Raw genomic sequence first — 57671 nt, 5'->3', positions numbered from 1 at the left:
CGGGCTGTGGTCTCGACGCGGCAGGGATCGCGAAGTCGATTCGCGAGCGCTTCCTCGACCGCGCGGCGAACGCGTCCGGCAAGTCGGTGATGCGCGTCGCCTGAGTTGGATCGCGCTGAGCGGCGCCGCGGGTTTTCATCGGAAAACCGTCGCGCGCGCCGCCGCCGCCCACTCCACAATTGAACCGGCGGACGGGTCTTGCACCCGCGCTCCGCCAGCCAGCGCCGGCTCATGCCGGCGCTTGCCATTTGCGCGCCGCAGTTCGGCGCGGCCTGAGGATAAGAACATGAATCAGATGAATCCGGCTTTCGTGATGCCGGACGTCCAGAGTTCCGTCGATACCCGCCAGATCCCGATCCAGCGCGTCGGCGTGAAGGGCGTGCGCCATCCGCTGACCGTGAAGACGGCGGCAGGCGACGTGCAGCCGAGCGTCGGCACGTGGAATCTCGACGTTCATCTGCCCGCCGACCAGAAGGGCACGCACATGTCGCGTTTCGTGGCGCTGCTCGAAGAGAACAAGCAGCCGCTCGAACCGTCGACGTTCCGCGCGATGCTGACCGCGATGATCGCGAAGCTCGAATCGCAGGCGGGCCGCATCGAAGTGTCGTTCCCGTACTTCGTGAAGAAGGTCGCGCCGGTGTCGGGCGTCGAAAGTCTGCTGGACTACGAAGTGACGCTGACGGGCGACGTGCGCGACGGTGTGACCCGCCTGTTCCTGCAAGTGCTCGTGCCGGTCACGAGCCTGTGCCCGTGCTCGAAGAAGATCTCGCAGTACGGCGCGCACAACCAGCGCTCGCACGTGACGATGAACGTGGAGTTCGACGGCGAGCTGGCGGTCGAGGAGCTGATCGTCATCGCCGAGCAGGAAGCCTCGTGCGAACTGTGGGGCCTGCTCAAGCGTCCGGACGAGAAGTTCGTGACCGAGCGCGCCTATGAGAATCCGAAGTTCGTCGAAGACCTCGTGCGCGACGTGGCCGTGCGTCTGAACGCCGACGCGCGCGTGATCGCCTATACGCTCGAAGCCGAAAACTTCGAGTCGATCCACAATCACAGCGCCTACGCCGTGATCGAACACGACAAGCGCGTGTCGGCCTGATCGGGTCGAAAGCGTGTGTTGCTGACGTAAAAAAGCCGCCTGAAAAGGCGGCTTTTTTATTGCGCCGACGTCGCGCTCACTGCTGCGCGAGCGAGGTCAGATCCCAGCGCGGCTTCACCGTGAACGCGTAGTCGTGCGTGGCCTGGTCGGGCCAGCGCTGCAGGCGCAGCGCGCCCGCAAGCGCGATCATCGCGCCGTTGTCGGTGCACAGCGACAGGTCGGGGTAATGCACCTCGAAGCCGCGCTTTTGCGCCGCCGCCGAGAGCTTTTCGCGCAACTGTTTGTTCGCGCCCACGCCGCCCGCGACCACGAGGCGCTTCATCTTCGTCTGCTTGAGCGCGGCCAGCGACTTGGCGGCCAGCACGTCCACGGCGGCATCGACGAAACCGCGCGCGATATCGGCCTTGCCCTGTTCGCAGATATTCGGGCCGAGCTTCTTCACATGCGTGAGCACGGCGGTCTTCAGGCCGCTGAAGCTGAAGTCGAGATCGCCCGAATGCAGCATCGGACGCGGCAATTCGATCGCGCCCGGCGTGCCGAACTCCGCGAGCCGCGAGACTTCCGGGCCGCCCGGATAGCCAAGGCCGAGCAGCTTGGCGGTCTTGTCGAAGGCTTCGCCGGCGGCGTCGTCGAGCGTTTCGCCGAGGGTTTCGTAGACGCCCACGTCGGTCACGCGCATGAGCTGCGTGTGGCCGCCCGAGACCAGCAGCGCGACGAACGGGAACGGCGGCGGCGCGTCCACCAGCAGCGGCGAGAGCAGGTGCCCTTCGAGATGGTGGATGCCGACCGTCGGCCGGTTCCACGCCATCGCGAGCGCGTTGGCGATGCTCGCGCCCACCAGCAGCGCGCCCGCGAGACCAGGGCCTTGCGTGAAGGCGATGGCGTCGATGTCGGTGCGCGCCGCGCCGCTGTTCGCGAGCACTTCCTCGAGCAGCGGCAACGCGCGGCGGATGTGGTCGCGCGAAGCGAGTTCGGGCACGACGCCGCCGTACTCGCGATGCATGGCGATCTGCGAATGCAGCGCGTGCGCGAGCAGGCCGCGCTCGCTGTCGTAGAGCGCGAGGCCGGTTTCGTCGCAGGAGCTTTCGATGCCGAGTACGAGCATGGTGGGGCGCGCAACGGCCGCCAAAGAGGCGCGAACCGTCGCTAAAACAAAGTAAAAGGGAAGCCTGAAAGTATAGCAGCGCACGCGCAAGACGGCTGGCGGGCGATGGCGAGCGGCCGCACAGGTAAAATGCGCGCCATGGAATCATTCGACATCGCCGTGATCGGCGCAGGGGCGGCCGGCATGATGAGCGCGGCGGTGGCCGGCCAGCAGGGACGCCGCGTGGCGCTGATCGATCACGCGCCGCGCCTCGCGGAAAAAATCCGCATCTCGGGCGGCGGACGCTGCAATTTCACGAATCTGCACGCCAGTCCCGCCAACTATCTTTCGAACAACCCGCATTTCTGCCGTTCGGCGCTCGCGCGCTACACGCCGCGCGACTTTCTCGCGCTGCTGCGCCAGCATCGCGTGACGTGGCACGAGAAGCACAAGGGCCAATTGTTCTGCGACCAGTCGAGCGAGGCGATCATCGACGTGCTGCGCGCCGAATGCGACGCCGGGCGCGTCGCGTGGCGCCGTCCGCTGCCGGTCGAACAGGTCGGCCACGCCGACGAAACCGGTTTCGTGCTCGGCACGCCGCAGGGCCAGATCAGGGCGAAGGCGCTCGTGATCGCCACGGGCGGCCTGTCGATCCCCAAGATCGGTGCGACGGATTTCGCCTATCGCGTCGCCAAACAGTTCGGCCACAAGCTGATCGACACGCGTCCGGCGCTCGTGCCGCTGACCTTCGCGCACGACGAATGGGCGCCGTACGTGCCGCTCGCGGGCGTCTCGCTGGAGGTGAACGTGGCGACGGGCGAGCGCAAGACCGGCGGCGCCTTCGACGAAGACTTGCTGTTCACGCATCGCGGCCTGTCCGGCCCCGGCGTCCTGCAGATTTCGAGCTTCTGGCAGCCTGGGCAACCGATCCGCGTGAACCTGCTGCCCGATCGCGACGCCACCGAGGCGCTGATCGAGGCGAAGGGCGCGACGAAACGCCAGATCGGCAATCTGCTCGCCGAGTGGGTGCCGGCGCGGCTTGCGCACGCCTGGCTGGAGACGCATCAGGTGCCGCTGGAGGCGCGTATTGCCGATCTGCCCGACAAGACGCTGCGCCGCATCGGCGACGGCCTCGCGAAGTGGACGCTCACGCCCACCGGCACCGAGGGCTACAAGAAGGCCGAGGTCACGCGCGGCGGGGTGGATACGCGCGAACTGTCGTCGGCGACGATGATGAGCCAGCGCGTGCCGGGACTCTATTTCGTGGGCGAAGCGGTGGACGTGACGGGCTGGCTCGGCGGCTACAACTTCCAGTGGGCCTGGGCCTCCGGCGTGGCGGCGGGCGAAGCCGCCGCAGCCTTTACCGGCGCGGCTTGAGCGGGTTTTGAGGCGGGTAAAACGGGCTCGACGTTTACCTGTCTTTTGAAAAACCCTCTGCTATACTCGATCCTCTTTACCCCCGATCCGTTATTGGAAAATGACGACCATCCGCGTAAAAGAAAACGAACCCTTTGAAGTCGCCATGCGGCGCTTCAAGCGCACGATCGAGAAGAACGGGCTGCTGACCGAGCTTCGTGCGCGTGAGTTTTACGAGAAGCCTACGGCTGAACGGAAGCGCAAGAAGGCGGCGGCGGTAAAGCGGCACTTCAAGCGTCTGCGCAGCCAGATGCTGCCGAAGAAGATGTACTGATTTCCGCGCCGCCATGGCCGTTCCGTCCGCGGAAATCCATGACGGCGCAAGCAGCGCGGCGCGCCGGCCCGCAGGGTTCCTGCAGGATCCCGTCGCGCGCCGTGTTGTTCTCTGGTGTGGTCGCAACCCAGCCGAATCCGCACCGACCCGCCTGGAAACGCTTCCAGGCGGGTTTTTGCATTCGCTTTTGCGTTTCTCCGATGCTTCGTTACGATGTTTCGGCAGGACGACCTCACTGCCCCGGTTTTCCGGGTTTCTGCAACCAACGCAATTCAGGTGAGTGATGAGTCTCAAAGACCGGATCAACGACGACATGAAGGCCGCGATGCGCGCGCGCGAAAGCGAGCGTCTCGCCACGATTCGTCTGCTGCTCGCCGCCATCAAGCAACGTGAAGTCGACGAGCGCGTGACGCTCGACGACGCGGGCATTACGGCGGTCATCGACAAGATGATCAAGCAGCGCAAGGACTCGATCAGCCAGTTCGAAGCCGCCGCGCGCGCGGACCTCGTCGAAAAGGAACAGGCCGAGCTGGTCGTTCTGGCTGCCTACATGCCCGAGCAGCTTTCGGACGCCGAAATCGCCGCCGAAGTGCAGGCCGCGGTCGCCCAGGTGGGCGCGGCGGGCCCGCAGGACATGGGCAAGGTCATGGGCGTGCTCAAGCCGAAGCTGGCCGGCCGCGCCGACATGACGGCCGTCTCCGGTCTCGTCAAGGCCGCGCTCTCGAAGTAACGGCACGCTCTCGCGCGGCGCCGGCGTCTGCATGACAGCCTGCCGCCGCGGCGAGGCGACTGCCCGTCATGGGCGCCGCGCAAGCGCGCCCCCGTTTTACGCCAACCGAGCGACCAGGCCCCGATGATTCCGCATTCGTTCCTGCAGGATCTGCTAAACCGCGTCGATATCGTCGACGTGGTGGGACGCTTCGTGCAGCTCAAGAAGGGCGGCGCGAATTTCATGGGTCTCTGCCCGTTCCACAACGAAAAGAGCCCATCGTTTACCGTTAGTCCAACGAAGCAGTTCTATCACTGCTTCGGTTGCGGCGCCCACGGCACCGCCATCGGCTTCCTGATGGAGCACGCCGGGCTCACGTTCCCCGAAGCCGTCAATGAACTCGCGCAGTCGGTCGGCCTGACCGTGCCGCAGGAACCGTCGCCGATGCGCGGTGGCTTTGGCGGCGGCCGCCCCGGACAGGGCGGCCAGAGCGGTGAGGGCGGCTATGCGCCCGGTGTCTCGAAAGCGGTCACGAACGCGCTGTCGGACATCATGCAGACGGCTTGCGACTACTACCGCAAGCAGTTGCGCAGCGCGCCCAATGCGATCCAGTACCTCAAAAAACGCGGCCTGACCGGCGAAGTCGCGGCCCGCTTCGGGCTCGGCTATTCGCCCGATGGATGGCAGAACCTCGAAACCGCGTTTACCGATTATCGCGACGACTCGCTCGTCGAAGCCGGCCTCGTGATCGTCAGCGAAAAGCAGGACGCACAGGGCCAGGCGCGCCGCTACGACCGCTTCCGCGACCGCGTGATGTTCCCCATCCGCAACGTGAAGGGGCAGGTGATCGGCTTTGGTGGCCGCGTGCTGGACGGCGGCGAACCGAAGTATTTGAATTCGCCCGAAACGCCTCTATTTAACAAGGGCAGCGAGCTGTACGGGCTGTTCGAGGCGCGTCTCGCGATTCGCGAACAGCATTACGTGCTGGTGGTCGAAGGCTACATGGACGTGGTCGCGCTCGCCCAGCTCGGATTTCAGAACGCGGTGGCCACGCTGGGCACCGCCTGCACGCCGATCCACGTGCAGAAGCTGATGCGTCAGACCGATACGGTGATCTTCAGCTTCGACGGCGACTCGGCCGGCCGGCGCGCGGCGCGGCGCGCGCTCGACGCGTGCCTGCCGCATGCGGCCGACAACCGCACGATCCGCTTCCTGTTCCTGCCCACGGAACACGATCCGGACAGTTACGTGCGCGAATTCGGCACGGAGGCGTTCAAGGCGCAGGTCGACCGCGCCATGCCGCTGTCGCAGTTCATGCTGAACGAAGTGCTGGCGGGCAAGGAGCTGGATCAGCCGGAAGGCCGCGCCCGCGCGCTGTTCGACGCCAAGCCGCTGCTCCAGGCGCTGCCGGCGAACGCGTTGCGTGCGCAGATCATGCACATGTTCGCCGACCGGCTCGACGTGCCGTTCGAGGAAGTGGCGGCACTCTGCGAGGTCGACGCGCGCATCGCCCAGGCGGCGCGCCAGGCGCCCGCGCGCAAGGACCGGCACCTCGTGACCGGTATCGAGCGCAAGGCGCTGCGCAACCTCGTGATGTATCCGCGCATCGTGGCGCAGCTCGACGAGGAGGCCGAACAGGCGCTCATCACGCTCACGCGCCACGGCGAGCTGTTCGAGGAAGTGACCACCCATGCGCGTGCGCTGGGCGACGCGGCGGAGTTCCAGTTGCTTTCGGATCTCTTGCGCAATGGGGCCAACGCCCCCACGTTCGAGGAGATTTTTCGCGAAATTCTGGACTATGATGAAAACGTTCGGGATTTGCTGATGAAAAATCCAGAAGACGGTGCCGTGCAGGAGGAGCGCCGCGAGCAGGAACGGCTCGTGAGCGAGGAAATGACGGCTGCCATCCTCAAAATGCGCTTCGACGCCTGCAGCGAACGGCTGGACGTGCTTTCGCGGCAATCGAGGCACACGCCTGAAGAATTGGCCGAATACGTTAAATTGAATCAGACGCGGGCTGACATGAAACGTCAGCTCGGACTGTAAGGGAGGCGTGTGCGGGGGTGATTATTACCGTGCGTGCTATAATAAAAGGTTTTCAGCGGTTTGTTTTTGTTTTTTCCGGGCGGGCAGCTCAAGTATCACTCGGAGGTCGTTTCGCCGGGTGATGCCGAAAGGTGTCCAGTTTCCAGCAAGGGGCGGAATGGCAATGGCAAAGACTACAGGCGGAAAAAAGGCGACAGGCACAGGCTCGACGGAGCCGACCGGCAAGGTCACGAATGCCCAGGACGCCCCATCCGCCAGTTCCCGCCGCAAGGCGGCAACCGCCAGTCATGAAGTACCCGCAGTCCGGAAGAAAGCCATGGCTGCTTCGGCCGCGCGAGCGGCGCCAACCCGTGCGGCGAAAGCTGCAACTCATCCGGCAACGAAGCGGTCCGGTGGTCCGAGTAGTGCAAGGCAAGTGCCTGCCGTTGCGGACGATGCGGCAGAGCGCGAGGCTCCAGTATCCACGGTTCAAGAGGCTGATGTCCAACAGCCGCGAGTCGAGACTACAGCCGGTACGGCGAACTCCATGACGAAAAAGCTGAATGAAGTGCCCGTCGATGACGACGCAAACCAGAGCGAGGAAAGCACGCCCACCCCGGCGGCCAAGGGTGAGAAGACCACCCGTGCGCGCGACCGGCGAGCGAAGGAAAAGGCGCTGCTGAAAGACGCGTTCGCGTCGTCGCAGCCCGGTACCGTCGAGGAACTCGAGGAACGTCGCAACAAGCTTCGCGCGCTCATCAAGCTTGGCAAGGAGCGCGGCTACCTCACCTACGCCGAAATCAACGATCACCTTCCGGATAATTTCACGGAAACCGAGGCGATCGAAGGCATCATCAGCACGTTCAACGACATGGGCGTCGCCGTCTACGAACAGGCGCCGGATGCCGAAACGCTGCTCCTCAACGACAACGCACCGAACGCCTCTTCCGACGACGAAGTCGAGGAAGAAGCCGAGGTCGCGCTCTCGACCGTCGACTCCGAATTCGGCCGTACGACCGACCCCGTGCGCATGTACATGCGCGAAATGGGCACGGTCGAACTGCTGACGCGCGAAGGCGAAATCGAAATCGCCAAGCGTATCGAAGACGGCCTCATGCACATGGTCATGGCGATCTCCGCTTGCCCGACCACGATTGCCGACATCCTCGCCATGGCCGAGCGCGTCGCGAACGACGAGATTCGCGTCGATGAGCTCGTCGACGGCCTGGTCGATCCGAACGCCGAAGACACCGACGGCTTCAACGCCAAGGAAGCGGAAGAGATCGAGAACGAAAGCGAGGAAGACGAAGAGGAAGAGGAAGAAGAGGAAGAAGAAGAGGACGACGACGGCGCGGCGCAGGCGACGGCCAACGCGGCGCAGCTCGAAGCGCTCAAGCGCGCCTCGCTCGAAAAATTCGCGCTCATCAGCGAATGGTTCGACAAGATGCGCCGCGCGTTCGAAAAGGAAGGCTACAAGTCGAAGGCCTACCTGAAGGCGCAGGAAACCATCCAGACCGAACTGATGTCGATCCGCTTCACGGCGCGTACCGTCGAGCGTCTGTGCGACACGTTGCGCGCGCAAGTGGACGAAGTGCGCCAGGTCGAACGCCAGATCCTGCACACGGTCGTGGACAAGTGCGGCATGCCGCGCTCGGAGTTCATCGCGCGGTTCCCGGGCAATGAAACCGACCTCGACTGGTCCGAGAAGATCGTCGGCGAGAACCACGCGTATAGCGCGATTCTGTCGCGCAATATTCCGGCGATCCGCGAACAGCAGCAGCGCCTGCTCGATCTGCAGGCGCGCGTGGTGCTGCCGCTCAAGGACCTCAAGGAAACCAATCGCCAGATGGCGGCGGGCGAACTGAAGGCGCGTCAGGCCAAACGCGAAATGACCGAGGCCAATTTGCGTCTCGTGATCTCGATTGCGAAGAAGTACACGAACCGCGGTCTGCAATTCCTCGACCTCATTCAGGAAGGCAATATCGGCCTGATGAAGGCGGTAGACAAGTTCGAATACCGGCGCGGCTACAAGTTCTCGACCTACGCCACGTGGTGGATCCGTCAGGCCATCACGCGTTCGATTGCGGACCAGGCGCGCACGATCCGTATTCCGGTTCACATGATCGAGACGATCAACAAGATGAACCGCATTTCGCGGCAGATCCTGCAGGAAACCGGTCTCGAGCCGGATCCGGCCACGCTCGCCGAGAAGATGGAAATGCCGGAGGACAAGATCCGCAAGATCATGAAGATCGCGAAGGAACCGATCTCCATGGAAACGCCGATCGGCGACGACGACGATTCGCATCTGGGCGACTTTATCGAAGATACCAACACGGTGGCGCCGTCGGACGCCGCGTTGCACGCTTCGATGCGCGACGTGGTGAAGGACGTGCTCGACTCGCTCACGCCGCGCGAGGCGAAGGTGCTGCGCATGCGTTTCGGTATCGAGATGAGCACCGACCATACGCTGGAAGAGGTCGGCAAGCAGTTCGACGTGACGCGCGAGCGGATTCGCCAGATCGAGGCGAAGGCGCTGCGCAAACTGCGTCACCCGAGCCGCTCGGACAAGCTCAAGTCGTTCCTCGAAGGCAATTGATCGCTTTGCGCGCTTGCGATTCGGAGTTATCGCAAGCGAAAGCAGGGATCGGATGGTCAGGCTGGCCCGGTTTCGTGTAGTATGTCGGCCTGCCGTCGAAAAGCCCGGCCTTTGGCAGACCGGGCTTTTTTGTTAACGCTGTCTTTGTTGTAGCGTCGTTGGGCCGGACGCCGTGTTGGTTGCAGGCAGCGGACTCATAATCCGCCTCCGAAAGGACGTCGTGGGTTCGAACCCCACCCGGCCCACCAGGTTATACGCACTCGCATTACGCGTGAATCTGTGGGATTCACGCCCATAAAAGACCGGCCTTCATGGCCGGTTTTTTATTTCCTCGTCGATTCGGCCACCATTCGGCCACCATTCGGCCACCATTCGGCCACCATTCGGCGCCGCTCAGCGCCATTCACGCGTCACGCAACCCCGCCCGAATTCATTTCGCCATTTTCTTCGCGATTTCGATGCGTTCTGAATCAGCGCGCTTACCCGTGATTGGCATTTATCATCAAACCTTTTTAAAATCGGCCGATATTACGATTGAACACAAGTGAGACGCAGCGATTCAAGCGCGACTCACCCACGCGCGAACCGGGCATTCAAGGAACATGCAGTACCAGAAAATCATTTCGATGGCGGCCGCATTCGGCCGCGGTCTGCTGTGCGCGCTGATCGCCTGCGCGATGCCGGGCCTCGCCTTCGCGGATTGCATCGATGACGCCGCTGCGTTTCAGCACGTCAACGTGAGCCTGATGCGCGCCATTGCGCAAGTGGAGTCGGGCACGCAAACGCGCGTCATCAACACCAACAGCAACGGCACGGTCGATATCGGCCTCATGCAGATCAACAGTTCATGGCTGCCACGGCTCGCGCAGGAGGGTATTACCGAGCAGAGTCTGTTCGATCCCTGTACCAATGCTTATGTCGGCGCCTGGATACTCGCGGAAAATATTCGCCAATTCGGCCCGACATGGAATGCCATTGGCGCGTATAACTCCCCATCGGCGGATAAGCGTCTCGCGTATGCGCGTAAGGTTTATGCTGCTGCCCAATCGCTTTCCAGTTCGCCGGATTCGTCCATGCCTATTCTGCCGCCTTCATATATTCCGCCTCAGGACTACAACCCGTTTGCGAGTCTGGAGGTGAACCAGCCGCACGCGGGCGCCGCGCCGCGCGTGCCGACGGCGTTGATGGCGAAGCCCGGCTCGTCGGCGATCGCGTCGGCGCCGCCTGGCGCGTACAACTTCGGCTGGGCGGTGTCGGGCGCGGATGGTGCGAAACCCGTGCAGGTGTTCGACGACGGCGCGAAGATCTACGTCCAGTTCAGCGATATGAAGCGTGTGCCCGCGATCTTCGCCGATACGCCGCGCGGGCGTGTCGTGCTGCGTTGGGAAGCGCAGCCGCCGTATGCGGTGATCGTGTCATCGGAGCAGCGGCTCATTTTCCAGATCGGCGGCGCGGAGGCGACCGCGCAGCGAACCGGCACGCCGCCTCCATTGCCCACGCAATCGGCGGCCAATGGGGCAGCGGCCAATGGGGCGAGCAGCGCGGCGCCGTCGCCTGCGCCGCAAGCCGGCGCGCGCAACGCAGCCGATAAATCGGCCGACGCGCTCTGGTACGCGACCATGTCGCATCCGATTCCTGCGTCGTCAAAGGTTGCGGCGCAAGTCGAGCCGGTGGCGGTGACTGCGCCTTCGAATCCCGCACCGTCGAACTCCGCACTCGCACCCGCCTCGAAACCGGCCGCCTCGAACCCGGGCACCAGCGCGCTCTGGTACGTCACGAAGTAAGCCAAGCGGGCTAGTCCGTCGGATACGGCATTTGCCGTGTTGTAAGCGCCCCTAAAGCGAATGACTCGATGAATCTTATCGAGCCATTCGCTTTATTTATTTCGATATCCTGATGATTATCCGGTGTATATCGGATTACGCCGCAATCGGTCCGATCGCGCATCGAGTCCCGCCACCGATTTCGAAATCGCTCTGAAAGCATCGCCTGTTCCGCCACAGGTAAATTGATCGTTCACTCAACATAAACCCTTGTTCCGCGCGTATTGCCGGCAGGTCTTGTCGTTTCCGCGCAATTGCTCGTCGCAATTGCTACGTTGACCGGCTTTTTGCCGGACGACCATGTGTCATGGGCTGCACGGCGTCGCGGCGGCCCGTCCATGCGGAACCGACCGACGCTGTGCAATCTCGAGGAGAACAAGATGTGCCGATTCCAGACACTGCAAGCCTGCGCGCTCCTGTTTGCCGCAGCCGCCTGTTCGAGCGCCTTCGCCGCTGATCCGGCTGAGTGCAAGGCCGTGCGTTTCGCCGATGTCGGCTGGACCGATATCGCTGCGACCACGGGCGTCGCCTCGACGATACTCGCGGGCCTGGGCTACGCGCCGACGAAGACGATCGCTTCGGTGCCGATCACGTTCGCTGGACTCAAGAGCAAGCAGATCGACGTATTCCTCGGTTACTGGTCGCCGACGATGGACCCGATCATCGAGCCGTTCAAGAAGGCGGGCACCATCAAGGTGCTGCAAACGCCGAATCTCACCGGCGCCAAATACACGCTGGCGGTTCCCGATTACGTCTATCAAGGCGGCCTGCATTCGTTTCAGGACATCGCCAAATACGCGGACAAATTGCAGGGCCGCATTTACGGCATCGAACCGGGCAACGACGGCAATCAGTTGATTCAGAAAATGATCGACGGCAATCAATATGGCCTCGGCAAATTCAAGCTGGTCGAGTCGAGCGAAGCGGGCATGCTTGTGCAGGTGAATCGCGCCGTGCGCGAGAAGCAGTGGATTGTGTTTCTCGGCTGGGAGCCGCATCCGATGAATGTGCAGATGAAGATCGACTATCTCGCGGGCGGCGATGACGTGTTCGGTCCCAATTACGGCGCGGCGCGCGTGCTCACGGCCGAACCGCCCGATTACAGCGCGCGTTGCCCCAACGTGGCGAAATTCGTTTCGAATCTGCAATTCACCACCGCCATCGAAAATCATCTGATGGTGCCGATCGCCAACAAGGAAGATCCCAACAAGGCGGCGGCCGACTGGCTCAAGAGCAATCCGCAAGTGCTCGACAAATGGCTGGCGGGCGTCACGACGCTCGACGGCAAGCCCGGTTTGCCCGCTGTACGCGCCTACCTCGGCGTGAACTGATTCGCCCAGACATCGAGCCGGGCGCGCCTCTTGCGAGTACGCGCGGCGGCATAGGGAGTCGACGCGCGTGAAAGCACCTGCAAATACATGTTGAATAGCGTGCGCGTCTGCATCTTCGCGCATTCGCTTTCACGCCGTGTCATGACCGTACTTCCCGATTTCTCCCTATTGGCCCGGTGATTTTGGTTGTTTAGCGTTCAACGAGAGGAGGAGGCAGATGGAGCAAGCGGGATTTCGTCCGCGCTCGGCCGACGAGGCCGGCGCTCGCAGCGCCCAGGGCCACGCATTGCAGCGCGGCCTCACGTGGAAAGACGCATTCTGGGTGACGAGTGGCGTGCCTGCGGGCGTGCTGTTCACGATCGGCGGTGTGTGCGCGACCATCGGTCAGCCCGCGTGGGCGATCTGGATTGCGTCGATCACGATGGGCCTCGTGCAGAGCGCGACGTATGCGGAAATTTCCGGACTCTTTCCGCATAAATCGGGCGGCGCGTCGGTGTATGGCGCGATTGGCTGGGTGCGCTACAGCAAGATGATTGCGCCCGTTTCGGTGTGGTGCAACTGGCTCGCATGGTCGCCCATGCTCGCGCTCGGTTGCGGACTCGCCGCGAATTACGCGCTCGCCGCCCTGTTCTCGCCCGATGCGGCGATCCTGCAATGGCGCTTGACGCTCGCGCATCTGGACTTCGTCAAACCGGGCCTCACGCTGCGCATCAACGCAACGTTTCTGATCGCCGCCGCGTTTCTGCTCATCACGTTTCGCCTCCAACATAGCGGCGCTTCGAAGGCCGCGAAGACGCAAAAGATACTCGGCATTGCTTCGCTCACGCCGTTATTGATCGTCGGTCTCGTGCCGTTCATTACGGGCGATGTGCCCGCCACGCATCTCTTTCCCTTGCTGCCGCTCGGCCACGACGCGCACGGCAATCTAACGGCGTCGTCCTTCGGTGCATGGAACGGACAGGGCGTGGTGATGGCACTGGGCGCGATGTTCATGGCCGGCTGGGCCTCGTATGGCTTCGAAACGGCGGTGTGCTATACGCGCGAATTCCGCGATCCGCGTCGCGACACGGCGCGCGCGATCTTCTGGTCGGGCGCCCTGTGTCTCGTCGTGATGACGCTCGTTCCGCTCGCCTTCCAGGGCTCGCTGGGCATGCAGGCCATGCTCGATCCGCGCATTGGCGATGGCACCGGCGTAGGCACGGCGATGGCCACGATGGTGGGTGGCGGCGCATGGGTCGGCAATGCCGTGGTCGTCATGTTGATGCTGTCGATTCTGCTGATCGTCATGACGTCGATGATGGGATCGTCGCGCACGCTGTATCAGGCGTCGATCGATGGCTGGCTGCCGCGCTATCTTTCGCGCGTCAACGAGCACGGTGCGCCGACGGCCGCAATGTGGACTGATCTCGGTTTCAATCTCGTGCTGCTCGCCATGTCGGACTATATGACGGTGCTGTCGATTTCCAACGTCTGCTATATGTTGTTCGTGTTTCTCAATCTGCAATCGGGCTGGATACACCGCATGGATCGCGGCAAATGGGAGCGCCCGTTCCGCTGTCCGACATGGCTGCTCGCGCTGGGCGCGCTGTGCGGCTACGCGAATCTGGTATTCGTGGGCGCGGGCGCGAATCTGCAAGGCGAGGGCACGTTGCGCGATGGTCTGATTGCGATGCTGCTGATCGTGCCCGTGTTCGCGTTTCGTCATTATTTGCAGGACCGCGGGCGATTTCCGGCGGGAAGTGCACTCGATATGGAAGTGGTCGTGCCGAAGCGGAGCATCTGGCTCAATCTTGCACCGTATGGCGCGCTGATTGCGGCGGCGTTGACGATTGCGCTTTCGCATCATTGGGCCGCGAGCGTTTGAACTGTTTTGCGCCGTTAATGGCGTATTGAATCGCGCCGCGTCGAATCGGTTTTTGTCACCGATTCGACGCGGCGTTTTTTTATTTCCTCAGCATCATAAAAAATGCCGATGCTTCTCGCGAAGCTTCGGCATTTCTATTTAACGAACGATTGAGTCAGCGAATTGAGTTGGTGACTTCAAGACATCGCGTGTGCATGTCTCACGGGCCGGGTGGTCGTGCAATCCTTTGCGCCACCGCGCGCCGGTGAACCATTCGCGACGAAGTAGTCCGCTGTCGAACGCGCAAGCGGCTGCTTTCCGCGAATCTGGTCGGCAATCTTTTCGGCCATCATGATAGTCGGCGCATTGAGATTGCCCGTAGTAATGCGGGGCATGATCGACGCATCGACCACGCGCAAGCCTTCCAGCCCGTGTACGCGGCCTTCGTTGTCCACGACGGCCATGTTGTCGTAGCCCATCGCACACGAACACGACGGGTGATACGCGGTTTCCGCGCGGCTGCGCACGAACGCGTCGATCTCCGCATCGCTTTTCAATTGCGCGCCGGGACTTAGCTCTTGTCCGCGGAAGCGGTCGAGCGCTGGCTGCGCGATGATCTCGCGCGTGATGCGAATCGCGTCGCGGAACTCGCGCCAATCGAGTGCTTCCGCCATATAGTTGAAGAGAATCGACGGATGCTCACGCGGATCGCGCGAACGCAGTTTCACGCGGCCGCGGCTGGGCGATCGCATCGAACCGACATGCGCCTGAAAGCCGTGCATCTTGATCGCATTCGAGCCGTTGTAATTGATCGCGACCGGCAGGAAGTGATATTGAATATTCGGCCACGGATCGTCATCGCGCGTGCGGATAAAGCCGCCCGCTTCGAAATGATTACTCGCACCGACGCCGGTGCCGCGCAACATCCATTCGAGACCGATAGCCGGTTGATTGTGCAGCAGTAGCGCGGGATAGAGCGAAACGGGCTCCTTGCACGCGTACTGCATATACATTTCGAGGTGATCCTGAAGATTCTGCCCAACGCCAGGCAAGTCGAGCACGACCGGAATATCGAGTTCGCGCAGCCATGCACCGGGACCTACGCCCGAACGCTGCAAGATCTGCGGAGACGCAATCGCGCCCGCACACAGCAACACTTCGCGACGTGCGCGACGCGTGATGCGCGCATTGCCGTCCAGAAAAACCACACCGTTCGCGCGTTTCCCGCTAAAGAGAATGCGGTCGGTCACGGCGTGCGTGACGATATCGAGGTTCGAACGTTGCTTCGCCTGATCCAGATAGCCGCGCGCGGTGCTCGCACGCCGTCCTTTTGCCGTGACCGTGCGATCCATCGGGCCGAAGCCTTCCTGGCGATAGCCATTGAGGTCGTCGGTACGCGGATAACCCGCTTGCACGCCCGCCTCGATCATGGCTTCGAATAGCGGATTCACGCCGGGCTTGCTGGTGGTGACGTGAACGGGCCCGTCGCCGCCGTGATAATCGTTCGCGCCGATGTCACGCGTTTCGGCCTTGCGAAAATACGGCAGGCAATCCAGATAGCTCCAGTTTTCGAGGCCTTTTCGCTCGGCCCAACCGTCGTAATCGAGCGCGTTGCCGCGGATATAGCACATGCCGTTGATCAGCGACGAGCCCCCCAATCCCTTGCCGCGCCCGCATTCCATGCGCCGGTTGTTCATATGCGGTTCGGGGTCGGTTTCGTAGGCCCAATTGTAGCGCCGCCCTTGCAGCGGATACGCGAGTGCCGCCGGCATTTGCGTCCGGAAATCGAAACGATAATCGGGGCCGCCGGCTTCGAGCAGGAGCACGCGAACATCGCGGTCCTCGGTCAACCGCGTCGCGAGCACATTGCCAGCCGAGCCCGCGCCGATGATGATGTAGTCATAGTCTTGCGCTGCCATGCCGGGCTCCCTCAAAAGACGGGCTGATACGGTCCCAGTTCGACCTGGACGGATTTGAGGCGCGTGTAATGTTCGAGTGTCGTGATGCCGTTTTCGCGGCCCACGCCCGATTGCTTGTAGCCGCCCACGGGCATTTCGGCGGCCGACTCTCCCCATGTATTGATCCAGCAAATGCCCGCTTCCAGGCGATGAATCACGCGATGCGCACGCGAGAGATTCTCCGTGACGACACCCGCTGCGAGTCCATAAAGCGTATCGTTCGCCCGCGCGATGACTTCTTCTTCATTGCTGAAAGTCAGCAGACTCATCACGGGGCCGAAGATTTCTTCGCGCACGATTTTCATCTCGTCGCGGCAATCGGCAAAGACCGTGGGGGCCACGTATTGACCGCGTGCGAAGTCGCCTTCAGTCAGCCGCGAGCCGCCTGCAATCAGCCGTGCGCCTTCGCGTTTGCCGCTGTCGATGAAGGCGAGCACCTTGTCCAGTTGCGCCGCGCTCGCGAGCGGACCGAAATTGGTGGACGGATCCGTGGGTTTGCCCACGCGAATGCGCGCCACGCGTTGCAGGACGCGCGATTCGAAATCGTCGCGTATAGATGCCTGAACGAAAACGCGCGTGCCATTCGTGCACACCTGGCCAGCACTGAAGAAGTTGGCCGTCACGGCGATATCGGCGGCGCGGTCGAGATCGGCGTCTTCGAACACGATCAGCGGTGACTTGCCGCCGAGTTCCATCGTCACGTCCTTGAGCGACGAGGCAGCCGCCGCGGCCATGACTTTCTTGCCGGTTTCCACGCCGCCGGTAAACGAAATCTTCTCGATGCCCGGATGATTGCTGAGCAGCGCGCCCACGCGGCCATCGCCTTGCACCACGTTGAAGACGCCGGGCGGCACGCCCGCTTCCAGATAGATCTCCGCGAGTTTCGCAGTGGACAGCGGCGTGATTTCGCTGGGTTTGAAAATCATCGCATTGCCGGCCGCAAGAGCGGGCGCCGATTTCCAGCACGCGATCTGGATCGGGTAATTCCACGCACCGATGCCCGCCGTCACGCCTAGCGGTTCGCGCCGCGTATACACGAACGAACTTTCGCGCAGCGGAATCTGCTGACCTTCGAGTGCGGGCGCGAGGCCCGCATAGTATTCGATCACGTCGGCGCCCGTGACGATGTCGACGGCGCGCGTTTCGGCGATGGGCTTGCCGGTGTCGTGCGTTTCGAGTTCGGCGAGCGAATCGTTACGTTCGCGCAGCAACTCGACAGCGCGGCGCAGGATGCGCGAACGCTGCATGGCCGTCATTGCGGCCCACACGCGTTGACCGTCGCGCGCGGATTGGACGGCGCGCTCGATATCGGCGGCGCTCGCCTGCTGCACGGTCGCGAGCGCTTCACCGGTTGCGGGGTTGAACGTTTCGAAGGTTTCGCCGCTGGTGGCGTCGACGTACGCGCCGTGAATGAAGAGGCGCTCGAGCGGGTAATGGGGCATCGCCAGGACTCCGTAGTCAGGCCGACTTGCGCGTGCGCGCCTTCGCGCGCGCGTCGAGCAGCAAGTCGATGTAATCGTTGGCCAGCCGCAAGGCGGCTTTCGTGTCGAAGGGTTCGCCGGTGGTCGCACCGCGCAGCCAGAGGCCGTCGATCATGGCGGCGAGCCCGGTGGCGGCGCGCCGCGACGCGGCACGCGGCAGGGCTTTTTCGAATTCCGCGCACAGATTCGAATACAGCCGGCGCGTATTCACGCGTTGCAAACGGCGCAGCGTGGGCTGATGCATGCTCTCGGCCCAAAACGCGAGCCACGTTTTCATGACCGGCGTGTTGACCTGGGAGACATCGAAATTAGCGGCGACGATCGCACGCAGACGCGCGCGTGGTTCGGGCTTCGCCGCAAGCCGGCGGCGCATGGTGGCTTCCCACAAATCGCGGAGCACATGGCGCATGGTGGCTTCGAGCAGCCCGTCCTTGCCGCCGAAATAGTGGCTCACGATGCCGGTCGAGATATTCGCGCGCTGCGCGACGGTCGCAAGCGTCGTACCCGACAAACCAGACTGGTCGATGGTCTGCAGGGTGGCATCGATGAGTTGGGCGCGACGCAGGTCGCGCATTCCGATCTTGGGCATGGTGATTCAGGACGCACGGGGAGGACTCCACTCTAATTATTTTTTATTGAATGATCAATCAATAAAAACGTTGCGCGCGCGCTGCGGCGCATTTTCAAAAGCGCGCGTCGGATTGTCGATGGTTGGGATCGTGCGCATCGTCTCGCGAGCCTTGCTGCGTATGGATTCGAGCGCTGCTTACAGGGGTACTCACGCATCAGGCATGTCGCGATAGCGCCAGTGCGCGTCGTGTGTGCGCAAGTTGCGCGCGATTTGGACGCTTACGTTTGCTCCGTCCGCACTGCTGCCCGGCGCGCTGCCAGGCCCTGAATTGCGGCACTTTTCAACCGTATCGCGAGTCAAGAGAAACCGACACCATGAGAAAAGCAAACGCACTGGTACTGACCGCAATCGCACTGGCGCTGTCCGCACTATCGAATTCGAGTCATGCGCAGAGCAGCGTCACGATGTACGGCATCATCGATGCGGGGGTGACGTACGTCACCAATGCAGGCGGCTCGCATCAAGTCAAATTCGACGACGGCATTTCGTACGCGAACCGTTGGGGCATCAAAGGCACGGAAGATCTCGGCGGCGGCATGAAAGCCGTTTTCGATCTGGAAAGCGGATTTCACCTCGGCAATGGCACGCTCGCGAATGGCGGCTCGCTATTCGGCCGCGCGGCGTATGTGGGTCTGCAGAGCGATTGGGGCACGCTCACGTTCGGCAATCAAATCGACATGACGCAGGAGATGGTCTATCTCTTCAACGTTACCGCGTGGGCGAGCGGCTACGCCATCAATCAGGGCGACTTCGACCGCATGAATGGCGACCATCTGCCGAACTCGGTGAAGTTCATGTCGAACACGTATGGCGGTTTCCAGTTCGGCGGCATGTATTCATTCAGCAATACGCCCGGCGATTTTCACACGGGCAGCGCGTGGAGCGTGGGCGCGCAATATCAGCACGGTGCATTCGCGATGGGCGCGGCTTATACGCAGTTGAATAATCCATCCGGAATTTACGGTTTCGATCCTTACGCGATGATCGGCGTGCATACCTTCTTCGGCCGCCCGACCGTGAGCGTCGATCCCACCACGGGCGCGGTCACCGATCTATACGCGGACAGCGCGTTTCCCGTCGATAAACAAGGCACATTCGGCATCGGCGCGAGTTATGTGATTGGCGACGTCACGCTGATGAGCGATTTCACCTATACGCAAATCAAGGCGTTTGGCGAAAGCGAACACATGCTCGTGGCCGAAGGCGGCGCCGACTGGCAAATCACGCCCGCGCTCGCGCTGATTGGCGGTTACCAGTACACGCACTTCGACGGCCATCACTGGAATCAGCTTTCGGCGGGGCTGCATTACGCGCTCTCGAAACGCACCGAAGTTTATCTGTCCGGCGACTGGCTGAAGGCTTCGCAAGGCGTCGATGCCGTGATCGGCTACAGCTTCACGCCGTCTTCGACCACGACGCAGGCCGATGTGCGAATCGGTATGCGCCATTCGTTCTGAAACTTTAATCGTTCGCCGCAGTTTGCGCGGTGCAGCAAATCGAATTTTCCGCACCAGGCCGGCGTCATGCCGGCTTGCGCTTTTCGACCGCGAATCATCGTCAACCCGTCCGGCCAGACGCCCCGACGCCCCGTCTGGCGGGGCCGTCCACGCGCAATGGCGCTTTTGTTCTATCTGATCCGGGCGCCAATTTGGTCTACTGATTCCAGCGTCACTCATGCCACGCCAAGCCGGAGAAGTCAGATGAATGTCAGCGTCTTCGACCTGTTCAAGATTGGGATTGGCCCGTCGAGCTCGCATACCGTCGGTCCGATGGTTGCCGCTTGCCGCTTCGTGTCCCATATCGAGGACGCCAATTTGCTGGCCTTCGTGCGCCGCGTGAAGGTCGAGCTGTACGGCTCCCTGGGCGCCACCGGCAAGGGCCACGGAACCGACAAGGCCGTGCTGCTCGGTCTCGAAGGGCATCTGCCCGATGTGATCGATCCCGATCAGATCGAACCGCGCCTTGCCGCGATTCGTCGCGAGAAGACCCTGATGCTGCTCGGCAAGCAGTCGATTCGTTTCGACGAAAAAGAAGGCATCGGTTTCTTTCGTCGCACGATGGGCGGCGCGAATACCTTGCATTCCAACGGCATGCGCTTTCAGGCTTTCGATGAAAACGGCCAGTTGCTGGTGGAGAAGGAGTATTACTCGGTTGGCGGCGGCTTTGTCGTGAATCGCGAGGGCGATCGCGTCAATGGCGTGCGCACGGCGCATGAGATGCCGTATCCGTTTCGCACCGGCGACGATCTGCTGCGCGTCTGCAATGAGAGCGGGCTATCCATTGCGGAGATTACGTTCGCCAATGAATGCGCGACGCGATCGCCGGACGAGGTGCGGGAAGGCTTGATGGCGATCTGGCGCACGATGGCTGCGTGCGTGGAGCGCGGCTGCAAGATGCACGGCCAATTGCCCGGTCCGATGCAGGTCAAGCGCCGCGCCGCCGATCTTTCCGTGCAATTGCGCGCGCGCTCCGAGGAGTCGTTGCGTGACCCGCTTTCAATGCTCGACTGGGTCAATCTCTACGCGATGGCGGTGAATGAAGAAAACGCCGCGGGCGGCCGCGTCGTCACCGCGCCGACCAATGGCGCGGCCGGGGTGATTCCCGCCGTGCTCCATTACTACGTGAAATTCGTGCCGGGCGCGAACGAAAAAGGCATCGCCGATTTCCTGCTGACCGCCGCCGCGATTGGCGTCATCTACAAGGAAACAGCCTCGATTTCAGGGGCCGAAGTGGGTTGCCAGGGCGAAGTGGGCGTCGCCTGTTCGATGGCCGCCGCCGCGCTCGCGGCCGTAATGGGCGGCACGCCTTTGCAGGTCGAGAACGCCGCCGAGATCGGCATGGAGCACAACCTCGGCATGACGTGCGATCCCGTCGGCGGCCTCGTGCAGATTCCCTGCATCGAGCGCAACGCGATGGGCGCGATCAAGGCGCTGAACGCCGCGCGTATGGCGCTCAAGGGCAATGGCCAGCATTACGTCACGCTCGACAACGTCATCAAGACGATGCGCGAAACGGGCGCCGACATGAAGACGAAATACAAGGAGACGTCACGCGGTGGACTCGCCGTGAACGTCATCGAATGCTAATGGAAACGCGCAAACGGAAACACGCAAAGGGGTCTGCGAGATGAGCCGCTATTCGATATTCAGTCTGTTCCGCAACGGGTTGTCGTATCACGAGAACTGGGAGCGGCAGTGGAGAAGTCCCGAGCCGAAAAAGGAGTACGACGTGGTGATCGTCGGCGGCGGCGGACATGGTCTCGCGACCGCGTATTACCTCGCCAAAGAGCACGGCGTGAAGAATGTCGCCATTCTGGAGAAAGGCTGGATTGGCGGCGGTAATACCGCGCGCAATACGACCATCGTGCGCTCGAATTATCTGTGGGACGAGTCGGCCGCGCTTTACGAAAAAGCGATGCAGCTGTGGGAAGGTCTCGCACAGGATCTCAACTACAACGTGATGTTCAGTCAGCGCGGCGTGATGAATCTCGCCCATACGCTGCAGGACGTGCGCGATACAGAGCGCCGCGTGAATGCGAACCGGCTCAACGGCGTGGACGCTGAATTCCTCACGCCGGAACAGATCAAGGAAATCGAGCCGACGATCAATCTGAATAGCCGCTATCCGGTGCTGGGCGCGTCGATTCAGCGCCGCGCGGGCGTGGCGCGTCACGACGCTGTGGCGTGGGGCTTCGCGCGCGGCGCGGACCGTGCCGGCGTGGACATTATCCAGAACTGCCAGGTCACGGGCATTCGCCGCGACGGCGGCCGCGTGACGGGCGTCGATACGGTGAAAGGCTTTATCAAGGCGAAGAAAGTGGCCGTGGTCGCCGCGGGCAATACCACCACGCTCGCCGATATGGCCGGCGTGCGCCTGCCGCTGGAAAGCCATCCGTTGCAGGCGCTCGTTTCGGAGCCGATCAAACCGGTCGTCAATACGGTGATCATGTCGAACGCGGTGCATGCCTATATCAGCCAGTCCGACAAGGGCGATCTCGTGATTGGCGCGGGCGTCGATCAGTACACCGGATTCGGCCAGCGCGGCAGTTTCAATATTATCGAAGGCACGTTGCAGGCGATCGTCGAAATGTTCCCGGTCTTTTCGCGCGTGCGCATGAATCGCCAGTGGGGCGGCATTGTCGACGTCTCGCCGGACGCCTGCCCGATTATCAGCAAGACCGATGTGAAGGGCCTGTATTTCAATTGCGGTTGGGGCACGGGTGGTTTCAAGGCGACGCCGGGTTCGGGCTGGGTCTTTGCGCACACCATTGCGAACGACGAACCGCATCCGCTGAATGCGCCGTTCTCGCTCGACCGTTTCTACACCGGTCATCTGATCGACGAACACGGCGCTGCCGCCGTGGCGCATTAACCGCACACAGGATAGACACATCATGCTGCTGATCGAATGCCCCTGGTGCGGGCCGCGCGCCGAAATCGAATTCACCTGCGGCGGCGAAGCGGAAATCGCTCGCCCGCTCGATACCGACGTGCTGAGCGACAAGGAGTGGGGCGATTATCTGTTCATGCGCCACAATCCGCGCGGCGTGCATAAAGAGCAATGGCTGCATGCGCAAGGTTGCCGCCGCTGGTTCATGGCGACGCGCGATACGGTGACGTACGAGATTCAAAGCTACGAGAAGTTTGGCGCGGGCAATCACGCGAGCAACGAAAAAGATCTGGAAAAAGGGAGCGCACAGCGATGAGCCAGAAGAACCGCCTCGGCGCCGGTGGGCGCATCAACCGCGCGATTCCGCTGACGTTCACGTTCAACGGTCGCACGTATCAGGGTTATCAGGGCGACACGCTCGCTTCCGCGCTGCTCGCGAACGACGTGCATTTCGTGGCGCGCAGTTTCAAATACCACCGTCCGCGCGGCATCGTCACGGCGGACGTGGCCGAGCCGAATGCCGTTGTGCAACTCGAGCGCGGCGCGCATACCGTGCCGAATGCGCGCTCGACCGAGATCGAGTTGTATCAGGGGCTGGTGGCGAATAGCGTGAACGCCGAACCGAACCTCGAAAACGATCGCATGGCGATCAATCAAAAGTTCTCGCGCTTTTTGCCCGCGGGCTTTTACTACAAGACGTTCATGTGGCCGCGTAAATGGTGGCCGAAATACGAAGAAAAGATTCGCGAGGCGGCGGGTCTCGGTAAATCGCCTGAAGTGCGTGACGGCGATCGTTACGACAAGTGTTTCGCGCATTGCGACGTGCTCGTGATCGGCGGCGGCCCGACGGGTCTGGCGGCCGCGCACACGGCCGCGTTGAGCGGCGCGCGCGTGATGCTGATCGACGATCAGCGCGAACTCGGCGGCAGCCTGCTCGGCTGCAAGGCGGAGATCGACGGCAAGCCCGCGCTGCAATGGGTCGAAAAGATCGAAGCCGAATTGTCCGCCATGCCGGACGTGAAGATTCTCTCGCGCAGCACGGCATTCGGCTATCAGGATCACAATCTCGTGACCGTTGCTCAACGGTTGACCGAGCATCTGCCGGTGTCCACGCGTCACGGCACGCGCGAACTGCTGTGGAAGATTCGTGCGAAGCGCGTGATTCTCGCCACCGGCGCGCAGGAGCGTCCGGTTGTATTCGGCAATAACGATTTGCCGGGCGTCATGCTCGCGTCGGCGGTATCGACTTATCTGCATCGCTATGGCGTGATTCCGGGCCGTAATGCGGTGGTGTTCACGAATAACGACGCGGGCTATCGTTGCGCGCTCGATCTCAAGGCGTGCGGCGCAAACGTGACGCTCGTCGATTCGCGCGCACAAGGCAGTGGCGCATTGCAAAGCGCTGCGCGTCGCCAGGGCGTGAAGGTGATGAACAACGCCGCGATCATGACGGCGCACGGCAAACTGCGCGTGAATGCCGTGGACCTGGTCGCGTATGCGAACGGCAAAACCGGCGCGAAGCAGGCAACGATTCCGTGCGACCTCGTGGCGATGTCGGGCGGCTTGAGCCCCGTGCTGCATCTGTTCGCGCAATCGGGCGGCAAGGCGCTCTGGAACGACACGAAAGCGTGCTTCATGCCGGGCAAGCGCGTGCAGCCCGAAGTCAGCGTGGGCGCGGCGGTCGGCGAATTCAGTCTGGCGCGCGGCCTGACGCTCGCGGTCGATGCCGGGCTCGACGCGGCGCAAAGTCTCGGCTTCAAGCTCGCGCGTCCGAATGTGCCCAAGGTGGCGGAATTGAGCGAATCGCCGCTCGAGCCGCTGTGGCTCGTCGGCAGCCGCACGGAAGCGTCGCGCGGCCCGAAGCAGTTTGTCGATTTCCAGAATGACGTTTCGGCGGCCGATATTCTGCTGGCCGCGCGCGAAGGATTTGAATCGGTCGAACACGTCAAGCGTTATACGGCGATGGGTTTCGGCACCGATCAGGGCAAGCTCGGCAATATCAACGGCATGGCGATTCTCGCGGCGGCGCTCGGCAAAACGATTCCGGAAACCGGCACGACGACGTTCCGCCCGAATTACACGCCGGTGACGTTCGGCACCTTTGCGGGCCGCGAACTCGGGGACTTTTTCGATCCGGTGCGCAAGACCTGCGTTCACGAATGGCACGTCGAGCACGGCGCGTTGTTCGAGGACGTGGGCAACTGGAAACGCCCGTGGTATTTCCCGAAGGGCGGCGAAGATCTTCACGCGGCGGTGAAGCGCGAATGTCTCGCGGTGCGTAATGGCGTCGGCATACTCGACGCGTCGACGCTCGGCAAAATCGATATTCAAGGACCGGACGCGGCGAAACTGCTCAACTGGGTGTATACGAATCCGTGGAGCAAACTCGAAGTCGGCAAATGCCGCTATGGCCTCATGCTCGATGAAAACGGCATGGTGTTCGACGACGGCGTGACGGTGCGCCTCGGCCCGCAGCATTACATGATGACGACCACGACCGGCGGCGCGGCGCGCGTGCTCACGTGGCTCGAACGCTGGCTGCAAACGGAATGGCCCGATATGAAGGTGCGGCTCGCTTCCGTGACCGATCACTGGGCGACCTTCGCGGTGGTCGGCCCGAAGAGCCGGAAGGTGCTGCAAAAGGTTTGCGGAGATATCGACTTCGAGAATGCGGCGTTTCCGTTCATGTCGTATCGCAATGGTACGGTCGCGGGCGTGAAATCGCGCGTCATGCGCATCAGCTTCTCGGGCGAACTCGCTTATGAAGTGAATGTGCCGGCGAATGCGGGGCGCGCCGTGTGGGAAGCGTTGATGGCCGCGGGCGCCGAATTCGACATCACGCCTTATGGCACGGAAACGATGCACGTGCTGCGGGCGGAGAAGGGTTACATCATCGTCGGCCAGGACACCGATGGTTCGGTGACGCCGTTCGATCTCGGCATGGGCGGTCTGGTTTCTCAAACCAAGGACTTCCTGGGCCGCCGCTCGCTCAAGCGTTCCGATACGGCAAAAGAAGGGCGTAAGCAGTTCGTCGGTCTGCTCACCGACGATCCGCAATTCGTGCTGACCGAAGGCAGCCAGATCGTCGACGAAAACGCGCGCGCTCGAAACGACGGCACGACGCCCATGCTCGGTCATGTCACGTCGAGTTATCAGAGCCCGATACTCGATCGCTCGATTGCGCTCGCGGTAATTAAAGGCGGTTTGGACAGGATGGGCGAACGCGTGGTGATTCCGCTCGCCGATGGGCGGCGTGTGGGCGCGAAGATTGTCAGCCCGGTTTTCTACGACATCGAAGGGGTGCGTCAGCATGTGGAATGAAACGAGAGATCCGATGCCCCTCGCGGAGCGTGCCGTGAGCGTGAATCTGGAGTCGCCGTTTATCGGCGTGGAAGATCTGTTGAAGGTGCAAGATGCACGCGGATCGAAGGCCTTCGCGATGCGCGAGCAGCCGTTTCGCGATCTGGTGAATGTGCGCGGCGAATTGAGCGATGCAGCTTTTGTCGAGGCATTCGAGCGGACGGTCGGTTGCCGTCCGCCCGCCGCGCCGAATACCGTTGCGCGCAGCGCCAATTACGACGTGCTGTGGCTCGGCCCCGACGAATGGCTCGTGCGTTCGAGTGCGCCTGTGCCTGCGGGTGTGCTCGAAGCGAAACTCGCGCCGGAAATTGGCGAATGCTACGCGGCGGCCGTCGACGTCGGCAGTGGCTATACCGTGGTCGAAGTCGAAGGCACGCGTGTGCGCGACGTGCTGTCGCGCGGCTGTCCGCTCGATCTGCATCCGTCGCTGTTCAAACCGGGGCAATGCGCGCAGAGCCTGTATTTCAAGGCCTCGATCGTGTTGATTCCGATTGCGGCGGATCGCTACGAACTGGTCGTGCGACGCAGTTTCGCCGATTACTTCTGCCGCATCATGCTCGATGCCGCGGCATCGCTCGCGCCATGAAGATCGTCGATGGCACCTTCGACAATGCGCCTGCATGCGGGCGCGGCTGGAGCGTGTTCGTCGACGCGCTCAGTGTGCCGGCGCGTATCGGCATTCATCCGCATGAACACGGGCAGCCGCAGCCGCTCGTGATCGACGCGCAGCTCGGATATGGCCGCGCGCCGAAAGAGGAAGGCGACTGGATCGATTACGAAAGTTGGTGTGCGCGCATCGCGGACTTTCTCGCGCACAAATCCCATACGCGTTTGCTCGAAACGCTGGTAGCCGATGTGGCGGCGCTGTCGTTTCGCGAATGGCCCGCGCTCGAGACGCTCACGCTGGCCGTGCACAAGCCGAAGATCCGGCCCGGCACGCGCCGCGTGGGCGTATCGCTCGACTGGACGCGTGCGGATTATCTGCAATGGAACGCAACGGCAGCGCAGATGCACGCGCACGCATAGCCACTTCGTGGTGCAGTTGAGTGTCGGCGTGGTGCAAACGCGCGTCGGGTTTTGCATGGTTTGAAGAGGGCACACGGCGCTACGCTCGAATCATCGCCGTTGCAGCGCGTGCGCAAAGACGCAGCGGCGCTTTTCATCAACAACGAAACGGAGACAAGCGATGAGTGGCAATCGAGGCGTCGTGTACATGGGCCCGGGCAAGGTCGACGTGCAGAAGATCGACTATCCGAAGATGGTGGATCCGAGCGGCCGCAAGATCGGTCATGGCGTGATTCTCAAGGTCGTCAGCACGAATATCTGCGGATCGGATCAGCATATGGTGCGCGGGCGCACGACGGCGCCGGTCGGCCTCGTGCTCGGCCATGAAATCACGGGCGAAGTGGTCGAGATCGGCAACGATGTCGAAACGCTCAAACTCGGCGATCTCGTTTCCGTGCCGTTCAACGTCGCGTGCGGACGCTGCGCGATGTGCAAGGATCAAAATACCGGCGTGTGCCTGAACGTGAATCCGTCGCGCGCGGGCGGTGCCTATGGTTATGTCGATATGGGCGGCTGGATCGGTGGTCAGGCCGAATATGTGCTCGTGCCGTATGCCGATTTCAATCTGCTCAAATTCCCCGATCGCGATCAGGCGATGTCGAAGATTCGCGATCTCACCTGTCTCTCCGACATTCTGCCCACGGGCTATCACGGTGCCGTGACGGCGGGCGTGAAGCCGGGCTCGACGGTCTATGTCGCGGGCGCGGGACCGGTCGGCATGGCGGCGGCCGCATCGGCGCGCCTGCTGGGCGCGGCCTGCACGATCGTCGGCGACATGAACGCGGAACGTCTCGCGCACGCGAAAGCGATGGGATTCGAAGTCGTCGATCTGTCGAAAGACGCCACGCTCGGCGAGCAGGTCGAGCAGATTCTCGGCAAACCCGAGGTCGATTGCGCGGTCGATTGCGTGGGTTTCGAAGCGCATGGTCACGGCGCATCGGGGCATGCGGAAGAGGCGCCCGCAACCGTGCTCAATTCGCTGATGGAAATCACGCGGCCCGCAGGCATGATCGGCATTCCCGGTCTTTACGTCACCGACGATCCGGGCGCGCGCGATCTCGCCGCGCAGCACGGCAGCCTGAGCATCCGCTTCGGCCTCGGCTGGGCGAAATCGCATACGTTCCATACCGGTCAGACGCCGGTGCTCAAATACAACCGCAATCTCATGCAGGCGATTCTGTTCGACCGTTTGCCGATTGCGAAAATCGTTAACGTCTCGGTGATTTCGCTCGACGAAGCGCCGCAAGGCTATAAGCAATTCGATGGCGGCGCGCCGCGCAAGTTTGTGATCGATCCGCACGGCTTGCTGGCCGCGTGATCGGAAGCATTCGATTTATTTTCGCCCTCGCGCAATAAAAAACGGGCAACCGGTTTAAAGCCGGTCGCCCGCTTTGCGTTGCCTGAACGCATGGCATCGCTAGACGTGTGCGCTGAGCATCGGCAATAAGGGCTTCGGTGTATCCGCGCCCGAAAGCGGCGCGAGGCGCTTGCGACGCTCGCCGGTGGGCGCGCTGCCGAATGCGTCGCGATAGCTCTTGCTGAAATGACACGCCGACTGAAAGCCGCAGGCCATCGTGATCTGCATGATCGACATATCGGTTTGCAGCAGCAATTCACGCGCGCGGCGCAGGCGCAAGGTCAGATAGTAATGCGTGGGCGTCATGCCCAGATGCTCGTGAAAGAGTCGCTGCAATTGCCGTTGCGACATATTCGCGAGCCGCGCGAGGTCCTCGCGCGAAAGCGGCTCCTCGATGTTGTTCTCCATGAGCGAGATGACTTCGAAAAGCGATTTGTTCGCGGACCCGAGTCGCGCCACGAGCGGCATGCGCTGCTGCGCGCTGGTGTCGCGAACGTGCTCGACCACGAACTGTTCGGCGATCTGCGTGACGCGCGCCGTCCCCACGCGCGTGGTGATGAGATTGAGCATCATGTCGAGCGGCGCGACGCCGCCCGTGCAGGTCACGCGGTCGCGGTCGATCACGAATAGCTCTTTGAGAAAGCGCGTAGACGGAAATTCCTCCTTCAGCGCCGACATGTTTTCCCAATGAATCGCGCATGCATAGCCGGCCAGCAGTCCGGCCTTGGCGAGCGCATAGGTGCCGGTGCACAGGCTGCCCAGCACGACGCCCGAGCGTGCGAAGCGACGCAATACGGCAAGATGCGCCGCGGTGGTCGCGCGCTGCACGTCGACACCGCCGCAGACGAACACGATATCGGGCTGGCCCGCGCATTCGGCCGGGCCGCTGTCGATGGACAGGCCGTTGCTCGATGCGACCGGGCCGCCGTCCGGGCTGATGATCGACCAGCGGTAGAGGGGTTGCCCGCTCAGGTAGTTAGCCATGCGTAGCACTTCGATGGCGTTCGTGAACGCGATCATCGTGAAGTCGGGCAGCGGCATGAACGCGAAGTGCGCTAACGACGCTGTGCGGTCGGGCAACATGTGGGGGGCCATTCCTTGTAGTCGGCAGCCTGAGAAGGCCGGGGTCCCGGGCCAGGCTACCGCAATTCTGGAATCGGGCAAGGGCAGTGTGCCATGCGGCAAAACCCTAAGTCCACGACGTCAAAAATCCTTCAGGCGTAAAAAACACGAACGTGCGGCGAAGCTGGTGCAGCGTTGCCCGCTTAACTGGCAAAGCGTGAGCAAACATGGACAGCTTGCACCATCACCTGCACGTCGCCCACGCGCGGTGCATCGAAAACTTGTTTCGGATCGGGAAATATTCGATTTGACATATCCACTTTAAGTCCACTTGCATCGACCGCCTGCGCACGCCATGCGTTGAATGGCTTGCGCGCTGACTTGTGAAAAATGGACGCGGATGGCGGAAAAGGAAAAGAACGCGTCTGAATTCATACATCGGCGGGGAATTCGAACGACAAGAATAGAGCCGTCGGCCAGAACCTTGCGCAGCGGCTGCAAAGCCAGGCGGGGCGGGCCTTGCGCGTTACTGGAAATGCTGTTCCATTCGTCACGGACGCCTTATGTCGCACACTGAATCTTTCTTCTCGCAAACGCTCGCGCAGCACGACTCGGCCGTGCGCGGCAGCATTCTGAAAGAACTCGAACGTCAGCAGTCGCAGGTTGAAATGATCGCGTCGGAAAACATCGTGTCGCGCGCGGTGCTCGAAGCGCAAGGATCGGTGCTGACGAATAAATATGCCGAAGGCTATTCGGGCAAGCGCTATTACGGCGGCTGCGAATTTGCAGACGAAATCGAAGCGCTCGCCATCGATCGTCTGAAGAAACTCTTTAACGCCGGCTTTGCCAACGTTCAACCGCATTCGGGCGCGCAGGCCAATGGCGCCGTCATGCTTGCGCTTGCCAGGCCAGGCGACACCGTGCTGGGCATGTCGCTCGACGCAGGCGGCCACCTCACGCATGGCGCGAAGCCGGCGCTCTCGGGCAAGTGGTTCAACGCCGTGCAGTACGGCGTGAATCGCGACACCTTGCTGATCGATTACGACCAGGTCGAGGAGCTGGCACAACAACACAAGCCGAGCCTGATCATCGCGGGCTTTTCCGCCTATCCGCGCGCGCTGGACTTCGCGCGCTTTCGCGCGATTGCCGATCGCGTCGGCGCGAAGCTGATGGTCGATATGGCGCATATCGCGGGCATCGTCGCCGCCGGCCGTCATCAGAATCCGGTCGATCATGCGCATGTGGTGACGTCGACCACGCACAAGACGCTGCGCGGCCCGCGCGGCGGCGTGGTGCTCACGAACGACGAGGAGATCGCGAAGAAGATCAACTCGGCCGTGTTCCCGGGTCTGCAAGGCGGCCCGCTGATGCACGTGATCGCGGGCAAGGCGGTGGCGTTCGGCGAAGCGCTTCACGACAGTTTCAAAACCTATATCGACAGCGTGCTCGCCAATGCGCGCGCACTCGGCGAGGTGCTCAAGGCGGGCGGCGTCGATCTGGTGACGGGCGGCACGGACAACCATCTGCTGCTCGTCGATTTGCGGCCCAAGGCCCTCAATGGCGCGCAGGTCGAACAGGCGCTCGAGCGCGCGGGCATTACCTGCAACAAGAACGGCATTCCTTTCGATACCGAAAAGCCCACGGTCACCTCCGGCATTCGTCTGGGGACGCCGGCGGGAACGACGCGCGGATTCGGTGTGGCGGAATTCCGTGACATCGGCAGGCTGATTCTCGAGGTCGTCGATGCGCTGCGCACGCATCCCGAAGGCGATGCCGCCACGGAGCAGCGCGTGCGCCGCGAGATATTCGCGCTCTGCGAGCGCTTCCCGATTTACACGCACGCATAACCGGCGTCGTATGCATCATTCGCTTCACGCGCAATACCTACCCATTCAAACCCCACGCCCGTTTCGGAGTCAGCAATGAGCAATCTGCACGAAAACAGCATCATCATCGATGGTCTGAACATTTCCAAGTTCGACCGCTCGGTATTCGAAGACATGCGCAAAGGCGGCATTACCGCGGCGAACTGCACGGTGTCCGTGTGGGAGAGCTTTACGAAGACCGTCGATAATATTGCGCAGATGAAACAGCAGATTCGCGACAACGGCGAATTGCTCACGCTCGTGCGCACGACCGACGATATCCTGCGCGCGAAAAAGGAAAGCCGCACGGGCGTGATTCTCGGCTTCCAGAACGCGCATGCGTTCGAGGACAACATCGGCTATATCGAAGCATTCGCCGATATGGGCGTGCGCGTGGTGCAGCTTTGCTACAACACGCAGAATCTCGTGGGCACCGGTTGTTATGAACGCGACGGCGGCCTCTCCGATTTCGGCCGCGAAGTGATCACGGAAATGAATCGCGTGGGGATCATGGTCGATCTTTCGCACGTGGGCGGCAATACGTCTTCGGAAGCCATCGCATTTTCGAAGAAGCCGGTCTGCTATTCGCACTGTCTGCCTTCGGGCCTGAAGGAACATCCGCGCAACAAGAGCGACGCGCAGCTCAAGGAAATCGCCGACGCGGGCGGCTTTGTCGGCGTAACGATGTTTGCGCCGTTCCTCAAGCGCGGCATCGACGCGAGCGTCGAAGACTATATCGAAGCGATCGACTACGTGGTGAATCTGATCGGCGAGGATACGGTCGGCATCGGCACCGACTTCACGCAGGGTTATAGCGTGGACTTCTTCGACTGGCTCACGCACGACAAGGGCCGTTATCGCCGTCTGACGAATTTCGGCAAGGTCGTGAATCCGGAAGGCATTCGCACGATCGGCGAGTTTCCGAATCTCACGGCGGCCATGGAACGCGCCGGCTGGAAAGAATCGCGTATCCGCAAGATCATGGGTGAAAACTGGGTGCGAGTGTTTCGCGACGTCTGGGGCGCGTGATTTTCAGACGTCTCGTAACGCGAAAACAAAAATACGTTTAGCCATTCCGAACCCTAAAAGCTGCAAACCGATAAAACGATTATTCCGGAGCCCCACGAAATGCAACCGCAATTGCCGATCGACGTCGACGCGAATACCGGCGTCTGGACCACGGACGCACTGCCCATGCTGTATGTGCCACGCCACTTCTTCACCAACAATCACACGGCAGTCGAAGAGGCGCTGGGCCGCGAGACCTACGCGGAGATTCTCTATAAGGCGGGCTATAAATCGGCGTATCACTGGTGCGCGAAGGAAGCCGAAAAGCACGGAATGAGCGGCATGGCCGTCTTCGAGCATTATCTGAAGCGCCTCTCGCAACGCGGCTGGGGCCTCTTCACGATCGTCGAAGCCGATCCCGCTACGGCGCACGCACGCATCGAATTGCGTCATTCCTCGTTCGTGCTCGCGCAGCCGGGTAAGCACGGCAAGCTCTGCTACATGTTCGCGGGCTGGTTTGCAGGTGCGATGGACTGGGTCAACGACACGGCCGGTGCCGGCGCGCATGCGCCGCGTGCGCAATCCAGGGAGGTGCAATGCGCCGCCGAAGGTCATGCGCATTGCGTCTTCGAGGTTTCGCCAATCACGTCCTGACGCATTCTCGCGACCGGATCATCAGCCTTAAAAAAAGCCCGCATTACGAATTACCCGAATACCCGAGGCCGTCAGCGATGCGCTATCCCCACTTGTTCAAACCTTTGACGCTCAATCAGCTTACGCTGCGCAACCGCATCGTGAGCACTGCCCATGCCGAGGTCTATGCCGAGCCGGGCGGGCTGCCGGGCGACCGCTATATCCGCTACTACGAAGAGAAAGCCAAGGGCGGTGTGGGCCTCGCGGTGTGCGGCGGCTCGAGTCCGGTGTCGATCGACAGCCCGCAAGGATGGTGGAAGTCGGTGAATCTCTCGACCGACAAGATTATCGATCCGCTCGCGCGTCTGGCCGAGGCGATGCATCGTCACGGTGCGAAGATCATGATTCAGGCCACGCACATGGGACGCCGTTCGGCGTTTCATGGCGAGCACTGGCCGCATCTGATGACGCCGTCGGGCGTGCGCGAACCGGTGCATCGCGGCAATGCGAAGATCATCGAGGTGGAGGAAATTCGCCGCATCATCGCGGACTTTGCGGCGGCTGCAAAGCGCGTGAAGGACGCGGGGATGGACGGCATAGAAATCTCCGCCGCGCATCAGCATTTGATCGATCAATTCTGGAGCCAGCGCACCAATTTTCGCACCGACGAATGGGGCGGTTCGCTGAAGAACCGTTTGCGCTTTGGCGTGGAAGTGCTCGAAGCCGTGCGCGAAGCGGTCGGTAAGGATTTTTGCGTGGGCTTGCGCATGTGTGGCGACGAATTCCACGAAGACGGTCTCGATCACGAGCAATTAAAAGAGATCGCGCAGGCCATGGCGGAAACCGGTTTGATCGATTATCTCGGGGTGATCGGCTCGGGCGCGGATACGCACAACACGCTCGCGAATTGCATGCCGCCGATGGCCTTGCCGCCTGAGCCGTTCGTGCATCTCGCGGCGGGTATCAAGTCGGTGGTCAGTCTGCCCGTGATGCATGCACAGAGCATTCGCGATGCGGGCCAGGCCGAGCGCCTGCTCGCGAACGGCATGGTCGATCTCGTGGGCATGACGCGCGCGCAGATTGCCGACCCGCATATGGTCATCAAGATTCGCGACGGCCGCGAAGACGAAATCAAGCAATGCGTGGGCGCGAATTATTGCATCGACCGCCAGTACAACGGGCTCGACGTGCTCTGTGTGCAGAACGCGGCGACGTCGCGTGAAGCGACCATGCCGCATGTGATCGAAAAATCACGCCGAGCGAAGCGCAAGGTGGTCGTCGTGGGTGCGGGTCCGGCGGGACTGGAAGCGGCGCGCGTAGCGCGTTTGCGTGGTCACGACGTCGTGCTGTTCGAAAAGGGCGACGCCGTTGGCGGTCAGATTCTGCTTGCCGCGAAAGCGCCGCAGCGCGAGCAGATGGCCGGCATCGTACGCTGGTTCGATATGGAAACGAAGCGTCTTGGCGTCGATCGTCGCCTGGGCGTGGAAGCGGATGATAAAACCATTCTCGCTGAGAGGCCCGACATCATCGTGCTCGCGACCGGGGGCTCGGCCTTCACGCAACAGGTGCCTGCGTGGAGCGTCGACACGGGGCTTGCGGTGAGTTCGTGGGACATTCTTTCGGGCCGCGTGGCGCCGAAGCAGAATGTGCTCGTCTACGACGGCGTAAGCACGCATGCGGGCGCGGGCGTGGCCGACTTCATGTCGAGCCGGGGATCGAAGGTGGAGATCGTGACGCCGGACGTGAAAGTGGCCGACGACGTGGGCGGCACGACATTCCCGATTTTCTATCGCCGACTTTACGCGCAAGGCGTCATTCACACGCCGAATTACTGGCTCGACCGCGTGTACGAGGAGGACGGCAAGAAGATCGCCGTACTGCGCAACGAATATACGGAAGAGCAGGAAGAGCGCGCGGTCGATCAGGTGGTGATCGAAAACGGCAGCACGCCCAATGACGCTTTGTACTGGAAACTCAAACCCGAATCGCTCAATCGCGGCCAGGTGGATGTGCACAAACTGTTTGCTGCCGAACCGCAGCCCTCATTGTCCGAAGAACTGGGCAATGGCCGTTTCCTGCTGTTCCGCGTGGGCGACTGCATTTCGATGCACAACATCCACGGTGCAATTTACGACGCGCTGCGCCTCGCGAAGGACTTCTGAACCATGAACCCGACCTGGCTGATTACCGCGCTACTGTGGCTGTCGATGGCGGGGCTGGCGTTCGCAGTCGCGAGGCGCGCGTCATACTGGCGAGTGGGACGCGCAGCAGCGCCTTCGTCTACTGGCGTCGACAAGCTGTTCAGCATTCCAAAGCGTTATTTCGTGGATCTGCATCATGTGGTCGCGCGTGATCCCTATATCGCCAAGACGCACGTGGCGACGGCAGGCGGCGCGATTGCGGCGCTGGCGCTCGTGTTCATCAATTATGGGCTGGCTATTTATTCGCCGTGGATCGACAAGCTCATTTTTCTCGCGGCAATCGCCATGCTGATCGGCGTGGTGTTCGTGTGGCGCCGACGTCGTGCGAAGCAGCTGCCCGCACGACTTTCCCGCGGTCCGTGGAATGCACTGCCGTGGCTGCTGGGTTCGTTCGCGCTGGGCATCGCGCTCTTTACACTGGTGCCCGCGAGCGCGATGTCGGGCGGATTCGCGGTGCTGTGTGCGGCACTGATCGGTGTGGGTGCGTTCGCGATGACGTTTGGCGCCGCAAAAGGCGGCCCGATGAAACACGCCGTGGCGGGTTTGCTGCATCTCGCGTTTCATCCGCGCCAGGAACGCTTCGCCGCTACACGTGAAGCGTGGACTGGCAATGGCATCGCCACGCCGCCCACTGCACTGAAACTCGCCGATGTCGAGCAGCAACAGGACTATGGCGTAGCGAAGGCGGTGGAATTTCGCTGGAATCAATTGCTGAGTTTCGATGCCTGCGTGCAATGCGGCAAATGCGAGGCGGCGTGTCCCGCCTTCGCGGCCGGTCAACCGCTCAATCCGAAGAAGCTGATTCAGGATCTCGTCGTGGGCATGGCGGGCGGAACGGACGCCGCGTATGCAGGTAGCCCGACGCCGGGCATTCCCGTCGGCCAGCATCGCGGCACGCCGAATGGTCCGATCGTCTCCGGCTTGATCGAAGCGCAAACGCTGTGGTCGTGCACCACCTGCCGCGCGTGCGTGCAGGAGTGCCCGATGCTGATCGAGCATGTCGATGCCATCGTCGATATGCGTCGCAATCAGACGCTCGTACACGGCACCGTGCCGGGCAAAGGCCCGGAAGTGCTGGCGAATCTGCGCGAGACGGGGACGGCGGGCGGCTACGACAAGGCGGCTCGCTACGACTGGTCGGTCGATCTCAATGCACCCATCGCGCAAGCGGGCCAGCGCGTTGACGTGCTGCTCGTCGCGGGCGAAGGCGCGTTCGACATGCGTTATCAACGCACGCTGCGGGCGTTCGTGAAAGTGCTGAACAAGGCGGGCGTGAATTATGCGGTGCTCGGCGCGCAGGAAGCGGATACGGGTGACGTCGCGCGTCGTCTCGGCGACGAGGCCACGTTCCAGCACATGGCGCAGCAGATGATGCGCACGCTGGCGACGCTGAGTTTCGCGCGCATCGTCACCGCGGATCCGCATGTGATGCACAGCCTGCGCAATGAATATCGCGCGTTGGGTGCGCGCTACGACGTCCTGCATCACACGACCTTGCTCGCAGAACTGGCCGCGAGCGGTCGCATCGCACCGAAGGCAGCCGAAGCGCTGCGCGAGAAACGCACGACGTACCACGATCCCTGTTATCTGGGCCGCTACAACGGCGAGATCGAAGCGCCGCGCAAATTGCTCAAGACCATTGGCATTCAGGTCGTGGAAATGGAGCGCAACGGTCTGCGCGGACGATGCTGCGGTGGCGGCGGCGGCGCGCCGCTTACGGATATTCCGGGCAAGCAGCGTATTCCGGATATTCGTATGGCCGATGCGCGCGCAGTGGGGGCGGACGTCGTCGCCGTGGCGTGCCCGAATTGCACGGCAATGCTCGAAGGCGTCGTGGGCCCGCGCGCGGAAGTGCTTGACGTGGCCGAACTCGTAGCCGCTTCGCTGGAGTAAATCGATGAACGCAACGACGAACGCAATCAAGCGGATCGATCCGCGTCGGCCTTTTATTGTCACGGCGACGGGGCTCAAGCGGATCACGCTGGGCGAGACCGGAAGTGCCAATACAGGCGATGGTCAGTGGGACGCGCATCGTGCGCACGGTGATATCGCCAAACCCAAAAGAACGATCAGGCGTCCGAATCAAATCATTCTGGCCACGGCCCATACGGAGCGAGGTGCGCTCGACGATCACGCGTGCCAGGTCATTGCGGCCGCCGCGCTGCTCGCCGATGCGCAAACCGAAGTCGCGCTGCTGGTATTCGGTGAACTCAAGGACGACGCGGCCGCGCTGGGCGTGGACAAACTGATCGAATTGACGGACTACGACCGCCGCACGTTCGCGCCGGAAAGCGAATTGCGCGCGCTGCAGGCGTGTGCTGCGGCGCTTGCGCCGCGTCACGTGCTGCTGCCGGACAACGCGAGCGGCGACGGCGATCTCGGCCGCCGTTATGCCGCGTCGACCGGCGCGAGCGTGGCCGCGCATGTGGTGGAAATCGACGCGAAACATGTGGGGGTCTACGAGCAGGCGAAGCGTGCATTCGCGACGCGCGCCCTGCCGGATGTGATGCTGCTGGCGCCCAATGCGGTGGAAGCGAAGCTGCCGTTTATCGGTGCGGGCGAGCGCCTCGCTGGCGATTTCATTCGACCGGCAAGCGATCTTTCTCAACCGTATCGCGATCTCGGCATCGAAGAGATCGATGCTGCGCAGGTCGCGCTGGAAGAGGCGGACTTTATCGTCGCCGCGGGCAACGGTGTAAGCGATGTCGCTCAGTTCGAATGCCTTGCTGGCGTGTTTGGCGCAGCGATCGGCGCGAGCCGTGTGGCGGTCGACAACGGTCATTTCACGCGCGACAAGCAGGTGGGCGCGACTGGCAAGACGGTGGAGGCCAGTGTGTATATCGCGTTCGGCATTTCCGGCGCCGTGCAGCATTTGCAGGGTATCAAGGATTGCCGTCACGTGATCGCCGTGAATCTCGACGGCAGCGCGCCCATTGCCAAACGCGCGAATCTCACCGTGGTGGGCGATGCACAGGCGACAATCGCCGCGTTGATCGAACAGGTGCAGGCGGCGCGCGGCGCGAGTCGCGCGACGCCCGCTGAAACGCGCGTCGTCGCGCGCGAACGTCATCCCGCAGGAGTGGCCGCATGAACGCACCTGGACGGATCGAACGCATCGCGGTGCTCGTCTCGACAGGACGCCATCCGGTGAGCGGTACGCCGCGCTATAGCCGTAACGATGCGCTCGCGCTCGAACTCGGGCACCAACTCGCGCAACGCCATCGTGCATTGATCGACGTGATTCACGCGGGCGATCCGCACGATCCCGCTTTGAACGACTATCTCGCGCTCGGCGCGCGCGAAGTGCAAGTGCTCGCCTGTGCGGAACACGACGACGCGGCGCGCGTGCTCGCCGAACGCGTGCGCGGCTATGACCTTGTGCTGACCGGCACGCGCGCGGAAGGCGCGCACGATTCGGGCATGTTGCCGTATGGCGTGGCGGCGGCGCTGGCGTTGCCGATCGTCGGCGGTGCGGTCGACATCGACGTCGACGCGGCGAGTCGCAGCGCCATCGTGCGCCAGTTCTTGCCGAAAGGGTTGCGTCGCCGCGTGCAGATCGCACTGCCCGCCGTGATTGCGGTGCATCCACTGGCGAACGCGCAACCGCGCTATGCCTACGCGCGCATGCGTGCCGGCACGATCCAGCCTGCCGTGATCGGACGTTTCAAGTCTGACGAATCGGGCGCGTGGCGCGTGGGGCCGGCGGAGCGCAAACCGGTGAAATTCGCCGCCGCCGAAAAGCGTTCGGGCCATGCGCGCATGCTTTCCGCCACCACGACCGAAAGCCGCGGCGGCAACGTCGTAATTGAAGGGAGTTCGGTCGAAAAAGCACAAGTGATTCTCGCGTATTTGCGCGAGCATCAACTCATCGATTACTGAATTTGCCGGTCTGTCGGCAAGAACCAGGGATGCAAAATCCGGAGCACACGATGAACGTATCGGCAGACATTCGCGCACTGCTGGCGCGCCGCGAAGAAGGGTATAGCCTCGAAGCACCGTTTTACCGCAGCGAAGAAATTTTCGCGCTCGATATGGAGGCGATTTTCCGCCAACACTGGATTCAGGTCGCCGTGGAGCCGGAAGTGCCGGAGCCGGGCGATTATGTGACCGTGGAACTGGGTGGCGATTCGATTCTGATCGTGCGCGACGACGACATGCAGGTGCGCGCGTTTCATAACGTTTGCCGCCATCGCGGCGCGCGTTTGTGCAACGAGCAGAAAGGCACGGTGGGCAATATCGTTTGCCCGTATCACAGCTGGACGTACAGCCTCACCGGCGAACTGATGTTCGCCGAGCATATGGGCGAGCAATTCGACCGTTGCAAGCACAGCCTGAAGCCGGTGCACGTGCAAAACCTGGCCGGCTTGATCTTCGTGTGTCTCGCCGACGAACCGCCCGCCGACTTCGCGATGATGCGCGCCGCCATGGAGCCGTATCTGTTGCCGCACGATTTGCCGGCGTGCAAAGTCGCCGCGCAGGTCGACATCATCGAGAAAGGCAACTGGAAGCTCGTGATGGAAAACAATCGCGAGTGTTATCACTGCGTTGCCAACCATCCCGAACTCACGATTTCGCTCTATGAATACGGCTTCGGCTACCAGCGCACGACGGCAAACGCCGAAGGCATGGACGCGTTCGAGCGCACCTGCACGGAACGCGCGCAGCAATGGGAGCAAATGAATCTGCCGTCGGTGGAAATCGAAAAACTGCTGGAGGTCACGGGATTTCGCACGCAACGACTGCCGCTCGATCGCAGCGGTGAATCGCAGACGCTCGATGCGAAAGTGGCCTCGAAGAAACTGCTCGGCGAATTCCGCAATGCCGATCTGGGCGGTCTGTCGTTCTGGACGCAGCCGAATTCGTGGCATCACTTCATGAGCGATCACATCGTGTCGTTTTCGGTGATTCCGTTGTCGGCGGGCGAAACGCTCGTACGTACGCGCTGGCTCGTCCATCAGGAAGCGCGCGAAGGGATCGATTACGACGTGGCGAATCTCACGGCGGTATGGAACGCGACCAACGACCAGGACCGTACGCTGGTGGAATATTCGCAGCGCGGCGCGGCCAGCAGCGCGTATGAGCCGGGCCCGTATTCGCCGTACACGGAAGGGCTGGTGGAGAAGTTCACGGCCTGGTATGTCGGCCGTCTTGCCGAGAAGATCGGCGCATAACGTAGAACGCGTATGACGCGGAGAGTCTGACATGATGCGAGATGCGGCCCAATTCGATCCCACGGACAGCCGGGTGACGCGCCCGGCGTTCTGGGGCACGCTGCCCGAACGCTGGACGAGCGACGTCGAGGAAACCCTCGTGTGCTGTCACGTGCGGCAGGAAACGCACGACGTGAAGAGTTTTTTTCTGCGCTCGCCGCAAGGGCGCACGTTCTCGTTCGAACCCGGGCAATTCGTGACGCTCGAACTCGAAATAGACGGCGAGTCGGTGAATCGCTGCTATACGATTTCGTCTTCGCCCGCGCGGCCGCATACTATTTCCATTACGGTGAAGCGCGTGCCGGGCGGGAAGGTCTCCAACTGGCTGCACGATAATCTGCAACCGGGCGCGACCTTGCGCGTGCTCGGTCCCGCGGGCGAATTCACGTGTGCACGGCATCCGGCGAACAAATTTCTATTTCTCTCGGCGGGTTCGGGCGTCACACCGCTGATGTCGATGAGCCGTGCGCATCACGATCTTGCTGAGGACCGCGATATCGTATTCGCGCATAGCGCACGCACGCCGGACGACATTATCTTCGCGCGAGAACTCGAATTGATTGCATCGAGTCATGCGCATTTTCGCACCGCGTTCGTCTGCGAACGCGTGGGCGCGCGGACGGACTGGCATGGCGTGACGGGCTTTCTCTCGCTGCCCCTGCTCAAATTGATCGCGCCGGATTTCATGGAGCGCGAGATTTTCTGTTGTGGTCCCGCGCCTTATATGCAGGCCGTGCGCAATCTGCTGGACGAAGCGGGCTATGCGCGCGAACACTATCACGAAGAAAGTTTCTCGTTCGAAACACTGACGGCGGACGAACCCGACACGCAGACGCACGAACTCGCGCAGGCTGCCACGCAAACTTTCGCCGACGCGACCACGTACACGATCACCTTCGCAAAAAGCCGTCGCGAGATTGCCTGCAACTCGCAGCAAACCGTGCTTGAAGCGGCGCGCCAGGCCGGCGTGCGTCTCGCCTCGTCGTGCGCGCAAGGCATGTGCGGAACCTGCAAGGTCAAACTCGTTTCCGGGCAGGTGGAGATGAAGCACAGCGGCGGCATTCGTCAGCGCGAAATCGATCAGGGCATGGCGTTGCTGTGCTGTTCGAAGCCGCTTTCGGATCTCGTCGTCGATAAATAAAAGCAGGGAAAAAGCCCGCGTCGCTAGACGACAAGATTGCGTCGGAATTCGACGATATCGGCAAATTGTGGCGGGGGAATCTGGAGGTGCACGGGGCGCGTTGCCCGGTTACAGGAGATCGACCTTGAAGCTGCCAGGAAAATATGTGTGGGCCGGCGTGCTGTCGGCGATGGTGGGCCTGAGCGCCCCTGCGTGGGCCGACGGCAAGCCGACGCTGAAAATCGGCTACGTCGAAGGCTGGGACGATAGCGTGGCGACATCCAACGTCGCGGCGCGCATTATCGAAAAGCGTTTCGGCTATCAGGTGCAACTCGTGCCCGTGGCCGCGGGCATCATGTGGCAGGGCGTGGCGCGCGGCGACCTCGACGCGACGCTCTCCGCGTGGCTGCCGGTGACCCAGGGCGCGTACTGGGCGCAGTTCAAGGACAAGGTCGTCGATCTTGGCACGAACTTTCCAGGCGCGAAAATCGGGCTCGTCGTGCCCGATTATGTCGGCGCGAAAAGCATCGACGATCTCAATGCGCAAAAGAGCGCATTCGGTGGCCGTATCGTGGGCATTGACGCCGGTGCGGGCGTGATGACCAAGACCGATCAGGCCGTCAAGCAATACGATCTGAGCTACACCGTCATGCCGAGTTCGGGCAGCGCGATGACGGCGGAACTCGCGCGTTCGTTGAATGCGAAAAAGCCGGTGATCGTCACGGGCTGGACGCCGCACTGGATGTTTGCGAAATACAAACTGCGCTTCCTCGACGATCCGAAGAATGTGTATGGCGCGGCGGAGCATGTCGACAACGTGGCGAATCCGGAACTGGAAACGAAGGCGCCGCAAGTCGTGTCGTTCCTGAAGAAGTTTCAATGGAAGCCGGGCGAAATCGATAGCGTGATGCTCGCGATTCAAAACGGCGAAAAACCGGATGCCGCCGCCGATACGTGGATCGCCGCTCATGGCGACCGCGTGAATACCTGGGTTGCGGCGCAGTAAGCGTGAGCCAGCGCCCCGTGCGTGCGTCGCGAAGCGAACAGGCTTGATGTTTCGCGACGGCGCGCCGGGTGCAATGCAGCATGCGCGAGGCGCGCAACGCGCCTTGGTTCGTTTTTCAATCAGCTCGTTTTTCAGCGGTGTTTCGCCCACACAGTGCCCCGTTCAGGTGCGCGCGGTGGCGCGGCCGGCTTGCTGCGCCGATTGCAGCAGGCGTTGAATAGCCGTGTCGCTTTTGCGTAAGCGTCTGTCGCAAATCGCCATCCCCGCGGGGTTTTTTCTGGCAACCATGTAGATACAGTGTGCGGCGCGTGCGGCACGAGGAGACGGAATCGATGAAAGCCCCCAAGATCGTAGTCGAAGGACTCAGTAAGGTCTTCGGACCGAATCCGAAAACCGCGCGCGATTTGCTCATGAGCGGCGCGACGAAAGACGAGATGTTCGCAAAGACCGGCTACGTGCTCGGCGTGAACAAGGCGTCGTTCTCGGTGCAGGAAGGCGAGATCTTCGTGCTGATGGGCCTCTCGGGTTCCGGAAAGTCCACGCTGATTCGTCTGATTAACCGGCTCGTCGAACCCACGGCGGGCAAAGTCGTGATCGATGGCCGCGATATTGCGGCGGTGAAGCGTTCCGAGCTGGTTTCGCTGCGCCGCACCGACATGAGCATGGTGTTCCAGTCATTCGCGCTGATGCCGCAACGCACGGTGCTGTCGAATGCCGCGTTCGGCCTCGAAGTGGCCGGCGTAGGGCGCAAGGAGCGCGAGCAACGCGCGCTCGCGGTGCTGGAGCAGGTCGGGCTGGCCGCCTTCGCGCAGAAGCTGCCCGCCGAGCTTTCCGGCGGCATGCAGCAGCGTGTGGGCCTTGCGCGCGCGCTGGCCGTGAATCCGTCGCTGATGATCATGGATGAAGCGTTCTCCGCGCTCGATCCGCTCAAGCGCAAGGAAATGCAGAACGTGTTGCTGCAATTGCAGAAGGAACAGCAGCGCACCATCATGTTCGTTTCGCACGATCTGGAAGAGGCGCTGCGCATCGGCACGCGCATCGCGATCATGGAAGGCGGTCGTATCGTGCAGATCGGCACGCCGCAGGAAATCATCAGTCATCCTGCCGATGAATATGTGCGTGCGTTTTTCGATGGCGTGGATACCAGCCGCTATCTCACGGCAGGCGATCTCATGCAGCGCGAAGCTGTGCCGCTCGTCCACGCGCTCGATCCGAAGAGCGTGGCCGCTTCGTTGAACGGCAGCGCCGATTACGCGTTCGTGCTCGACGCGCAACGCCGCATCAGCGGCTTTGTCACGCGCGATGCGATCGGCGTGGCGCAACCGTCGGTGCGCAAGGTGGAATGCATTTCGCTCGCCGCGCCGCTCGAACAGGTCGTCTCGCGCGTATGCGCGAACGTCACCGCGTTGCCCGTGGTCGACGAAGAGGGCCGCTATTGCGGGTCCATCGATCAGGCTGCGGTCCTGAAGGTCATTACGCGTAACAGGAGTGCCCATGTCTGAGATCATTCCCCTTGGCCGCTGGGTCGATCAGTCGGTTCATTATCTGCTCGATCACGACGCGAATAGTTTCGACGCCGTCGGCAAGGCCATCGAGAGCTTTGCCGCGTTTATCGAGCACGGCTTGCAGGCCATTCCCATGTGGGCGCTGATGGCGTTCTTCATTGCTGTCGGCCTGTGGCGCGTGGGCTGGCGTTTCGCGATGTTCGCTACGGCGTCGCTATTGCTGATCTACGCGACCGGCTTCTGGGATCAGACCGTCGTCACGCTTGGGCTGACGTTGTCGTCGACATTGATCAGTCTCGTGGTCGGGATTCCGCTCGGTATCTGGACCGCGAAGAACAAACTCGTGCAAACCATCGTGCGGCCGATTCTCGACCTGATGCAAACGATGCCGGCTTTTGTTTATCTGATTCCCGCTGCGATGCTGTTTGGTCTTGGCCGCGTGCCGGGCATTCTCTCCACGGTGATCTTCGCGATGCCGCCGGCCGTGCGGCTCACGAGCCTCGGCATCAAGCACGTGAACCGCGAAATCGTGGAAGCCGGTCAGGCATTCGGCTGCACGCCGTGGCAACTGCTTTACAAGGTGCAGTTTCCCAATGCGCTGCCGTCGATCATGCAAGGTGTGAACCAGACGATCATGATGGCGCTGTCGATGGTGATCATCGCGTCGATGGTGGGCGCGGGCGGTCTCGGGAACGACGTGCTGGCGAGTATTCAACGCCTCGATATCGGGCTCGGTTTCGAGAGCGGTTTGTCGGTCGTGCTGCTCGCCATCATGCTAGACCGGATTACCGAGAGCTTTGGCCGCGCACCCGGCGCCGTGAGAGCGCCGCTGTTCTCCGGCATCAAGCAACTGTTTCGTCCGCGGCCGATGATTGCCGAGGCTTGAAGTATGGCGTTCCGCGCGCCGCGGTGTTGGCGCGCGGACTGCTTGCCCGGCTTGTGGCGATTGCGTGCGAAAGCCGGTTTATTTCTGTCCGTCGCGGGCACGTGAATATCGGCCCGGCGCGCCCAGCAGGAGCGCAATGTGACGTCCGCCCTCGCCTCGACCGCCGTGCAAGCGGCGATTGAATCGACGTTCGAGCATTTCGGTTTCCTGACTTTGCCGAACTTTTCAATGATCGCGTTTTCCAGCGCGGTCGAAGTCTTGCGCATGGCCAATTACGTGGGCCGTGGCGATCACTATCGATGGTCGGTCTATACGCTCGACGGCGAACCTGCGCGCGCGAGCAACGGCATTGCGGTACGTCCCGCGCAACGCCTCGATCTGAACAAGCTGCCCGACGTGCTGATCGTGTGCGGCGGCATTCGCATTCAGGAAGCCGTGGACGAGCGCGTGCGCGCCGTGCTGGCCGAGGTCGCCGCGCGCGGCATTCCGCTCGGCGGTATCTGCACGGGCGCTTATGCGCTGATTACGAGCGGTTTGCTCGACGGATATCGTTGCGCCGTGCATTGGGAAAATCTCTCGACGTTCTACGAGTCGTTTCCCGACGTGCAATTCGCCGACGAGCTCTTCGTGATCGATCGCGACCGGCTCACGTGCACCGGCGGCACCGCGCCGCTCGATCTCATGCTTGAACTGGTGGGCGCGCGTCTCGGACGGCAAGCTGCGGCAAAAGTCTCCGAGCAATTCATCCTCGAACGCATTCGCGGCTCGACCGATCTGCAGCCGATTCCCGTGGATGCGCGCGTTGGATTTTCGCGTGCGGAACTCGTGGAAGTCGTGCGCCTCATGGAAGCCAATATCAAGGAGCCGCTTTCGCTTGAAGAACTCGCGCGCCTCGTGCGGCTATCGCAACGCCATTTGCAGCGCATGTTCAAGGAATATTTGAACGTGTCGCCGACACATTATTATTTGAGTTTGCGATTGAAACGCGCGCGCGAATTACTGCGTACGACCGATACGTCGATTGCACGCGTAACGTCGATTTGCGGATTCAATTCGCCGTGTCATTTCAGCAAGGCGTATCGCGTGCAATTCGGACACGCGCCTAGTCACGAGCGGCGCGCGCCGGGCTAACGATCAGCGCCTAGTGCAGCGACGCGCCGGGTTCCACGTCGCTTGTCAGCGAGGAATCGGGGCGAAAGAATGCGTCGAGATCGGGGAATTGCGTCGGTTCCTGGCCGCTGCGTTGCTCGCGAAACATATTCGGCGGCACGCCGAATTGCTTGCGGAATTCTCGCCCGAGATGCGAGGCGTCCGAAAAGCCGCAACTCGATGCAATATCGGCCACCGTGCGGTCGGAACTCGTGAGCAGCCACGCAGCGGTGCGCAGGCGCAGCGCATTGGCGAAGGTGCGCGGGCTTTTGCCCGTTTCCGATTTGAACAGGCGTTCGAGCTGCCGCGCGGAAAGATTGAGCTTGCAGGCCAGCTCTTCGAGCGGCACGTTGCGTCCCACCTGTTGCTCCATCAGCAGGATCGCGCGTTTGACTTTCGGATGCGTGGCGGGTTCGAGTCCCGGCGGATGCGGCTGCGGCGCGTTGCCTTTCTGCATTTCACCCACCAGCAGAATACGCAGCGCTTTTTGCACGGTGGCGTGATCGAAATGGCGCAACAGAATCGCGGCGGCCACGTCGATCGACGCGCGTCCGCCCGAACAGGTAATGCGCCGCCGGTCGATCACGAAGAGACGGTCGGCCACGATCGCGTCCGCATTGACGGACGGAAAGCGCTCGATAAAGTCCCAATAGTGAAACCAGCTCACGCAGATGCGGTGCGCATCGAGCACGCCCGCGCGCATCAGCGTGAATACGCCGGTGCAGATGCCGACCACGGTGGTCGTGCCCGCGGCGGCGCGGCGGATGTATTGCAGCGTGGCCTCGCTGGCCTGCGGTCCGGAATGCAGCAGGCCGCCGACGATCACGAGGTAGTCGACCGGCTCCGCGTTGTCGAAGGTTTCCCATGGCGTGATCTGAATGCCGCAACTCGCGCGTACCGGCGCGAGCGTTTCGCCCAGCACGCGCCACGAGCAGCGCACCGGCTTGCTGAAATCGCCGTCGTCGGCGGAGAGGCGCAGCATGTCCACGAAACCGGAAAAGGCGGTCAGCGTGAAATTGGGCAACAGCACGATGCCGAAGCGGATGCGCGCCTTCTCGGCGGTCTCGGGCGAGGGAACGATCGGGAGCGGGTTAGACATGGCGGCGCGTGAAAGTGGGAGGCGCGAGGCGGTTTTCGCAAGCGTCGCCGATCGAAAGGGCGCGCGCTTGTGTTTTTCCGCCATCGACTTTCGCAAAAGCGCATATCGCGGGCGTGCTGGCGACGGCGTACCGTCGCGCTGGCGTTTTCATTCTATCGGTTTGCAGCGGCCTTTGGTCAACTGCGTGGTCAGTGTTCCCTGCACCGAAAGGAGCCCCGCGTGCCGCGTGCCCAAACTGTCGAGCTGAATGATCGCGCCTGCCATGGCGATGCCGCCGCGGCGCTCGCGCTGCTGGAGCACAGCATCGGTCGGGGCCACGGGCGCATCGGGCTGTTGCGCTATTGGCAGGCGCGCCGGCTGGGCGCCGCGCTGGAGCCGCGGCATCATGATTATGCGCGGCGCGTGGCTGAAAAAATGAGCGATCGAGCCCTCGCGGCACTCGCGGCGCAGGCGCAGCGGCGCCATCGCGACGAGTCTGCCGCGGTCGCTCAGGCAGGTGCGTCAGAGCACGACCGTGCGCCCGTCGTTGATGAACACGCGGCGCTCCAGAAACGCCTTCACGGCGCGCGCGAGCACCACGCATTCGACGTCGCGCCCCACAGCCAGTAGCCGTTCCGGATCGAAGCTGTGATCGACGCGCTGCACTTCCTGTTCGATGATCGGTCCTTCGTCGAGGTCGTCGGTGACGAAATGCGCCGTCGCGCCGATCAGTTTGACGCCGCGCACATGCGCCTGGTGATAAGGCCGCGCGCCCTTGAAACCGGGCAGAAAAGAATGATGAATATTGATCGCGCGACCCGCGAGGCGGCGGCTCGTTTCGTCGGAAAGAATCTGCATATAGCGCGCGAGCACGAGCAATTCGGAACCGGTCGAATCGAATAGATCGAGAATCGCCGCTTCCTGCTCGCGTTTCGTGTCGGGCGTGATCGGCAAATAATGAAACGGCAAATCGTGCTGATGTGCGAGCGTTTCGAAATCGCGGTGATTCGACGCGATGCCGGCAATATCCATCGGCAATTCGCCCATGCGCCAGCGAAACAGCAGATCGGCGAGGCAATGTTCGAGCCGCGAAACCATGATGAGCACTTTCGGACGCACCTGAAGATCGTGGATGGACCACGTCATCGTGTGCTCGCGCGCGGTGGGCGCGAATTCGTCGCGCAGGCTTGCGAGATTGCAGCGTGCCGTCGTGTCGCGCACGACTTCGTGAAAGACGCAGCGCAGAAAAAAGCGTTCGCTGATGTCGTCGTCGAAAACGGTGAGCTCGTCGATATAGCAGTGGTGCCGGTCCAGAAAGCTCGCGACGGCGGCCACCTGGCCAGCGGCGCTCGGACAGGACAGCGTGAGGACGTATTGATGCGGACGAACGTCGGCGGACATGCGGATTCTCCGGTTATCGTGGTGCGCCTTTCGCATCGCACGCGAAAGGCGATGTCGCGAGTAAGCCATTGTTTGGTGCATCACAGATAGAACGGTTGCGCTCTTTAGCACGTATGGAAACGCCAGGTCGTGTTTGAGTCGCACGGTGTCGCTTTTTATCGCGTTGCCGCTTTTTAGTCCGGTGACGATTAAAAGGCGAAGTGCGGTGCTTTGACCGGGAGTGAGTGATGGAAACGTTCGTTGGCTTGCGCGCGGGCGCGGCGGAGCACTGCCACGCGCTGTTTCGCGTGCGCACGTCGTTTGACGACGTCTATATGGCAGTGATTCGCTCGAATTACGGCAACGAGGAGCGCGCCGTGGTGGAAGTGGAGCGCGAACGCTTTTTCGCGTTATGGCGTCGCGATCCGCAAGGTTTGCATGCCGCGTATGCGGACGGCAGCATGCTTACCTGGCGCGTCGACGGGCGCTTCGATCTGGCGACCGACGGGTTCAGTTTCGGCGAGTACGATCCGGTGCCGCTGGCCGAAGTGCGCTGCGCCGGAGGCGAGACGCCGTGGGTGGCGTTAAGCGACGGTGTGATCCGCACGGTTTGGCTCGCAGCGCACGGCGCATCGTGCTTTCCGGTGGAGTGCCGCGTGGACGAAGCGCCGCGGCTCGCGCGCCACGCGGGGACCGGCGCGCACAAGTGGAGGCGGGTGGCGGAGCTGATTCCGGTTGCGCCCGCCTGAGTGTCCTTACGCCGCCTTCCCCTCGCGCTGCAACGCCTGCACGTTCTCCAGCTGCGCGAGATGGCGCAACAGCTTCGACACCATCATCACGACCGTCAGCGCGAGCACGACGAAGAACACCGCGAGCGGCGTGAGAATCTGCACGGAGACAAAACCTGCAAGTCCCATCATCGCCGAGGAAACCAGCAGCAGCGCGCAGCCGAGAATCGCACTCGTGAGCCCGGCGACTTCGGGGAACAGCGAGTTGCCCTTGGCCATCAGCGTGGGGTACATCGCGCCCGCGCAGAAGCCCATGAACAGCACCGGCGTGGCGAGCGTCCACACGCGCAGGCCAACGGTCAGCGCGAGCACGAGCATGACGATGGCCGACGCCGCCATCGCGAACGAACCGGCGCGCAAACGCACTTCGGGCGTCGGCATACGCGGGCCGTGCAGACGGTTCGAAAGTCCGCCGAGGAAATACATCAGACCGATGCCGAGCGCGAGATAGCCGAAAAACGTCGGCGGTTTGTGCAGCGTGCTCTGCACCATGAACGGCCCGACGATATTGAAAACCAGCAAGATGCTGTAGCACAGTCCTTGCGCAAGAAAACAGCTCTGAAACACCGGGCTCGCGAGCACCTTGCGCGCATTGGCGATGAGCGTGCGCGTTTCGAGCTTCACCGGCTGGCGCAGCGTATCGTGATAGCGCCACAGCACGCCCCACATCACCACGGCCCAAACAAGCAGAAACACGAGGCACGAACGCCAGCCGAACCACGTCTGCAAATGCGCGCCGATCACGGGCGCGATAATCGGCGCGAGTCCCCACGCAATCGACATATACGTGAACGCGTGCAGCAACGCGGTGCCGGAAAACGAATCGGTGATGATGGCTTTCGCCAGCAGATTCGTGGTCGCGATGCCGAAGCCTTGCAGGCAGCGCGCGAGCACGAAGGTTTCCAGATTCGGCGCGACGAGCGACAGCAGACAGCCAATCGTAAAGATCGCAATGCCGAACGCGAGTACGCGCTTGCGTCCGTGGGCGTCGGCAATGGGGCCGAAAATCAGCTGGCCGAGCGCGTACGCGGCCATATAACCGGAAACGCTCGACTGGATCGCTTGCGGCGAAGTCGTGAAGAAGTGCGCCATGGCGGGCAGCGCCGGTACATAAATATCGATTGCGAGTTGTCCGGCCGAGGAAAACAGGCAGATCATGAACAGCAAAAAGCCCGGCGTATTCGTCGCGCGCCGGGCAATGGCGGGCGGATTGGCGTTATCGTGGTTCATCACAGCGTCGAAGAGGCGGAATGCGGCGGCGCGGCGGGGGTGGGGCCGGATGCAGGCGCGCGGCGCGCGCGAGATCCGCGCACGCCGCGTGTTTTGACCGCGTGAATAGCCGATATTGTGCCTGTGCTTGCGCGAGTCTGCTCGACGTGGCTTCGCGCGGATCGACTTCGCCGCGTTGTGGCCATCGGCGACAACTTTCGGCCGCATGCGAAATGCGTGGGTTTTTACGCGTTCGCGCCCTGAAAATCAGGCAAAAAAACAGTATCTGCGCGATTTTTACGCAGACGAGCGTCGCCGCGAGCAAAAAGATAACCACGCATTACGCCCATCCCGATGCGTTTTGAAAGGCGGCAAATGCCGCTGCGGCGGCGGCATGCGTGCGAACGGACGTGCGAAAGCGGCATCCGGGAGACGCGATTCAAAGGTGCTGAAGAGAGATCGCTACGGCGCGCTCGATCGGCCTGCCGACGAGACGGCGGCTGCACATGGCGCGTCAACACGGTCTTACGCCGCGCATCGAATAAACTTCCGGTCGGTATGAAGCTGGGAGTTTGAAAGGGACGTGGTAGGCGGAGCACGCAATATTGCGAGAATCGTACGGCGAATTGCACAGCCAACCTGTGCATTGAGAATCAATTCGATTGAAGCGGACGCGATGCCCCATCGGCTGCTTTTTTTGCTTGCGGTTCTGCAGAAGACCCGAATACAATCCGCCGCGTCACAACGAAAGGAGTCCCTCGTGGACACAAGCTCTAGCAGTGGAAGTTCGATGCCGGTCCACGCCGGCGTCGCAGCCGCGAGTTAGCCGCGAATTCGTCGCACAGGACATGTCCTTCGCCGCTAGCTCGCTTTGTCGGGTTAGCGCGCTTCATCGTCGCGCCGATTGTCGGGCTTGTGCTCGCATTGGTGTCGCCATCAGCACGCTCCCTTTGTTGAATTGAATCGTGTCGCGCGCACACGCGTTTTGCGTTGCGCCGTCGCGTCATCATTCGCCGTTCCGGCTCGTCTGGCCGGACGGAGGTGGGCTTATGTTCGTCAAAAATTTTTCGGTTTCGCACCGTGGCGTGGTCGCGCGAGATGTATTTGCCGTATTTCACGCGGCTTTAAAAAAGAAATCGCTTAATGACCTCGCAATCGTCCAGGCGATTGCGCCGGACGCACTCGCCGCGACAATCATGAAAATGCCCCGCAAACGCGCAGTGATGCAGGCAGCGACGCCCGTTCGCCTTGGCGCGCTGATCGCACTTTGCCTCGCGCAGTCCGCATTCGCGCAAAGTGCGGATGCGCCCACTGGTTTGTGGAGCCGCTCGACGCTGTTCGGCGATCTGGGCGGGCTGCGCCCTTGGCTCGATGCGCGTGGCGTGACGTTCGGGCTGCAGGAAACCAGCGAGTATCTGAACAATCTCTCGGGCGGCACGCACCGGAGCGGCGCGTACGACGGATTCACGGAATTGAGCGTCGGCGTCGATACGCAAAAAGCGTTCGGCTGGCCTGGCGGCGTCTTCAATGTTTCCGCGCTGCAGATACACGGCACGAGCCTCACGCAACGCAATCTTCAGGCGCTGCAGGCGGTGTCCGGTGTCGAAGCCGATGCCGGCACGCGTCTGTGGGAACTCTGGTATCAGCAGTCGTTCGCGAGCGGCAAGGCCGACATCAAGATCGGCCAGCAAAGCGCCGATCAGGAATTCATGGCCAGCGAGTACGCGGGCGCGTTCATGAACGCCACGTTCGGCTGGCCGGTGCTGCCGTCCGTCGATATGCCCGCGGGCGGCCCCGCGTATCCGCTTTCGTCGCTCGGCGTACGGTTGCGCGTGACGCCGTCGAATGCGTGGACCGTGCTCGCGGGCGTATTCGACGGCAATCCTTCGGGCATCGGCAGCGGAAGCGCCAACAGCAACGGCGACGCGCACGGCACGAATTTCAATCTGCACGATGGCGCGCTGTTCATCGGCGAAGTGCAATATGCGTTGAATGCGTCCGATACATCTGCGCCCGATGCCAAATCATCAGGATTGCCAGGTACCTACAAACTGGGGTTCTGGTACAACACGCAACATTTCGCCGATCAGCAATTCGATACCGGCGGTGTTTCGCTCGCCAATCCCGCGAGCACGGGCATGGCGCAATCGCATCGCGGCGATTACGGCCTGTACGCCGTGGCCGATCAGATGGTCTGGCGTCCCTCGGCGGACAGTCCGCAATCGCTTGGCGTGTTCGCACGCGTGATGGGCGCGCCGGGCGATCGCAATCTCGTCGATCTCGCAGTCAATGCGGGCGTCACGCTCAAGGCGCCGTTCACCGGCCGCGACAACGACGTGGCGGGGCTCGCGGTGAGCTACGCGAAAATCGGCTCGCACGCGCGAGGTCTCGCGAACGATACGGCGGCTGTGACGCCAGGCTATCCGGCGCTCAGTTCGGAAACGGTGCTGGAAGCGACGTATCAGTTTCAGATTGCGCCGTGGTGGCAGGTGCAGGCCGACTTTCAGTACGTGTTCCGTCCGGGCGGCGGCGTGCCCGATCCGCAGAATACGTCCCGTCGTATCGGCGACGAGGCGGTGGTCGGCGTGAGGACCGTCGTTGCGTTCTGATCGATGCCAATAAAAAGGCGCGCCGTGCGTGGCGCGCCTTTTTATCGCTTTGTGTCCGGTTTTGTGTCCTGTTTCGTGTCCGGATTCGTGGCGATCAATAAGCCGCAACCCAGTGTCCAGGCATCCACGCCCAGTGATTGCCTTCCCAGCGGTAGTGGCCCTTCACCCAGTGATAACCGGGCGACGGCGCGGGCGGCACGACCTCGACGCGCGGGGCCGGCTCGGGCGGCCGCGCGGGCTCCACCACGCAGGCCGAAAGCAGCGCGGCGCTCGTGAACAAAGCGGTGAGCAGCATCGGCTTCGTTTTCATGATCGGGTTCCTCCTTGATGTGTGATTGGCTTGTTGGTCGTGCGGGGATGCGTCCGGCGCTGCGAATTGCGTCGCGCCAGGCGTCTTGTCATGTGCGGATCAAACCCGTCATCGGCCGCGTCGTGCCTGCTTCGGCGAACAGCGCGGCAGCCGTGCGTTGCGGATCGAGGCCGAGGCTTTCCGCGGCGGCCCCTGCGATGAGCGCATCGAGCGAAGCAGTCGGTTTGAGATCGCGTCCTTCGTAGAGGTCGGCGTTGCGCAGGCCGGGCCAGTCGGCGATCACGCGTCCGCCCGCGACCGCGCCGCCCATCAGCATCGCCACGGATCCCTGGCCGTGGTCGGTGCCGCCGGTGCCGTTCGCGGCGGCGGTGCGGCCGAACTCCGTCGCCACCAGCACGCTGGTCTTGTCCCATACCGGACCGAGCCCGCTGCGCAGCGCGGCGAGCATCGTGTCGAGCGCCTTCAGCTGATTGCCGAGCCGCGCGTTCTGCGCGCTGTGCGTGTCCCAGCCGCCGGTCTCGATCATCGCGATGCGCGGGCCGTCCGGGCGCGCCAGAAAATCGGCGGCGAGCTTGCCGAGACTGGCCGGGTCCTGCTTCGCGCTCGCGTCGCCCGCGAGGCCGCGTGCGTTCATCGCCGAGGTCCAGAGGCCGCGCAATTGCACGTCGCTCTCGTAAAGCGCGGAGACGCGCGTGAGCAGATCGTCCGACGCGGCGGGCAGCGCGGAGGGCGCATACGACGTTGCGTGCGCCGCGCCACGCAAAGCGAGCGGCACCGTGGGCGCGAGCGCGATGGCGCTGTCGCCGCGCGTCGGACCGATTTGCGCAACGAGGCGATTGAGCCAGCCGTCCTTCACCTGATACGGCGCGCGCCCGCCCGTTTCGAGCACGTTCTGGCCGTCGAAATGCGAGCGGTCGCGATACGGCGAAGCGATCGCGTGAACGAACAGCGCCTGCCCCGATCGATACAGTTGCGCGGTCTGCGCGAGCGACGGATGCAGCGCGAACGTGCCGTCGAGTTTCGCGGCCTTGTCCGTGTCGATGGCGAGCGCGCCGCGCAGCGACGCGTAAGCGGGATCGGCATAGGGCACGACGATGTTCAGGCCGTCGGCGGCGCCGCGCTGGATCACGAACACGAAGCGGCGATCGGTGGCCGCGCTCGCGAAAACGAGTTGCGGCGCGACGAGCATCGCGCCCGCGCCGGCGGCGGCGACGCGCAGAAAGTGGCGACGGGAGAGCATGCGTTATCTCCTCAAAAAGTCGGGCGAGACGAGCAGCAGCGCGACGGCGGTCTGCGCGCTTTCGGCGTGCGCGACGGCCGTGGCCGTGGGCGCGCCGAGCGTGCCGGGCAGCACGCTCTGACCGAGCGTGCGTGGGTCGAGCGTGTCGCCGACACGCGCGGCGAAGCGTTGCGCGACTTCGACGCGGCGCACGAGCGCGTCGGGTGCGGCCCAGCTTGCGGCGATGTCGTCGTAGCCCGCGGGCGAGCCGGGCCGCCACACGGGCTGGCCCAGTTGCGTGAGCAGCGGCGCGGCGTTCAGGCCGCCCGAGCCGCCGCGATCGCGCCAGCCGAGCGCGCGCATCGACGAGACGGTCCAGTCCCACGGCGTCTTGAACTTGGCGTCGTCGGCGGACCAGGCTTGCGGCGCTTCCACCAGCGCGCGATAGACGCTCGGCAGATCGCCGCCGCTTTGCTCGAACACTTGCGCGAGGCGGTCGGTGAGCGCGGGCGGCGGATTGTCGGCCACGAAATGACGCGCGAGCTGAAACGCGATATGGCGGCTCGTCGGCGGCGCGTGCGCGAGGTCGTGCAGAATCGCGAGCGCCTGTCGTTCGTCATCCTGATCATATTGGCGACCCATCACGGTGCGCGTGCCGGGCTCGTGCAGCGCGGGCCGAAACACGAACGCGCCGGGCGCGGCGTTGCCCGGTTGCGGGCCGCGCACGCCCGCCACGCTCCAGCCCGTGAGCGCGCGCGCGAATTCGGTGACGTCGGCCTGCGTGTAGCCGGTGCGCACGCCGAGCGTGTGCAGCTCCATGATTTCGCGCGCGAGATTCTCGTTGAGACCGCGTTGATGCGAGGGATCGCGTTGATCGGCGCGCAGCGCGGCGCGGCTGTTCGGGCCGACCGAGCGGATCTGATCGAGAAAGACCTGCATGGCCGCGTGCTGTTCGACGGCGACCAGCAACGCGTCGAAAGTGCCGAGCACGTGCGGGCGGATCGCTTCCATCTCGAACGAACCGGCGAGTCCGGCGAGCGCGGGTTTGTCGACGGAAACCGCAAAGTGATTCGACCAGAAGTGGACGAGGCGCTCGACGAAGGGCGTGTCCGTCTGCAAGGCGCTGTCGAGGCGCGCGTTCACGGCGCTGCGATAGACCTCGACGCCTTCGCGCCGGATCGTGCGATTCACGGCTTGACGTTTGGCCTGAGTCGATGTGGCGGGCGCGGCGTCGCTGGCGGCGTCTTTCATCGCGCTGTTCGTCGCGCTGTTGGCCGCGCTGTTGGCCGCCATATCGCCGCTCAAACCTTGCTGACGCTCCTCGCCGAAGCGCGTCGTAAGCGCGATCGCGCCGGGCTGATCGCGCCAGGCGGCGGGCAGCGCTTCATAGCGCGCGAACTGATCGAGCAGCCAATGCGGCGGATTGTCGGGCGGCGCTTCGTCGGGGCGCGCGCCGAGGCCGAAGCGATTCATGGCGATCGCGGCGGCGCGGGCGGTCGGCAAGCTGTTCATGCGCGCTCCTCGTGACGTGGCGTATTTCCCTTAAACGCGGTGGCGTCGGGAATCCGTCGCGAGGATCGCGATTTTTTTGCGCTGGTTCTGTCACGCGATGCCGCGCGACGTCAGTTCGTCTCGCCCGCCTCGCTGGCCGCGCTCGCGGCGGCGCGCGGCGCTTTGCGCGGCGCGGGCAGTCGCCATTGACCGCTGCGCCTCAAACCTTCGACAAACTTCAGGCGCTCGTCGGGCGTGAGCGTCGCGGCATAGTCGGCGACGCCGCTTTCCACCTTCGCGCGCAAGGCGCTGTCCGCTTCGCGCGTGTGCGCGAGCGCGGTGTCGAGCGCGGCGCGGTCGAGTTGCGGCGCGGCAAGCAGATCGAGCACCTCGCGGCGATCTTCGCGAGCGGCGCGTGCATCCTCGCGGCCTGCGCGGCGCGCGGCCTTGAGCGCGTCGATGAACTGTTGTTGACGCTCGGGCGTCAGGCCGTCGGTGGCGAAACGCAGCGCCGCGCGCGCCATCGGCGTCGGCGGGCTTTGCGTCTGCATCTGCGTTAGCGTATCGATCGCGCCGCGCGCGGCGAACCAGCGCCACGCGCCGCCTGCAATCGCGCCGAGCAGAAACACGTTGAGCAGCACCGATCCCACCAGCAGCGCTTTCCAGGAACGGCCGTTCATTCGTCGCTCCCGTCGTCGCCGGCATCGCCGACACTCGATCCCAGATAGCTGCTTTCGTGGGTGAATTCGTGCGCGGCGTCCCGGGCCGCGTCGCGCGATTCGAACGCGGCCCGCGGGCCGTACACGGACGCCGCCGGATGGCCGAGCAGCATCAGCGACATCGCGAGCGCGCCCGCCACGGCGCCCGCGAGTCCCGCGCCCGCGAACGCCGCGCCCGACCACCAGAAGCGCCGGCGTTTCGACGATGCATCGGCGCGAACGGGTCGCTGGGGCACCGGCGCGGGCGCGCTCGCCACGATCTGCTCGACGAGCGCGCGCGAGGGCGGCGCGACCATGTCGCGGGCGAGCCACGCGTCGAGTTCGAGCGCGGCATCGAGCGCGGCATCGGCTTCGGCGCGATGCGTGCGCGCCCAGGCGAGCGCGTCGGCGCGTTCCGCCTGCGGCCAGCGCCGCGGGTCGGCGCCCCACGCTTCGACGAGAGTGTGGAATCGTTCGGGTGTCATGCGGAGTCCTTGCCGGCGCCATCACCGGCCAGTTGTGCGCGCAGGGTGCGCCGGGCGCGCGCCAGCAGGCTTTCGAGCGCGTCGACCGAAATGTCCATCAGGCCGGCCGCCTCGAGATTCGAAAGCTCTTGATAGTACGTGAGCACGAGCGCTTCGCGTTGCCGCACGGGCAGCGCGGCCAGCGCCGCGCGCACGCGTTCGTCGCGCGTGCGGGCTTCGATGCGCAGATCGGGCGTGGCGGCCGGATCGGCTTCGTCGGGCAGCGTCTCGGCGGGCTCCTCGCGACGGCCGCGCAGACGGTCGTAGCAGAGATTGAGC

At 62.8% G+C, this 57671-nt stretch carries 48 protein-coding genes, 1 tRNA gene and 1 pseudogene (2 of these 50 cut by a window edge); 35 read left to right on the top strand and 15 right to left on the bottom strand.

Annotation, left to right across the window (positions count from 1 at the left end; all coding sequences use genetic code 11):
• Together dxs and folE2 are read left to right on the top strand one after the other, a co-directional pair.
• Positions 1 to 104, top strand: partial view of a 1-deoxy-D-xylulose-5-phosphate synthase gene (dxs, locus tag BMY06_RS08490; protein WP_065059957.1) — the 3' end only. 1804 nt of this gene lie to the left of the window's left edge; only the last 104 of its 1908 coding nucleotides appear in the window; its start codon lies off the left edge, out of view; the stop codon is at positions 102 to 104.
• A 182-nt stretch (positions 105 to 286) separates the two neighbouring features.
• Entirely contained in the window at positions 287 to 1096 is an 810-nt protein-coding gene (gene folE2, locus BMY06_RS08485; protein WP_065059956.1) for a GTP cyclohydrolase FolE2, read from the top strand.
• Between the two features lie 76 nt (positions 1097 to 1172).
• Here the strand turns inward: folE2 and tsaD are convergent, their stop codons facing one another.
• A complete protein-coding gene (gene tsaD, locus BMY06_RS08480) occupies positions 1173 to 2201 on the bottom strand; it encodes a tRNA (adenosine(37)-N6)-threonylcarbamoyltransferase complex transferase subunit TsaD (RefSeq protein WP_065059955.1) in 1029 nt (342 codons plus the stop codon).
• A 138-nt stretch (positions 2202 to 2339) separates the two neighbouring features.
• On the opposite strand from tsaD, the gene BMY06_RS08475 reads away from it, so the two are divergent.
• From BMY06_RS08475 to BMY06_RS08435, 10 genes are all read left to right on the top strand, one after another.
• Positions 2340 to 3557: a BaiN/RdsA family NAD(P)/FAD-dependent oxidoreductase gene (locus BMY06_RS08475; RefSeq protein WP_074982715.1), complete on the top strand. Its 1218-nt coding sequence runs from the start codon at positions 2340 to 2342 to the stop codon at positions 3555 to 3557.
• Between the two features lie 100 nt (positions 3558 to 3657).
• Positions 3658 to 3870, top strand: coding sequence for a 30S ribosomal protein S21 (gene rpsU / locus BMY06_RS08470; RefSeq protein ID WP_065059953.1), 213 nt, complete (start codon positions 3658 to 3660; stop codon positions 3868 to 3870).
• Between the two features lie 283 nt (positions 3871 to 4153).
• The gene (locus BMY06_RS08465) at positions 4154 to 4600 is read left to right on the top strand and encodes a GatB/YqeY domain-containing protein (RefSeq protein WP_065059952.1); all 447 of its coding nucleotides are present in this window, start codon (positions 4154 to 4156) and stop codon (positions 4598 to 4600) included.
• A 123-nt stretch (positions 4601 to 4723) separates the two neighbouring features.
• The gene (gene dnaG / locus BMY06_RS08460) at positions 4724 to 6625 is read left to right on the top strand and encodes a DNA primase (RefSeq protein ID WP_074982585.1); all 1902 of its coding nucleotides are present in this window, start codon (positions 4724 to 4726) and stop codon (positions 6623 to 6625) included.
• Positions 6626 to 6788: 163 nt separating this feature from the next.
• Positions 6789 to 9203, top strand: coding sequence for an RNA polymerase sigma factor RpoD (gene rpoD / locus BMY06_RS08455; protein WP_074982583.1), 2415 nt, complete (start codon positions 6789 to 6791; stop codon positions 9201 to 9203).
• Between the two features lie 160 nt (positions 9204 to 9363).
• A tRNA-Ile gene (locus BMY06_RS08450) sits at positions 9364 to 9451 on the top strand.
• 63 nt (positions 9452 to 9514) lie between these two features.
• Complete coding sequence (locus tag BMY06_RS38545) at positions 9515 to 9751, top strand: hypothetical protein (protein ID WP_124263081.1); 237 nt, start codon at positions 9515 to 9517, stop codon at positions 9749 to 9751.
• Between the two features lie 54 nt (positions 9752 to 9805).
• Entirely contained in the window at positions 9806 to 10987 is a 1182-nt protein-coding gene (locus BMY06_RS08445; RefSeq protein ID WP_074982581.1) for a lytic transglycosylase domain-containing protein, read from the top strand.
• Positions 10988 to 11406: 419 nt separating this feature from the next.
• On the top strand, positions 11407 to 12357 hold the full coding sequence (locus tag BMY06_RS08440) for a choline ABC transporter substrate-binding protein (RefSeq protein ID WP_074982712.1): 951 nt from the start codon (positions 11407 to 11409) through the stop codon (positions 12355 to 12357).
• Between the two features lie 217 nt (positions 12358 to 12574).
• On the top strand, positions 12575 to 14221 hold the full coding sequence (locus tag BMY06_RS08435) for a trimethylamine N-oxide permease (RefSeq protein ID WP_074982578.1): 1647 nt from the start codon (positions 12575 to 12577) through the stop codon (positions 14219 to 14221).
• Positions 14222 to 14397: 176 nt separating this feature from the next.
• Here the strand turns inward: BMY06_RS08435 and betA are convergent, their stop codons facing one another.
• Genes betA through betI form a run of 3 tightly spaced genes read right to left on the bottom strand, consistent with a single transcriptional unit; the run spans position 14398 to position 18228 of the window.
• A complete protein-coding gene (gene betA / locus BMY06_RS08430) occupies positions 14398 to 16119 on the bottom strand; it encodes a choline dehydrogenase (protein WP_074982577.1) in 1722 nt (573 codons plus the stop codon).
• A gap of 11 nt (positions 16120 to 16130) precedes the next feature.
• On the bottom strand, positions 16131 to 17600 hold the full coding sequence (gene betB / locus BMY06_RS08425; protein ID WP_074982575.1) for a betaine-aldehyde dehydrogenase: 1470 nt from the start codon (positions 17598 to 17600) through the stop codon (positions 16131 to 16133).
• Between the two features lie 16 nt (positions 17601 to 17616).
• Entirely contained in the window at positions 17617 to 18228 is a 612-nt protein-coding gene (gene betI, locus BMY06_RS08420; protein ID WP_065059945.1) for a transcriptional regulator BetI, read from the bottom strand.
• Between the two features lie 356 nt (positions 18229 to 18584).
• On the opposite strand from betI, the gene BMY06_RS08415 reads away from it, so the two are divergent.
• From BMY06_RS08415 to fdhA, 8 genes are all read left to right on the top strand, one after another.
• Positions 18585 to 19727: a porin gene (locus BMY06_RS08415; RefSeq protein WP_065059944.1), complete on the top strand. Its 1143-nt coding sequence runs from the start codon at positions 18585 to 18587 to the stop codon at positions 19725 to 19727.
• Positions 19728 to 19970: 243 nt separating this feature from the next.
• Positions 19971 to 21356, top strand: coding sequence for an L-serine ammonia-lyase (locus tag BMY06_RS08410; protein ID WP_074982574.1), 1386 nt, complete (start codon positions 19971 to 19973; stop codon positions 21354 to 21356).
• A 40-nt stretch (positions 21357 to 21396) separates the two neighbouring features.
• Entirely contained in the window at positions 21397 to 22641 is a 1245-nt protein-coding gene (locus BMY06_RS08405) for a sarcosine oxidase subunit beta family protein (RefSeq protein WP_065059942.1), read from the top strand.
• 22 nt (positions 22642 to 22663) lie between these two features.
• Positions 22664 to 22975 carry a sarcosine oxidase subunit delta gene (locus tag BMY06_RS08400; RefSeq protein ID WP_074982572.1) on the top strand — a complete coding sequence of 104 codons (312 nt, stop codon included), beginning with the start codon at positions 22664 to 22666 and terminating at the stop codon, positions 22973 to 22975.
• Positions 22972 to 25980, top strand: coding sequence for a sarcosine oxidase subunit alpha family protein (locus BMY06_RS08395; RefSeq protein ID WP_074982571.1), 3009 nt, complete (start codon positions 22972 to 22974; stop codon positions 25978 to 25980). Before BMY06_RS08400 ends, BMY06_RS08395 begins: the two co-directional genes overlap by 4 nt.
• Positions 25970 to 26605, top strand: coding sequence for a sarcosine oxidase subunit gamma (locus BMY06_RS08390; RefSeq protein ID WP_074982569.1), 636 nt, complete (start codon positions 25970 to 25972; stop codon positions 26603 to 26605). Before BMY06_RS08395 ends, BMY06_RS08390 begins: the two co-directional genes overlap by 11 nt.
• The gene (locus tag BMY06_RS08385) at positions 26602 to 27045 is read left to right on the top strand and encodes a dihydroneopterin aldolase (RefSeq protein WP_074982567.1); all 444 of its coding nucleotides are present in this window, start codon (positions 26602 to 26604) and stop codon (positions 27043 to 27045) included. Before BMY06_RS08390 ends, BMY06_RS08385 begins: the two co-directional genes overlap by 4 nt.
• A gap of 160 nt (positions 27046 to 27205) precedes the next feature.
• Positions 27206 to 28402 (top strand): formaldehyde dehydrogenase, glutathione-independent, encoded by a 1197-nt coding sequence (gene fdhA, locus BMY06_RS08380; RefSeq protein ID WP_065059937.1) that lies wholly within the window; start codon positions 27206 to 27208, stop codon positions 28400 to 28402.
• 99 nt (positions 28403 to 28501) lie between these two features.
• On the opposite strand, the gene BMY06_RS08375 is transcribed toward fdhA, so the two are convergent.
• Entirely contained in the window at positions 28502 to 29524 is a 1023-nt protein-coding gene (locus BMY06_RS08375; protein WP_065059936.1) for a GlxA family transcriptional regulator, read from the bottom strand.
• A 542-nt stretch (positions 29525 to 30066) separates the two neighbouring features.
• On the opposite strand from BMY06_RS08375, the gene BMY06_RS08365 reads away from it, so the two are divergent.
• The 13 genes and pseudogenes from BMY06_RS08365 (at position 30067) to BMY06_RS08305 (ending at position 46068) form a co-directional block, all read left to right on the top strand.
• Entirely contained in the window at positions 30067 to 31350 is a 1284-nt protein-coding gene (locus BMY06_RS08365) for a serine hydroxymethyltransferase (RefSeq protein ID WP_074982564.1), read from the top strand.
• A gap of 75 nt (positions 31351 to 31425) precedes the next feature.
• Positions 31426 to 32397, top strand: a complete 972-nt coding sequence (locus BMY06_RS08360) for a dipeptidase (RefSeq protein WP_065059934.1) — start codon at positions 31426 to 31428, stop codon at positions 32395 to 32397.
• A 99-nt stretch (positions 32398 to 32496) separates the two neighbouring features.
• Positions 32497 to 33030, top strand: coding sequence for a DUF5943 domain-containing protein (locus BMY06_RS08355; protein WP_065059933.1), 534 nt, complete (start codon positions 32497 to 32499; stop codon positions 33028 to 33030).
• Positions 33031 to 33107: 77 nt separating this feature from the next.
• Positions 33108 to 35171, top strand: coding sequence for an NADH:flavin oxidoreductase (locus BMY06_RS08350; RefSeq protein WP_074982563.1), 2064 nt, complete (start codon positions 33108 to 33110; stop codon positions 35169 to 35171).
• A 3-nt stretch (positions 35172 to 35174) separates the two neighbouring features.
• Positions 35175 to 37103 (top strand): (Fe-S)-binding protein, encoded by a 1929-nt coding sequence (locus BMY06_RS08345; protein WP_074982561.1) that lies wholly within the window; start codon positions 35175 to 35177, stop codon positions 37101 to 37103.
• 4 nt (positions 37104 to 37107) lie between these two features.
• Entirely contained in the window at positions 37108 to 38301 is a 1194-nt protein-coding gene (locus tag BMY06_RS08340; protein ID WP_074982560.1) for an electron transfer flavoprotein subunit alpha/FixB family protein, read from the top strand.
• Positions 38298 to 39089 carry a drug:proton antiporter gene (locus BMY06_RS08335; protein ID WP_074982558.1) on the top strand — a complete coding sequence of 264 codons (792 nt, stop codon included), beginning with the start codon at positions 38298 to 38300 and terminating at the stop codon, positions 39087 to 39089. Before BMY06_RS08340 ends, BMY06_RS08335 begins: the two co-directional genes overlap by 4 nt.
• 50 nt (positions 39090 to 39139) lie before the next feature.
• Positions 39140 to 40381: an aromatic ring-hydroxylating oxygenase subunit alpha gene (locus BMY06_RS08330; RefSeq protein WP_074982710.1), complete on the top strand. Its 1242-nt coding sequence runs from the start codon at positions 39140 to 39142 to the stop codon at positions 40379 to 40381.
• Between the two features lie 31 nt (positions 40382 to 40412).
• On the top strand, positions 40413 to 41561 hold the full coding sequence (locus tag BMY06_RS08325) for an FAD-binding oxidoreductase (protein ID WP_074982556.1): 1149 nt from the start codon (positions 40413 to 40415) through the stop codon (positions 41559 to 41561).
• A gap of 124 nt (positions 41562 to 41685) precedes the next feature.
• Positions 41686 to 42546, top strand: coding sequence for a glycine betaine ABC transporter substrate-binding protein (locus tag BMY06_RS08320; RefSeq protein WP_065059928.1), 861 nt, complete (start codon positions 41686 to 41688; stop codon positions 42544 to 42546).
• A gap of 224 nt (positions 42547 to 42770) precedes the next feature.
• A pseudogene (locus BMY06_RS08315) lies at positions 42771 to 44048 on the top strand (quaternary amine ABC transporter ATP-binding protein); the annotation flags it as partial.
• The gene (gene choW / locus BMY06_RS08310; RefSeq protein WP_065059927.1) at positions 44041 to 44937 is read left to right on the top strand and encodes a choline ABC transporter permease subunit; all 897 of its coding nucleotides are present in this window, start codon (positions 44041 to 44043) and stop codon (positions 44935 to 44937) included. The pseudogene BMY06_RS08315 and the gene choW, both read left to right, overlap by 8 nt.
• A gap of 138 nt (positions 44938 to 45075) precedes the next feature.
• Positions 45076 to 46068 (top strand): GlxA family transcriptional regulator, encoded by a 993-nt coding sequence (locus tag BMY06_RS08305; protein ID WP_065059926.1) that lies wholly within the window; start codon positions 45076 to 45078, stop codon positions 46066 to 46068.
• Positions 46069 to 46078: 10 nt separating this feature from the next.
• On the opposite strand, the gene BMY06_RS08300 is transcribed toward BMY06_RS08305, so the two are convergent.
• The 3 genes from BMY06_RS08300 to purU form a co-directional block, all read right to left on the bottom strand.
• Positions 46079 to 47185 carry a GlxA family transcriptional regulator gene (locus BMY06_RS08300; protein ID WP_080180220.1) on the bottom strand — a complete coding sequence of 369 codons (1107 nt, stop codon included), beginning with the start codon at positions 47183 to 47185 and terminating at the stop codon, positions 46079 to 46081.
• A 147-nt stretch (positions 47186 to 47332) separates the two neighbouring features.
• Positions 47333 to 47650, bottom strand: a complete 318-nt coding sequence (locus tag BMY06_RS40560; protein WP_065059925.1) for a hypothetical protein — start codon at positions 47648 to 47650, stop codon at positions 47333 to 47335.
• A 36-nt stretch (positions 47651 to 47686) separates the two neighbouring features.
• Positions 47687 to 48565 carry a formyltetrahydrofolate deformylase gene (purU, locus tag BMY06_RS08290; RefSeq protein WP_074982552.1) on the bottom strand — a complete coding sequence of 293 codons (879 nt, stop codon included), beginning with the start codon at positions 48563 to 48565 and terminating at the stop codon, positions 47687 to 47689.
• 227 nt (positions 48566 to 48792) lie between these two features.
• On the opposite strand from purU, the gene BMY06_RS08285 reads away from it, so the two are divergent.
• The gene (locus BMY06_RS08285) at positions 48793 to 49293 is read left to right on the top strand and encodes a plasmid fertility inhibition factor family protein (RefSeq protein ID WP_065059923.1); all 501 of its coding nucleotides are present in this window, start codon (positions 48793 to 48795) and stop codon (positions 49291 to 49293) included.
• A gap of 6 nt (positions 49294 to 49299) precedes the next feature.
• Here BMY06_RS08285 and BMY06_RS08280 read toward each other — a convergent pair whose 3' ends face one another.
• On the bottom strand, positions 49300 to 50562 hold the full coding sequence (locus BMY06_RS08280) for a multidrug effflux MFS transporter (protein WP_065059922.1): 1263 nt from the start codon (positions 50560 to 50562) through the stop codon (positions 49300 to 49302).
• Positions 50563 to 51737: 1175 nt separating this feature from the next.
• Here BMY06_RS08280 and BMY06_RS08275 point away from each other — a divergent pair.
• Positions 51738 to 53150: a carbohydrate porin gene (locus tag BMY06_RS08275; RefSeq protein WP_074982708.1), complete on the top strand. Its 1413-nt coding sequence runs from the start codon at positions 51738 to 51740 to the stop codon at positions 53148 to 53150.
• A gap of 94 nt (positions 53151 to 53244) precedes the next feature.
• Here the strand turns inward: BMY06_RS08275 and BMY06_RS08270 are convergent, their stop codons facing one another.
• From BMY06_RS08270 to BMY06_RS08245, 6 genes are all read right to left on the bottom strand, one after another.
• The gene (locus tag BMY06_RS08270; RefSeq protein WP_074982550.1) at positions 53245 to 53460 is read right to left on the bottom strand and encodes a YXWGXW repeat-containing protein; all 216 of its coding nucleotides are present in this window, start codon (positions 53458 to 53460) and stop codon (positions 53245 to 53247) included.
• An 88-nt stretch (positions 53461 to 53548) separates the two neighbouring features.
• Positions 53549 to 54700, bottom strand: coding sequence for a DUF1501 domain-containing protein (locus tag BMY06_RS08265; protein WP_074982548.1), 1152 nt, complete (start codon positions 54698 to 54700; stop codon positions 53549 to 53551).
• A 3-nt stretch (positions 54701 to 54703) separates the two neighbouring features.
• Positions 54704 to 56191, bottom strand: coding sequence for a DUF1800 domain-containing protein (locus tag BMY06_RS08260; RefSeq protein ID WP_074982546.1), 1488 nt, complete (start codon positions 56189 to 56191; stop codon positions 54704 to 54706).
• A gap of 110 nt (positions 56192 to 56301) precedes the next feature.
• Positions 56302 to 56850, bottom strand: a complete 549-nt coding sequence (locus BMY06_RS08255; protein ID WP_065059916.1) for a periplasmic heavy metal sensor — start codon at positions 56848 to 56850, stop codon at positions 56302 to 56304.
• A complete protein-coding gene (locus BMY06_RS08250; RefSeq protein ID WP_074982544.1) occupies positions 56847 to 57353 on the bottom strand; it encodes a hypothetical protein in 507 nt (168 codons plus the stop codon). The genes BMY06_RS08255 and BMY06_RS08250 overlap by 4 nt, the downstream gene beginning before the upstream one ends.
• Positions 57350 to 57671: the end of an RNA polymerase sigma factor gene (locus BMY06_RS08245; protein ID WP_390970037.1), read on the bottom strand. Its footprint extends 434 nt past the window's final position; the window shows 322 of its 756 coding nt (coding positions 435–756); its start codon lies beyond the right edge, outside the window; the stop codon is at positions 57350 to 57352. The genes BMY06_RS08250 and BMY06_RS08245 overlap by 4 nt, the downstream gene beginning before the upstream one ends.

The organism is Paraburkholderia tropica, from assembly GCF_900109265.1.
In the GTDB taxonomy this organism is placed as follows: Bacteria; Pseudomonadota; Gammaproteobacteria; order Burkholderiales; family Burkholderiaceae; genus Paraburkholderia; species Paraburkholderia tropica.
Note: the sequence above shows the minus strand (reverse complement) of the source record. Positions and strands in the feature narration are given on the sequence as shown.

What these genes read in the sequence shown, in the direction of transcription:
- BMY06_RS08445 (WP_074982581.1), top strand. Translation starts at nt 9,806, where the DNA reads ATGCAGTACCAGAAAATCATTTCGATGGCGGCCGCATTCGGCCGCGGT.
- BMY06_RS08270 (WP_074982550.1), bottom strand. Translation starts at nt 53,460, where the DNA reads ATGAAAACGAAGCCGATGCTGCTCACCGCTTTGTTCACGAGCGCCGCG.
- BMY06_RS08345 (WP_074982561.1), top strand. Translation starts at nt 35,175, where the DNA reads ATGAACCCGACCTGGCTGATTACCGCGCTACTGTGGCTGTCGATGGCG.
- tsaD (WP_065059955.1), bottom strand. Translation starts at nt 2,201, where the DNA reads ATGCTCGTACTCGGCATCGAAAGCTCCTGCGACGAAACCGGCCTCGCG.
- BMY06_RS08390 (WP_074982569.1), top strand. Translation starts at nt 25,970, where the DNA reads ATGTGGAATGAAACGAGAGATCCGATGCCCCTCGCGGAGCGTGCCGTG.
- BMY06_RS08330 (WP_074982710.1), top strand. Translation starts at nt 39,140, where the DNA reads ATGAACGTATCGGCAGACATTCGCGCACTGCTGGCGCGCCGCGAAGAA.
- choW (WP_065059927.1), top strand. Translation starts at nt 44,041, where the DNA reads ATGTCTGAGATCATTCCCCTTGGCCGCTGGGTCGATCAGTCGGTTCAT.
- rpsU (WP_065059953.1), top strand. Translation starts at nt 3,658, where the DNA reads ATGACGACCATCCGCGTAAAAGAAAACGAACCCTTTGAAGTCGCCATG.
- BMY06_RS08250 (WP_074982544.1), bottom strand. Translation starts at nt 57,353, where the DNA reads ATGACACCCGAACGATTCCACACTCTCGTCGAAGCGTGGGGCGCCGAC.
- BMY06_RS08340 (WP_074982560.1), top strand. Translation starts at nt 37,108, where the DNA reads ATGAACGCAACGACGAACGCAATCAAGCGGATCGATCCGCGTCGGCCT.
- betA (WP_074982577.1), bottom strand. Translation starts at nt 16,119, where the DNA reads ATGGCAGCGCAAGACTATGACTACATCATCATCGGCGCGGGCTCGGCT.
- dnaG (WP_074982585.1), top strand. Translation starts at nt 4,724, where the DNA reads ATGATTCCGCATTCGTTCCTGCAGGATCTGCTAAACCGCGTCGATATC.
- fdhA (WP_065059937.1), top strand. Translation starts at nt 27,206, where the DNA reads ATGAGTGGCAATCGAGGCGTCGTGTACATGGGCCCGGGCAAGGTCGAC.
- purU (WP_074982552.1), bottom strand. Translation starts at nt 48,565, where the DNA reads ATGTCCGCCGACGTTCGTCCGCATCAATACGTCCTCACGCTGTCCTGT.
- BMY06_RS08365 (WP_074982564.1), top strand. Translation starts at nt 30,067, where the DNA reads ATGTCGCACACTGAATCTTTCTTCTCGCAAACGCTCGCGCAGCACGAC.
- BMY06_RS08325 (WP_074982556.1), top strand. Translation starts at nt 40,413, where the DNA reads ATGATGCGAGATGCGGCCCAATTCGATCCCACGGACAGCCGGGTGACG.
- BMY06_RS08410 (WP_074982574.1), top strand. Translation starts at nt 19,971, where the DNA reads ATGAATGTCAGCGTCTTCGACCTGTTCAAGATTGGGATTGGCCCGTCG.
- BMY06_RS08255 (WP_065059916.1), bottom strand. Translation starts at nt 56,850, where the DNA reads ATGAACGGCCGTTCCTGGAAAGCGCTGCTGGTGGGATCGGTGCTGCTC.
- BMY06_RS08335 (WP_074982558.1), top strand. Translation starts at nt 38,298, where the DNA reads ATGAACGCACCTGGACGGATCGAACGCATCGCGGTGCTCGTCTCGACA.
- BMY06_RS08355 (WP_065059933.1), top strand. Translation starts at nt 32,497, where the DNA reads ATGCAACCGCAATTGCCGATCGACGTCGACGCGAATACCGGCGTCTGG.
- BMY06_RS08435 (WP_074982578.1), top strand. Translation starts at nt 12,575, where the DNA reads ATGGAGCAAGCGGGATTTCGTCCGCGCTCGGCCGACGAGGCCGGCGCT.
- BMY06_RS08350 (WP_074982563.1), top strand. Translation starts at nt 33,108, where the DNA reads ATGCGCTATCCCCACTTGTTCAAACCTTTGACGCTCAATCAGCTTACG.
- BMY06_RS08400 (WP_074982572.1), top strand. Translation starts at nt 22,664, where the DNA reads ATGCTGCTGATCGAATGCCCCTGGTGCGGGCCGCGCGCCGAAATCGAA.
- BMY06_RS08385 (WP_074982567.1), top strand. Translation starts at nt 26,602, where the DNA reads ATGAAGATCGTCGATGGCACCTTCGACAATGCGCCTGCATGCGGGCGC.
- BMY06_RS08260 (WP_074982546.1), bottom strand. Translation starts at nt 56,191, where the DNA reads ATGAACAGCTTGCCGACCGCCCGCGCCGCCGCGATCGCCATGAATCGC.
- BMY06_RS08375 (WP_065059936.1), bottom strand. Translation starts at nt 29,524, where the DNA reads ATGTTGCCCGACCGCACAGCGTCGTTAGCGCACTTCGCGTTCATGCCG.
- BMY06_RS08280 (WP_065059922.1), bottom strand. Translation starts at nt 50,562, where the DNA reads ATGAACCACGATAACGCCAATCCGCCCGCCATTGCCCGGCGCGCGACG.
- BMY06_RS08465 (WP_065059952.1), top strand. Translation starts at nt 4,154, where the DNA reads ATGAGTCTCAAAGACCGGATCAACGACGACATGAAGGCCGCGATGCGC.
- folE2 (WP_065059956.1), top strand. Translation starts at nt 287, where the DNA reads ATGAATCAGATGAATCCGGCTTTCGTGATGCCGGACGTCCAGAGTTCC.
- BMY06_RS40560 (WP_065059925.1), bottom strand. Translation starts at nt 47,650, where the DNA reads ATGGCGCCGCTGCGCCTGCGCCGCGAGTGCCGCGAGGGCTCGATCGCT.
- BMY06_RS08265 (WP_074982548.1), bottom strand. Translation starts at nt 54,700, where the DNA reads ATGCTCTCCCGTCGCCACTTTCTGCGCGTCGCCGCCGCCGGCGCGGGC.
- betB (WP_074982575.1), bottom strand. Translation starts at nt 17,600, where the DNA reads ATGCCCCATTACCCGCTCGAGCGCCTCTTCATTCACGGCGCGTACGTC.
- BMY06_RS08475 (WP_074982715.1), top strand. Translation starts at nt 2,340, where the DNA reads ATGGAATCATTCGACATCGCCGTGATCGGCGCAGGGGCGGCCGGCATG.
- BMY06_RS08405 (WP_065059942.1), top strand. Translation starts at nt 21,397, where the DNA reads ATGAGCCGCTATTCGATATTCAGTCTGTTCCGCAACGGGTTGTCGTAT.
- rpoD (WP_074982583.1), top strand. Translation starts at nt 6,789, where the DNA reads ATGGCAAAGACTACAGGCGGAAAAAAGGCGACAGGCACAGGCTCGACG.
- BMY06_RS08360 (WP_065059934.1), top strand. Translation starts at nt 31,426, where the DNA reads ATGAGCAATCTGCACGAAAACAGCATCATCATCGATGGTCTGAACATT.
- BMY06_RS08285 (WP_065059923.1), top strand. Translation starts at nt 48,793, where the DNA reads ATGGAAACGTTCGTTGGCTTGCGCGCGGGCGCGGCGGAGCACTGCCAC.
- BMY06_RS08415 (WP_065059944.1), top strand. Translation starts at nt 18,585, where the DNA reads ATGAGAAAAGCAAACGCACTGGTACTGACCGCAATCGCACTGGCGCTG.
- BMY06_RS08440 (WP_074982712.1), top strand. Translation starts at nt 11,407, where the DNA reads ATGTGCCGATTCCAGACACTGCAAGCCTGCGCGCTCCTGTTTGCCGCA.
- BMY06_RS38545 (WP_124263081.1), top strand. Translation starts at nt 9,515, where the DNA reads ATGGCCGGTTTTTTATTTCCTCGTCGATTCGGCCACCATTCGGCCACC.
- BMY06_RS08275 (WP_074982708.1), top strand. Translation starts at nt 51,738, where the DNA reads ATGAAAATGCCCCGCAAACGCGCAGTGATGCAGGCAGCGACGCCCGTT.
- betI (WP_065059945.1), bottom strand. Translation starts at nt 18,228, where the DNA reads ATGCCCAAGATCGGAATGCGCGACCTGCGTCGCGCCCAACTCATCGAT.
- BMY06_RS08395 (WP_074982571.1), top strand. Translation starts at nt 22,972, where the DNA reads ATGAGCCAGAAGAACCGCCTCGGCGCCGGTGGGCGCATCAACCGCGCG.
- BMY06_RS08300 (WP_080180220.1), bottom strand. Translation starts at nt 47,185, where the DNA reads ATGTCTAACCCGCTCCCGATCGTTCCCTCGCCCGAGACCGCCGAGAAG.